This is a genomic window from Cupriavidus sp. CP313 (genome assembly GCF_054072015.1).
In genome coordinates this window covers 283,971-339,755 of the sequence record NZ_JBSVZB010000004.1, presented here as the reverse complement: position 1 = coordinate 339,755, position 55,785 = coordinate 283,971, and the positions used below count along the sequence as shown (strand labels likewise).

General features: G+C 67.8%; 54 protein-coding genes (2 of these 54 running past the window's edge). 29 read left to right on the top strand and 25 right to left on the bottom strand.

All coding sequences use genetic code 11. The features are described from left to right. Together ACW4E8_RS08100 and ACW4E8_RS08095 are read right to left on the bottom strand one after the other, a co-directional pair. Positions 1-358 carry the 5' portion of a GNAT family N-acetyltransferase gene (locus ACW4E8_RS08100; RefSeq protein ID WP_456804024.1) on the bottom strand. The gene continues 236 nt to the left of window position 1, outside the view, so 358 of the gene's 594 nt are visible here — the first part of the coding sequence; its start codon is at positions 356-358; the stop codon falls past the left edge of the window. A gap of 13 nt (positions 359-371) precedes the next feature. Further along, positions 372-1,262, bottom strand: a complete 891-nt coding sequence (locus tag ACW4E8_RS08095) for an AAA family ATPase (RefSeq protein ID WP_456804023.1) — start codon at positions 1,260-1,262, stop codon at positions 372-374. A 539-nt stretch (positions 1,263-1,801) separates the two neighbouring features. On the opposite strand from ACW4E8_RS08095, the gene ACW4E8_RS08090 reads away from it, so the two are divergent. Together ACW4E8_RS08090 and ACW4E8_RS08085 are read left to right on the top strand one after the other, a co-directional pair. Continuing rightward, complete coding sequence (locus ACW4E8_RS08090) at positions 1,802-2,149, top strand: c-type cytochrome (RefSeq protein ID WP_010809064.1); 348 nt, start codon at positions 1,802-1,804, stop codon at positions 2,147-2,149. Positions 2,150-2,159: 10 nt separating this feature from the next. After that, entirely contained in the window at positions 2,160-2,558 is a 399-nt protein-coding gene (locus ACW4E8_RS08085; protein WP_456804022.1) for a c-type cytochrome, read from the top strand. Between the two features lie 98 nt (positions 2,559-2,656). Here the strand turns inward: ACW4E8_RS08085 and aroG are convergent, their stop codons facing one another. Continuing rightward, positions 2,657-3,736 carry a 3-deoxy-7-phosphoheptulonate synthase AroG gene (gene aroG / locus ACW4E8_RS08080; RefSeq protein WP_456804021.1) on the bottom strand — a complete coding sequence of 360 codons (1,080 nt, stop codon included), beginning with the start codon at positions 3,734-3,736 and terminating at the stop codon, positions 2,657-2,659. A 512-nt stretch (positions 3,737-4,248) separates the two neighbouring features. Between aroG and ACW4E8_RS08075 the strand changes: the two genes are divergently transcribed. Continuing rightward, complete coding sequence (locus ACW4E8_RS08075) at positions 4,249-5,304, top strand: class I SAM-dependent methyltransferase (RefSeq protein WP_456804020.1); 1,056 nt, start codon at positions 4,249-4,251, stop codon at positions 5,302-5,304. Positions 5,305-5,368: 64 nt separating this feature from the next. Here ACW4E8_RS08075 and tldD read toward each other — a convergent pair whose 3' ends face one another. The 3 genes from tldD to ACW4E8_RS08060 form a co-directional block, all read right to left on the bottom strand. Continuing rightward, positions 5,369-6,829 (bottom strand): metalloprotease TldD, encoded by a 1,461-nt coding sequence (gene tldD, locus ACW4E8_RS08070; RefSeq protein ID WP_456804019.1) that lies wholly within the window; start codon positions 6,827-6,829, stop codon positions 5,369-5,371. A 99-nt stretch (positions 6,830-6,928) separates the two neighbouring features. Then, the gene (locus tag ACW4E8_RS08065; RefSeq protein WP_456804018.1) at positions 6,929-7,759 is read right to left on the bottom strand and encodes a carbon-nitrogen hydrolase family protein; all 831 of its coding nucleotides are present in this window, start codon (positions 7,757-7,759) and stop codon (positions 6,929-6,931) included. 23 nt (positions 7,760-7,782) lie between these two features. Next, the gene (locus ACW4E8_RS08060) at positions 7,783-12,063 is read right to left on the bottom strand and encodes a YhdP family protein (RefSeq protein WP_456804017.1); all 4,281 of its coding nucleotides are present in this window, start codon (positions 12,061-12,063) and stop codon (positions 7,783-7,785) included. 317 nt (positions 12,064-12,380) lie between these two features. Here ACW4E8_RS08060 and glnE point away from each other — a divergent pair, with 317 nt between their 5' ends. Both glnE and rrtA read left to right on the top strand, forming a co-directional pair. Then, positions 12,381-15,254, top strand: coding sequence for a bifunctional [glutamate--ammonia ligase]-adenylyl-L-tyrosine phosphorylase/[glutamate--ammonia-ligase] adenylyltransferase (gene glnE / locus ACW4E8_RS08055; protein WP_456804111.1), 2,874 nt, complete (start codon positions 12,381-12,383; stop codon positions 15,252-15,254). Next, complete coding sequence (rrtA, locus tag ACW4E8_RS08050) at positions 15,244-15,882, top strand: rhombosortase (RefSeq protein ID WP_456804016.1); 639 nt, start codon at positions 15,244-15,246, stop codon at positions 15,880-15,882. Before glnE ends, rrtA begins: the two co-directional genes overlap by 11 nt. A gap of 19 nt (positions 15,883-15,901) precedes the next feature. Here the strand turns inward: rrtA and mprA are convergent, their stop codons facing one another. From mprA to ACW4E8_RS08030, 4 genes are all read right to left on the bottom strand, one after another. Then, positions 15,902-17,536: an MprA protease, GlyGly-CTERM protein-sorting domain-containing form gene (mprA, locus tag ACW4E8_RS08045; RefSeq protein ID WP_456804015.1), complete on the bottom strand. Its 1,635-nt coding sequence runs from the start codon at positions 17,534-17,536 to the stop codon at positions 15,902-15,904. 108 nt (positions 17,537-17,644) lie between these two features. Continuing rightward, positions 17,645-18,094: a hypothetical protein gene (locus ACW4E8_RS08040; protein WP_456804014.1), complete on the bottom strand. Its 450-nt coding sequence runs from the start codon at positions 18,092-18,094 to the stop codon at positions 17,645-17,647. 54 nt (positions 18,095-18,148) lie between these two features. Next, positions 18,149-19,903, bottom strand: a complete 1,755-nt coding sequence (recN, locus tag ACW4E8_RS08035) for a DNA repair protein RecN (RefSeq protein ID WP_456804013.1) — start codon at positions 19,901-19,903, stop codon at positions 18,149-18,151. Between the two features lie 66 nt (positions 19,904-19,969). Continuing rightward, entirely contained in the window at positions 19,970-20,887 is a 918-nt protein-coding gene (locus ACW4E8_RS08030; RefSeq protein WP_456804012.1) for an NAD kinase, read from the bottom strand. A 102-nt stretch (positions 20,888-20,989) separates the two neighbouring features. On the opposite strand from ACW4E8_RS08030, the gene hrcA reads away from it, so the two are divergent. The 3 genes from hrcA (at position 20,990) to ACW4E8_RS08015 (ending at position 23,638) form a co-directional block, all read left to right on the top strand. Beyond that, positions 20,990-22,024, top strand: coding sequence for a heat-inducible transcriptional repressor HrcA (gene hrcA, locus ACW4E8_RS08025; protein ID WP_013956091.1), 1,035 nt, complete (start codon positions 20,990-20,992; stop codon positions 22,022-22,024). A gap of 106 nt (positions 22,025-22,130) precedes the next feature. Beyond that, on the top strand, positions 22,131-23,246 hold the full coding sequence (gene hemH, locus ACW4E8_RS08020; protein WP_456804011.1) for a ferrochelatase: 1,116 nt from the start codon (positions 22,131-22,133) through the stop codon (positions 23,244-23,246). Beyond that, on the top strand, positions 23,243-23,638 hold the full coding sequence (locus ACW4E8_RS08015) for an RNA-binding S4 domain-containing protein (protein WP_456804010.1): 396 nt from the start codon (positions 23,243-23,245) through the stop codon (positions 23,636-23,638). The genes hemH and ACW4E8_RS08015 overlap by 4 nt, the downstream gene beginning before the upstream one ends. 63 nt (positions 23,639-23,701) lie before the next feature. On the opposite strand, the gene ACW4E8_RS08010 is transcribed toward ACW4E8_RS08015, so the two are convergent. Continuing rightward, a complete protein-coding gene (locus ACW4E8_RS08010) occupies positions 23,702-23,998 on the bottom strand; it encodes a hypothetical protein (protein WP_456804117.1) in 297 nt (98 codons plus the stop codon). A 152-nt stretch (positions 23,999-24,150) separates the two neighbouring features. On the opposite strand from ACW4E8_RS08010, the gene grpE reads away from it, so the two are divergent. Continuing rightward, positions 24,151-24,711 (top strand): nucleotide exchange factor GrpE, encoded by a 561-nt coding sequence (gene grpE, locus ACW4E8_RS08005; RefSeq protein ID WP_456804009.1) that lies wholly within the window; start codon positions 24,151-24,153, stop codon positions 24,709-24,711. Positions 24,712-24,799: 88 nt separating this feature from the next. Continuing rightward, positions 24,800-25,231 (top strand): thioredoxin family protein, encoded by a 432-nt coding sequence (locus ACW4E8_RS08000; RefSeq protein ID WP_456804008.1) that lies wholly within the window; start codon positions 24,800-24,802, stop codon positions 25,229-25,231. A 23-nt stretch (positions 25,232-25,254) separates the two neighbouring features. Here the strand turns inward: ACW4E8_RS08000 and ACW4E8_RS07995 are convergent, their stop codons facing one another. Both ACW4E8_RS07995 and ACW4E8_RS07990 read right to left on the bottom strand, forming a co-directional pair. Continuing rightward, complete coding sequence (locus ACW4E8_RS07995; protein ID WP_456804007.1) at positions 25,255-26,547, bottom strand: phospholipase A; 1,293 nt, start codon at positions 26,545-26,547, stop codon at positions 25,255-25,257. Positions 26,548-26,680: 133 nt separating this feature from the next. After that, complete coding sequence (locus tag ACW4E8_RS07990) at positions 26,681-27,112, bottom strand: DUF1841 family protein (RefSeq protein WP_010809044.1); 432 nt, start codon at positions 27,110-27,112, stop codon at positions 26,681-26,683. A 102-nt stretch (positions 27,113-27,214) separates the two neighbouring features. Between ACW4E8_RS07990 and ACW4E8_RS07985 the strand changes: the two genes are divergently transcribed. Then, positions 27,215-28,153: a DMT family transporter gene (locus tag ACW4E8_RS07985; RefSeq protein ID WP_456804006.1), complete on the top strand. Its 939-nt coding sequence runs from the start codon at positions 27,215-27,217 to the stop codon at positions 28,151-28,153. 88 nt (positions 28,154-28,241) lie between these two features. After that, complete coding sequence (locus ACW4E8_RS07980; RefSeq protein WP_456804005.1) at positions 28,242-28,829, top strand: malonic semialdehyde reductase; 588 nt, start codon at positions 28,242-28,244, stop codon at positions 28,827-28,829. 79 nt (positions 28,830-28,908) lie between these two features. Here the strand turns inward: ACW4E8_RS07980 and ACW4E8_RS07975 are convergent, their stop codons facing one another. Genes ACW4E8_RS07975 through ACW4E8_RS07965 form a run of 3 tightly spaced genes read right to left on the bottom strand, consistent with a single transcriptional unit; the run spans position 28,909 to position 32,197 of the window. After that, positions 28,909-29,634, bottom strand: a complete 726-nt coding sequence (locus ACW4E8_RS07975; RefSeq protein WP_456804004.1) for a Coq4 family protein — start codon at positions 29,632-29,634, stop codon at positions 28,909-28,911. A 17-nt stretch (positions 29,635-29,651) separates the two neighbouring features. Beyond that, positions 29,652-30,635, bottom strand: a complete 984-nt coding sequence (locus ACW4E8_RS07970) for an alpha/beta fold hydrolase (RefSeq protein WP_456804003.1) — start codon at positions 30,633-30,635, stop codon at positions 29,652-29,654. After that, on the bottom strand, positions 30,632-32,197 hold the full coding sequence (locus ACW4E8_RS07965; RefSeq protein WP_456804002.1) for a flavin-containing monooxygenase: 1,566 nt from the start codon (positions 32,195-32,197) through the stop codon (positions 30,632-30,634). The genes ACW4E8_RS07970 and ACW4E8_RS07965 overlap by 4 nt, the downstream gene beginning before the upstream one ends. 84 nt (positions 32,198-32,281) lie before the next feature. Here ACW4E8_RS07965 and ACW4E8_RS07960 point away from each other — a divergent pair, with 84 nt between their 5' ends. Continuing rightward, positions 32,282-32,908 (top strand): TetR/AcrR family transcriptional regulator, encoded by a 627-nt coding sequence (locus ACW4E8_RS07960; protein ID WP_456804001.1) that lies wholly within the window; start codon positions 32,282-32,284, stop codon positions 32,906-32,908. Positions 32,909-32,918: 10 nt separating this feature from the next. Here the strand turns inward: ACW4E8_RS07960 and nth are convergent, their stop codons facing one another. Together nth and rsxB are read right to left on the bottom strand one after the other, a co-directional pair. Next, a complete protein-coding gene (gene nth / locus ACW4E8_RS07955) occupies positions 32,919-33,563 on the bottom strand; it encodes an endonuclease III (protein WP_456804000.1) in 645 nt (214 codons plus the stop codon). Next, positions 33,560-34,369, bottom strand: a complete 810-nt coding sequence (rsxB, locus tag ACW4E8_RS07950; protein WP_456804110.1) for an electron transport complex subunit RsxB — start codon at positions 34,367-34,369, stop codon at positions 33,560-33,562. The genes nth and rsxB overlap by 4 nt, the downstream gene beginning before the upstream one ends. Positions 34,370-34,664: 295 nt before the next feature. On the opposite strand from rsxB, the gene ACW4E8_RS07945 reads away from it, so the two are divergent. Continuing rightward, positions 34,665-35,300, top strand: a complete 636-nt coding sequence (locus tag ACW4E8_RS07945; RefSeq protein WP_456803999.1) for a TetR/AcrR family transcriptional regulator — start codon at positions 34,665-34,667, stop codon at positions 35,298-35,300. Positions 35,301-35,351: 51 nt separating this feature from the next. Here the strand turns inward: ACW4E8_RS07945 and ACW4E8_RS07940 are convergent, their stop codons facing one another. Then, complete coding sequence (locus ACW4E8_RS07940) at positions 35,352-36,611, bottom strand: polyhydroxyalkanoate depolymerase (protein ID WP_456803998.1); 1,260 nt, start codon at positions 36,609-36,611, stop codon at positions 35,352-35,354. Positions 36,612-36,923: 312 nt separating this feature from the next. Beyond that, complete coding sequence (locus ACW4E8_RS07935; protein WP_456803997.1) at positions 36,924-38,120, bottom strand: amino acid aminotransferase; 1,197 nt, start codon at positions 38,118-38,120, stop codon at positions 36,924-36,926. 240 nt (positions 38,121-38,360) lie between these two features. Here ACW4E8_RS07935 and uvrB point away from each other — a divergent pair, with 240 nt between their 5' ends. The 15 genes from uvrB (at position 38,361) to iscX (ending at position 50,264) form a co-directional block, all read left to right on the top strand. Further along, positions 38,361-40,445 (top strand): excinuclease ABC subunit UvrB, encoded by a 2,085-nt coding sequence (gene uvrB / locus ACW4E8_RS07930; RefSeq protein ID WP_456803996.1) that lies wholly within the window; start codon positions 38,361-38,363, stop codon positions 40,443-40,445. A gap of 66 nt (positions 40,446-40,511) precedes the next feature. After that, positions 40,512-40,811: a putative quinol monooxygenase gene (locus ACW4E8_RS07925; RefSeq protein WP_013956111.1), complete on the top strand. Its 300-nt coding sequence runs from the start codon at positions 40,512-40,514 to the stop codon at positions 40,809-40,811. Positions 40,812-40,833: 22 nt separating this feature from the next. After that, entirely contained in the window at positions 40,834-41,055 is a 222-nt protein-coding gene (locus ACW4E8_RS07920) for a hypothetical protein (protein WP_010809031.1), read from the top strand. 34 nt (positions 41,056-41,089) lie between these two features. Then, positions 41,090-41,332, top strand: coding sequence for a hypothetical protein (locus ACW4E8_RS07915; RefSeq protein WP_456803995.1), 243 nt, complete (start codon positions 41,090-41,092; stop codon positions 41,330-41,332). Positions 41,333-41,422: 90 nt separating this feature from the next. After that, positions 41,423-41,911: a low molecular weight protein-tyrosine-phosphatase gene (locus ACW4E8_RS07910; protein ID WP_456803994.1), complete on the top strand. Its 489-nt coding sequence runs from the start codon at positions 41,423-41,425 to the stop codon at positions 41,909-41,911. An 87-nt stretch (positions 41,912-41,998) separates the two neighbouring features. Beyond that, on the top strand, positions 41,999-44,095 hold the full coding sequence (locus ACW4E8_RS07905; protein WP_456803993.1) for a site-specific recombinase: 2,097 nt from the start codon (positions 41,999-42,001) through the stop codon (positions 44,093-44,095). A gap of 107 nt (positions 44,096-44,202) precedes the next feature. Continuing rightward, complete coding sequence (iscR, locus tag ACW4E8_RS07900; protein WP_011614910.1) at positions 44,203-44,757, top strand: Fe-S cluster assembly transcriptional regulator IscR; 555 nt, start codon at positions 44,203-44,205, stop codon at positions 44,755-44,757. A 55-nt stretch (positions 44,758-44,812) separates the two neighbouring features. Further along, positions 44,813-46,036, top strand: a complete 1,224-nt coding sequence (locus ACW4E8_RS07895) for an IscS subfamily cysteine desulfurase (RefSeq protein WP_456804109.1) — start codon at positions 44,813-44,815, stop codon at positions 46,034-46,036. Positions 46,037-46,103: 67 nt separating this feature from the next. Then, complete coding sequence (gene iscU, locus ACW4E8_RS07890; protein WP_010809025.1) at positions 46,104-46,502, top strand: Fe-S cluster assembly scaffold IscU; 399 nt, start codon at positions 46,104-46,106, stop codon at positions 46,500-46,502. A 43-nt stretch (positions 46,503-46,545) separates the two neighbouring features. Next, a complete protein-coding gene (iscA, locus tag ACW4E8_RS07885; RefSeq protein ID WP_010809024.1) occupies positions 46,546-46,866 on the top strand; it encodes an iron-sulfur cluster assembly protein IscA in 321 nt (106 codons plus the stop codon). Positions 46,867-46,891: 25 nt separating this feature from the next. Continuing rightward, positions 46,892-47,113, top strand: a complete 222-nt coding sequence (locus ACW4E8_RS07880; RefSeq protein ID WP_456803992.1) for a DUF3565 domain-containing protein — start codon at positions 46,892-46,894, stop codon at positions 47,111-47,113. Positions 47,114-47,176: 63 nt separating this feature from the next. Next, positions 47,177-47,695: a Fe-S protein assembly co-chaperone HscB gene (gene hscB, locus ACW4E8_RS07875; protein WP_456803991.1), complete on the top strand. Its 519-nt coding sequence runs from the start codon at positions 47,177-47,179 to the stop codon at positions 47,693-47,695. A 96-nt stretch (positions 47,696-47,791) separates the two neighbouring features. Further along, the gene (gene hscA, locus ACW4E8_RS07870) at positions 47,792-49,657 is read left to right on the top strand and encodes a Fe-S protein assembly chaperone HscA (protein ID WP_456803990.1); all 1,866 of its coding nucleotides are present in this window, start codon (positions 47,792-47,794) and stop codon (positions 49,655-49,657) included. Between the two features lie 40 nt (positions 49,658-49,697). Then, positions 49,698-50,036 carry an ISC system 2Fe-2S type ferredoxin gene (gene fdx / locus ACW4E8_RS07865; protein ID WP_013956120.1) on the top strand — a complete coding sequence of 113 codons (339 nt, stop codon included), beginning with the start codon at positions 49,698-49,700 and terminating at the stop codon, positions 50,034-50,036. A gap of 33 nt (positions 50,037-50,069) precedes the next feature. Beyond that, on the top strand, positions 50,070-50,264 hold the full coding sequence (gene iscX / locus ACW4E8_RS07860) for a Fe-S cluster assembly protein IscX (protein WP_013956121.1): 195 nt from the start codon (positions 50,070-50,072) through the stop codon (positions 50,262-50,264). Between the two features lie 43 nt (positions 50,265-50,307). Here iscX and ACW4E8_RS07855 read toward each other — a convergent pair whose 3' ends face one another. The 5 genes from ACW4E8_RS07855 to prfB all read right to left on the bottom strand — a co-directional run. Beyond that, positions 50,308-51,327, bottom strand: a complete 1,020-nt coding sequence (locus ACW4E8_RS07855) for a hypothetical protein (protein ID WP_456803989.1) — start codon at positions 51,325-51,327, stop codon at positions 50,308-50,310. Between the two features lie 116 nt (positions 51,328-51,443). Further along, complete coding sequence (locus tag ACW4E8_RS07850; RefSeq protein ID WP_456803988.1) at positions 51,444-52,190, bottom strand: glycine zipper 2TM domain-containing protein; 747 nt, start codon at positions 52,188-52,190, stop codon at positions 51,444-51,446. Between the two features lie 253 nt (positions 52,191-52,443). Continuing rightward, entirely contained in the window at positions 52,444-53,988 is a 1,545-nt protein-coding gene (gene lysS, locus ACW4E8_RS07845; RefSeq protein WP_456803987.1) for a lysine--tRNA ligase, read from the bottom strand. A 63-nt stretch (positions 53,989-54,051) separates the two neighbouring features. After that, positions 54,052-54,810 (bottom strand): SDR family oxidoreductase, encoded by a 759-nt coding sequence (locus tag ACW4E8_RS07840; protein ID WP_456803986.1) that lies wholly within the window; start codon positions 54,808-54,810, stop codon positions 54,052-54,054. 123 nt (positions 54,811-54,933) lie between these two features. Further along, positions 54,934-55,785 (bottom strand): peptide chain release factor 2 gene (gene prfB / locus ACW4E8_RS07835; RefSeq protein ID WP_456803985.1) (it continues 253 nt past the right edge of the window). Within the gene, positions 54,934-55,785 belong to an annotated coding region that runs on past the window's edge; the region does not span the whole gene.

The window sequence follows — 55,785 nt, the reverse complement described above, 5'->3', positions numbered from 1 at the left end:
GCAGCATCAGCTTGCATTCGGTGTTCAGCGGCGTGCGCTGGACCCGACGGGCATACCAGGTCGAACCGATCTCGACGCGCCGGTTGGCGGCGTCGACATTCATGAAGGTGGTCATGCCCGCCAGCTCGCCCGCGGCATCGCGCACCGCGAACGGCAGCATCGAGCCTTGCTCCTGCAGGCCCAGGCGCCGAGCGATCTCGGCTTCCATGCGCTCGGGCGCGGGCACGCTGGTGTACCAGAGCTTCCACAACTCGCCGTCGGCGCAGGCGGCGCGCAGGCCTTCGGCGTGATCGGGGCGCAGCGGCTCCAGCGTGGCGTGGCGGCCGACCAGCGTGACGGGTTTGGCGAACGCGGTCATGACGGGAATCGCCTCAGCGGTTGGCGCGGTTCATGAACACCAGGCGCTCGAACAAGTGCACGTCCTGCTCGTTCTTCAGCAGCGCGCCATGCAGCGGCGGGATCGCGGCCTTCTTGTCCGGGCTCTTCAGTGCCTCGGGCGGGATGTCCTCGGCCATCAGCAGCTTGAGCCAGTCGATCAGTTCGGAGGTCGACGGCTTCTTCTTCAGGCCCGGCAGGTTGCGCATCTCGTAGAACGATTCCAGCGCGGCGGCCACCAGCTCGCGTTTGATGCCGGGGTAGTGCACGTCGACGATCTGCTGCATCGTCTCGGCATCGGGGAACTTGATGTAGTGGAAGAAGCAGCGACGCAGGAAGGCGTCGGGCAGCTCCTTCTCGTTGTTCGAGGTGATGATCACCAGCGGCCGGTGCCTGGCCTTGACCAGCTCGCGCGTCTCGTAGACGTAGAACTCCATGCGGTCGAGTTCGCGCAGCAGGTCGTTGGGAAATTCGATGTCGGCCTTGTCGATCTCGTCGATCAGTAGCACGACCTGCTCGTCGGCGTCAAAGGCCTGCCACAGCACGCCCTTGACGATGTAGTTGCGGATGTCGTGGACGCGGTCATCGCCCAGCTGCGAGTCGCGCAGGCGCGACACCGCGTCGTACTCGTACAGGCCCTGCTGCGCCTTGGTGGTCGACTTGATATGCCACTGCTGCAGCGGCATGCCCAGCGCGGCGGCGACTTCCTCGGCCAGCATGGTCTTGCCGGTACCGGGCTCGCCCTTGATCAGCAGCGGGCGCTGCAGCGTGCGCGCGGCATTGACGGCCAGCTTGAGGTCGTCGGTGGCGACGTACTGGTCAGTGCCCTCGAAACGGGCCTGCTGGGCGGTGGAAGCTTGGGCGGAAGCGTTGGCGGTGTTTGACATGAGGCAACCTGAGGTGACGGCCTCGGATCGAGGGCCGGGTTGGCGTGCTTGGCGCGGTCTCTTCGCGCTGTCATGCGCGCTTTCATTATGGAAACAGGGTCCGGTGCAGGGCGCCCGCGCGCTGCTGGCGGCAGCATTCGCGAACGGTCGTGCAGATTCCCGGGATCAGCCAGTATAAAAGACCTTTGCGGTTCGTGTTGGGGCGCGCTGACAGGCCGCTGGCGGCCGGGGCCGGTTGCTGGACTGGCAGGTGCCGGCTGCGGTACAATGCGGCGGTTTGACGCGCCCCCACGTCCAGTTCTCCAGCATCCGGCAGTCCGCGTTCAGAAGTCCCAGCGGCCCTTCCGGGTCGCGGCGATTGCGAGAGGTGGTTCCAGAATGGTGTTCCACATCCCGGCAACAGACCGGATGCGACATGTCTGGCGGGTTGCACCTCGGCAATCCATCCGGCTGCCCTGGTTTTCCCCGCAGAAGCATTCTGAAACCGTCTCCGCCCGGCAGGGCAGGTCACACGGTTTAACTTCCAATCCGCAAAGACAATGAAAAAGCTCCTCACGATGGTGGTGCTGGGCGCGGCTGCAACGGCTGCGCAGGCACAGGAAGTCAAGGGCAATGGAGACGCTGCCAAGGACAAGGTTGCAATGTGCATCGGATGCCACGGCATTCCGGGCTACCGTGCGTCATTCCCCGAAATCTATGAAGTGCCGCTGCTGGGCGGCCAGAGCGCCAAGTACATCGAGAACGCGCTCAAAGCCTACCAGAAGGGCGAGCGCAAGCACCCGACCATGCGCGGCATCGCCGCGACGCTGACCGAGCAGGACATCGCCAACGTGGCGGCCTACTACTCGCAGCAGAAGGCCGGTACGCAGAACAATTCCCTCAAGTAAGAGACCCCTCATGAAGACGCTCAAGACGCTTTCGTTCGCGCTCGGCGCACTCGTGCTGGGTGCAGCCGCGATGCCGGCCTCGGCCGCCGACCTTGCCGCCGGCAAGGCGCTGGTGGAAAAGGGTGCCTGCGTCGCCTGCCATGGCGCGGGCATGAACGCCCCGATCTCGCCGGATTACCCCAAGCTGGCCGGCCAGCACGCCGACTACCTGTACCATGCGATGGCGTCATACCAGGTGTCGGGCAACGCCCTGGTGGGCCGTTCCAACGCCATCATGGCCGGCCAGGTCAACGCCAATCCGGCCGTGACCGACAAGGACGGCAAGCCGCGCCCGTTCACCCGCAAGGAGCTGAAGGACATGGCCGCCTACATCGAGTCGCTGCCTGGCGACCTGGTGCTGAAGAAGTAAGAACGCGCGGCGGCTGCCGCGCCGATGCAAAAAGCCGCTTCCCTGGAAGCGGCTTTTTGTTGTGTGCAGGAGGGCGGGGCCCGGGCCCCGCCGCGGCATCAGTTGCCGCTGCCCGAGGCCAGCCGGCGCTGGCGCACCGACTCGGCCAGGCCCTCGAGCACCTTGATCGAGTCGTCCCAGCCGATGCAGGCATCGGTCACGGACTGGCCGTAGGTCAGTTCCTCGACCGGCTGGCCCTGCACGTGGTCCTGGCGGCCCGCCACCAGGTGCGATTCCACCATCACGCCGATGATGCGCTGGTCGCCGCCGGCGATCTGCCGGCCGATGTCCTCGCATACCGGGATCTGGTTCTCATGCCGCTTGCTGCTGTTGGCGTGCGAGGCATCGACCATCAGGCGCGAGGCCAGGCCGGCCTTGGCGATGGCGTCGCACGCTTCCTGCACGCTGGCCGCGTCGTAGTTGGGCGCCTTGCCGCCGCGCAGGATCACGTGGCAGTCCTCGTTGCCCGAGGTCGACACGATCGCCGAGTGGCCGCCCTTGGTCACCGACAGGAAATGGTGCGGCTGCGACGCGGCCTTGATCGCATCGACCGCGATCTTGACGTTGCCGTCGGTGCCGTTCTTGAAGCCCACCGGGCACGACAGCCCCGAGGCCAGCTCGCGGTGCACCTGCGACTCGGTGGTGCGGGCGCCGATCGCGCCCCAGCTGACCAGGTCGGCGATGTATTGGGGGCTGATCATGTCGAGGTACTCGGTGCCGGTGGGCACGCCCATCTCGCTGATGTTCAGCAGCAGCTCGCGCGCGGTGCGCAGGCCATCGTTGATCTTGAAGCTGCCATCCATGTGCGGATCGTTGATCAGCCCCTTCCAGCCCACCGTGGTGCGCGGCTTCTCGAAGTACACGCGCATCACCACCTCCAGCTCGCCGGCGAAGCGGTCGCGCTGGACCTTGAGCAGCTTGGCGTAGTCCAGCGCGGCGCGGGTATCGTGGATCGAGCACGGGCCGATGATGACGATCAGGCGGTCATCCATGCCGTGCAGGATGCGGTGCATGGCCTGGCGCGCGCCGTAGATCACGTCCGAAGCCTGTTCGGAGCAGCCGAACTCGCGGATCAGGTGCGCGGGCGGCAGCAGTTCCTTGAGTTCGCGAATGCGCAGGTCGTCGGTGTTCTTCAGCATGATGGCTCCAGGATTCTTGTGAGGTCGTGAGTGTGTGGGGTAACAAACGGGTATAAAAAAACCGCCAGGGTTGCTGGCGGTTTTTTTTGTATTCGGGGCGCTGCTTACAGCCGTCCCTCCCTATCCGCCAGCGGTGTGAGATCGCTAAAAAAGTAAAAGTAAAACTTAGCGGACATGGCGGAAAAAGGCGTTGGCTTGGGTCAGCTTGAATCGATTATCGTCGTGGGCGCCGAATTTATGCTGCACTGCGTAGCAGGAAGGCAGGAAATTGCGCGCCGGTCGGTCAATTTTCGGCGTGCGTCCGTTGCTTGTCGCGCGGCGAAGCATCTTTATAGCGCCTTTTGCCAGGGTTGGCAAGTGTCGACTAGGCCATGCGGTGCGCTTGCGCACCGACCTCCGGCGGCTTGCAGCCTTGCCGCGCAAGCCTTGTCCCGCCGCTGCTTTTCGGCTTTCCCCAACATAACCGGGGGCTATATTGGAACCGGGGAGCGGTGAGCACGGGGAGGTGCGTCATGAGCGTCGATGAAGCGAGGCTGAATGCCTTCATGGAAAAATTCGTCAACGATATCGGCGCGGTGATGCATGCCGCGACCGTGGTCGTGGGCGATGAACTCGGCCTGTACAAGGCCATGGCGGAAAAAGCAATGACCGCCGAAGTGCTGGCGGCAAAGACTCATACGGACGTGCGCTACCTGCGCGAATGGCTGTCGGCCCAGGCGGCCAGCGGCTACGTCGACTATGACCCGGCAACCGGGCAGTTCAGCCTGAACGAAGAGCAGGCCTATGCGCTGGCGCAGGAGGGCAGCCCCGCATTCATCCCGGGCGCGTTCCAGATCGCGGTGGCGCAGTTCCGCGCCATCCCGAAGGTCATCGATATCTTCCGCAACGGCCGCGGGCTGGGCTGGCACGAGCACGATCCCGCGCTGTTCCACGGCACCGAGCGCTTCTTCCGGCCCGGCTACGCGGCGCACTTGGTTTCGGAGTGGATTCCCGCGCTGGACGGCATGGAGGCGCGGCTCAAGGCGGGCGCGTCGGTGGCGGACGTGGGCTGCGGCCACGGCGCGTCGACCATCATCATGGCGCAGGCGTACCCGGCCTCGCGCTTTGTCGGTTTCGACTACCACGAGCCTTCGGTGCGCCATGCCGCCGAAGCCGCGCGCCGCGCCGGCGTGGCCGAGCGCGTGCGCTTCGAAGTGGCCACCGCCAAGGGCTACGGCGGCAAGGACTATGACCTGGTGGCGGTGTTCGACTGCCTGCACGGCATGGGCGATCCGGTCGGCGCGGCGCGCCACGTGCGCGAAACCCTGCGCGCCGATGGCGCCTGGATGATCGTGGAGCCGTTTGCCAACGACACGCTGGAGCAGAACCTGAACCCGGTGGGCCGGGTGTTCTATTCCGCGTCCACCTTCATCTGCACGCCGGCGTCGCGCGCGCAGGAAGTCGGCCTGTGCCTGGGCGCGCAGGCGGGCGAGGCGCGCATGCGCGGGGTGGCGGAGCAGGCCGGCTTCCGCAGTTTCCGCCGCGCGGCGCAGACGCCGTTCAACCTGGTGTATGAAGTGCGGCCGTAAAGCCGGCGCGATCCAATGAAAAACGGGACCCCGCGGGGTCCCGTCTGCGTTATCGCCGGACCGGTCAGGCGGTGCCGCCCACCGTCATGTTCTCGATGCGCAGCGTCGGCTGGCCCACGCCCACTGGCACGCTCTGGCCTTCCTTGCCGCAGACGCCGACGCCCGAGTCCAGGCGCATGTCGTTGCCGATCATGGTGACATCCTTCAGCGATTCCGGGCCGTTGCCGACCAGCGTCGCGCCCTTGACCGGGTAGGTGATCTTGCCATCCTCGATCATGTAGGCCTCGCTGGCCGAGAACACGAACTTGCCGTTGGTGATGTCCACCTGGCCGCCGCCGAAGTTGACCGCATACAGGCCGCGCTTGACGCTGGCGATGATCTCCTGCGGATCCCTGTCGCCGTTGAGCATGTAGGTGTTGGTCATGCGCGGCATCGGCAGCGCGGCATAGCTTTCGCGGCGCGCGTTGCCGGTGACCGGCAACTTCATCAGGCGCGCGTTGAGCGTGTCCTGCATATAGCCGCGCAGGATGCCGTCCTCGATCAGCGTGGTGCACTGGGTCGGGTTGCCTTCGTCGTCCAGGTTGAGCGAGCCGCGGCGGTTGGGCAGCGTGCCGTCGTCGACCACGGTCACGCCCTTGGCCGCGACGCGTTCGCCCATGCGGCCGGCAAAGGCCGACGAGCCCTTGCGGTTGAAGTCGCCCTCCAGGCCGTGGCCGACGGCTTCATGCAGCAGCACGCCGGGCCAGCCCGAACCCAGCACCACGGTCATCGCGCCGGCCGGGGCCGGGCGCGCGTCCAGGTTGACCAGGGCCGACGAGACGGCCTCGTCCACATACTTCTGCAGCAGCTCGTCGGTGAAGTAGCCATAGGCATAGCGGCCGCCGCCGCCGGAAGAGCCGACCTCGCGGCGCCCGCCGTGTTCGGCGATCACCGTGACCGAGACCCGCACCAGCGGACGCACGTCGGCGGCGATCACGCCGTCGCTGCGCGCCACCAGCACCACGTCGTATTCGCCGGCCAGGCCTGCCATCACCTGCACCACGCGCGGATCCTTGGCGCGCGCCATGCGCTCGACGCGCTCCAGCAGCGCCACCTTCTCGGCCGCGCTCATGGAGTCGAGCGGGTCGTTGGGCGTGTACAGGTTGCGCCCGGCGTGCGTGGCCAGCTCGCCGGCCACCTTGACGCGGCCGTTGCCGGCACGGCCGATGGTGCGCGTGGCCGCCGCGGCCTGCGACAGCGCCGCCAGGCTGATGTCGTCCGAATAGGCGAAGGCGGTGCGGTCGCCCGAGACCGCGCGCACGCCCACGCCCTGGTCGATGCTGAAGCTGCCCGACTTGACGATGCCTTCTTCCAGGCTCCAGGCCTCGTTGCGGGTGTACTGGAAGTACAGGTCGGCATAGTCGACCTTGTGCGTGAAGATATCGGCCAGCACGCGCTGCAGCTTGGCCTCGTCCAGGCCATACGGTGCCAGCAGCAGTTGGTGCGCGGTGGCCAGGTTGCGGATTCCGAGATCGCCGACGTTCATAAGATGTCCTTTCTTCCTGGGGACGCGCCGGCTTGCGGCCGGCGCGGCAAAAAATTCTGTAGGCGGGCGCCGGTAGCGGCCCCCGCGGTTGCGTACATGCTACAGCACCCGGTGTCGCAGTGCCGGCAGGTTCTGCCGGACCTCGGCCAGGCGCGCGGGGTCGATCACGCCGCCGACCACGCCTTCGCCTTCGGGCAGCGTTGCCAGAACCTCGCCCCACGGATCGACCAGCATCGAATGGCCCCAGGTGCGGCGGCCGTTCTCATGCTTTCCGCCCTGTGCCGCGGCCAGCACATAGCATTGGTTTTCAATGGCGCGGGCGCGCAGCAGGATCTCCCAGTGCGCCTGCCCCGTGGTGTAGGTGAAGGCGGCCGGCATCAGAATCAAGCTGGTGCCGTCGCCGGCGGCCAGTCCGCGGTAAAGCTCAGGGAAGCGCAGGTCGTAGCACACCGACATCGCCACCCGGCCGCAGGGCGCGTCGAAGCTGACCGGCGTGCGCCCGGCCAGGATGGTGCGCGACTCATCGTAGCTTTCAGTGCCGCGGGTGAAGCCGAACAGGTGGATCTTGTCGTAGCGCGCCACGCGCTCGCCGCGCGGGTTGAAGGCGAGCGAGGTGTTGTACACGCGCGCCGGGTCGTCGCACCACATCGGCAGCGTGCCGCCGACCAGCCAGATGCCGTGGCGGCGTGCCGCATCGGCCAGGAACTGCTGCACCGGGCCGTCGCCGTCATGCTCGCGCACGGCCACCTTGTCCGATTCGGAGCGGCCCATCATGCAGAAGTATTCGGGCAGCAGCACCAGCGCGGCGCCGCCGGCGGCGGCCTCGGCGATCAGCGCGTCGGCGCGCGCCAGGTTGGCATCGAGCGAGGTGCCGGTCACGGTCTGGATGGCGGCAACGCGGAACGGGGCGGGGGCGGCGGGTGCAGTCATAGGCGGGGCGCGCGTTGTTTTCCTCAGCGCGGGAGGGCGGGGTCCGCGCGGTTCTGGAAGGTCGGGGCTTGCGCCTTATTGTCCTCCAGTTTGCCGACCTGCGGGTTGGCCCAGCTGCCGGTGATGCGGTAGTGCTGGGTGAACACCTTGGAGAACTCGTCGGCAAACAGCAGTTGCGCGGCCAGCGTGCCGATGCCCAGCACCGGGTTGATAAAGGCGGCCGCGATCGAGGTGGAGGTGGCGTTGATGCGCGGCACCACATCCACGCGCAGGTCCTGGGTCTCGCGCAGCAGGTTGGCGGTGCCGCTCATGCTGGCGATGATCTGCGGGCTCCTGAGCTCGAAGTCCTGGATCGTGCCCACGCCGTTCTCGATCGTGCCGGTGCCGGCAATGCGGTCGAACACCAGCCCGCGGCCCGACAGGGTGCGGAAGTCCAGCGAGGCAAAGCGCAGCAGGCCCTGCAGGCTGAGCACGCCCAGCAGCCGCGCCGCGCCGGGCTCCACGCTCAGGATCTGGCCATTCTCCAGGTCCAGCGACAGCTTGCCCGACAGCGTCGGGTAGTCGATCGACAGCGGCGAGCCGCGCCAGGCCACGCGGCCTTCGAGCTTGCCCTTGCCGTCGCTCAGCGTGTGCGCCAGCCCCAGGCGGTCCAGCGTGGCGCCGGCATCGCGCACGTCGATGGTGAAGGACAACAGGGTACGGCGCTCGGCATTGGCGTCGGCGCGCAGCCGGCGCGGCACGCGCCAGCTGCCGCTGCCGGTCAGGGTGGCGCCGGGCTGCTCGATCTGCAGCTTGTCCAGGGTCCAGACCGGGTCGGCAGCGCTGGTGCCGGTATGGGCCTTGACTTCAAGCTTGCCGAAGTCATGCCCGCGCAGCATGAACTGGTCGGCCACCAGGTCGATCGCGGGCAGCTCGTCGATGCTGCTGGCGAGCGCGTCCACCACGTTGTGCTCGTCGCTGGCATCGGGCACGTTCAGGCGCGCCAGGCGCAGTTGCAGCGACCCCGTGGCCGAGGGCCCGGCCGGGCGCCACTGCACCGCGCCGGCCACCTGGCGCGAGTCGATCTTCGCATTCCAGCCGCCGGCCTCGCGGTTGGCGTCGAGCACCACCTCATCCAGCGTGCGGCCCATGGCGTGCAGCGAGCGCGCGCGCAGCGCAATGCGGCCAGGCAGGAAGGGGGAGGGCGACTCCGCGGGGCCCGCGGTGCCGGCACTGCCGCCGAAGGCCGCCCGCCACGCATCGATATCGAGCTGGTCGAAGGTGGCCGCGGCGCTGACGCCGGCCGCGGGCGGCGGCGCCGCCTGCTGCACGCCGATGCCGCCGGCGAGCACGTCGATGCCGCCGCCCTGGTCGCGGCGCAGCAGGTAGCGCGCGTTCAGCGCATGGCCCAGCTGCACCACCAGCTCGTTGGTGCCGGCGCGGCCCGGGGCGCTGGCCGGGCGCAGGTCCACGCGCAGCGCCAGGTCGTGCGCCGCGGCCTTGGCCAGGGGCGCGGGCAGGCCGATCGCCATGCCATTCAGTTCGGAGCTCAGCTGCACCTGCAGCTGGCGCTCGCGCGTGGCGATCACCGCGCTGTAGCTGGTGCTGCCTTCGAGCCGCGCGGCCACCGGCGCCAGCGCCGAGCCCGCGGCGGCCTCACGCAGCCCGGCGGCCGAGACGCTGCCGCTGGCGGTGACGTGCGTGGCGCCGTCCGGCTGGGTGCCGCCTCCGAGCCGGATCTCGCCACCGAGGAAGCGGGCCCGCATGTTCTCCAGCCCGAAACCGTGTTCATTGAACGTGATGGTGCCGTTGGCATGGCCCAGTTGCGGCAGCTGCGGGCTGAGCACGACATCGTTGCCGGGGAAGCGGAAGCGGCCGTCCACCTTGGCGGCATTGGCGTGTTCCAGCGGCATGTCGAGCTTGAGCCGGAGCTCGCCGTTGCCGTGGGCCTGCGCCGCATCGGCCACGTGCCCGGTCCATTCGCGCACCGGCGAAGCGTTGATGTAGCGCAGGAAGCCCTGCACCGGTCCGCTGGCGCCGCCGTCGATCACCAGCTTGCCGTGCGGGCCAAGGTCGTCGATGCGGCCCTTGACGTCCTGCAGCGTGACGCCGGGGATATCGTGGACCGTGGCCCGGCTCGCCAGGAACGTCATGCCACCGCGGTCGAACACGACCCGCCCGGCAATGTCGGTGAACGTGGGCCACGCCTGCACGCCGGTGGTGGTGCCGCTTGCGGTCTCGTGCGGGGCGATCTGGTAGCTGACGTGTTCGATCGGCACCTCGACACGGAACTCGCCGGCCTTCTCGTGCGGGGCATGGAACGGGAAATGCGCCAGGTCGCCGCGCAGCACGAAGCTCACGCCGGCCGCTTCGCCGCCCGCCAGCGCACCGGCCAGGTAGTGCCGGGTGCCGGCCGGAATGCTCAGCGGCAGGTAACGCGGCACGCGCGCCACCTGGGCGCGGGTCATTTCGCCGGCCAGGTCGGCGATGCCGGATACACCGTCGCCGCCTGCGCGCCAGGTGCCGCGCACCGAGCCGGCCGCATCGGCATTGGCAAAGCGCACGCCGTCCAGCGTGACCGCGAGCTTGCCGCCGGTGTGGGTCCAGCGCACCTCGCCGCCGATCTGGTCGAACGGCAGCCGCGGCTCCTCGAACAGGCCAGGCAGCACCAGTGCCGCGCCGTTGCCTTCGAAGCGGGCATTGCCCTGCTGGTCATCGAAGGAGAACGTGCCGGACAGGTGCGAGAAGCCGGGCGTGCCCAGCCGCGGGTGACCGCTGGCGTCCAACGCAGGCACGGCCGGCTGGCCGTTGACCGAGACGTCGCGCAGTGTGCCCTGCACGCTGTAGAGCGGCTTGCCGCCGCCGCGCTCGAGCATGCCGGCGCGCTCGCGGCTCCAGGTCACGTTGAGGTTGTCGATGTGGCCCGCCGGCTGCAGCGCGCGCAGCCGGCGCAGCACCGCGGTGTCCAGCGGCATCGAGCTGGCCGCCGCGCGCACCGTGTTCAGGTCCAGCGTGGGCGCCTTCAGCGAGAACTTGCGCAGGGTGCCGTCATTGCCGGTGGCCCAGCCGAGGGTGACCTTGCGCATGCCTTCGCGCCAGGTGCTGTCGGCGGGGGTGCCCTCGTCGTCCCTGGCAGGCTGGGGTTGCCAGAGCAGGGTGTCGACGGTCAGCAGGTTGCTGCCGTCACGCTCGGTCCGGTGCAGCAGGAAGGCCTGCGCATTGGCCAGGCGCAGCGGGGCGGAGGCGCCGGCCAGCAGCAGGTCGACGCCGCTGGCGCGCAGCCGCGTCTGGCTGCGCACGATGCGGCCCTGGCGGAATTCAATGCTGCCGTCGGTGCTGAAGGTGCCGCTGGCGACGCGCTCGAACATCGCCAGGTAGCGCTGCAGCACCGGCAGCTGCAGCTGGCCGAGGTCCCAGCTGGCCTGCCCGGTCCAGTAGCGCCAGTTGCCGGCGCTGTGCAGGTAGTCGTTGCGGAAGGTGGACTGCACCACCAGCGGGCTCGGGCCCAGCGCCGGCGAGCGCGCTTCCAGCGTCACCGTATGGCGCGCGCCGTCGCGGCGGGTATCGAGGCGGATCTCGCCGATGTCGAGCTGCGGCAGGCCTGCCTTTTCGTCCAGCCAGCGCAGCTTGCCGTCGGACAGCGCCACGCGCCCCTGCGACGTCAGCCAGCCCAGGAAGCGGTCGTCGTCCTGCTGGCCGCCGGTCGCGTCCACCAGCATGCCGCCCACCAGCAGCCGGCCCTCGGGCGTGCGCCGCACCAGGATGTCGGTGCCGGTCGCGCCCAGGCTGACGAACTGCAGGTTCATGCTGAACAGCGAGCGCCACGCCAGCTTGCCGTCGAGCGTGGCGGCGGCAAGCAGCACGCGCTGTTCGGGGTCCACGGCGCGCAGGCCGCGGGCGCGGAAGGCCGGGTGCCAGCCGTCCCAGTAGGTATCGAGCGCGCCGATGCTGACCTTGGCCGACAGCGCCACCGAGCCGCGCTCTTCCAGCCACTGGCGCGCGGTGGATGCCTGTGGCCACAGCACGAAGCGGATCAGCAGGCCCGCCACCAGCGCCAGCGCGGCCAGCACCAGCGCCAGGCGCACCAGCGCGCGGCCCAGCCCGCGCCAGAACGGGTGGCGCACCGCTGCCGCCACGCCGCGCGTGCAGGCGCGCAGGAACGCGCCGGCGCGCGCGCGCGCGGAATCCTTGCGCCGGGCGCTGGTGGCATCGTTGGCCGGGGGGTTCACGGGGTGTGGCGGGGCCAGGGTGGAGGCGGCCTCCTGCCCGCCCGCGCCGCCATTGGGGGGAGAACCATCAGCGGGTTGTGGGGCGCGGCTGGACATGCACAGATTATCCGACAATACTAGCCGCTCTCCAATCTGGTGCCCGGCCGGCTGAAACAAGAACGCGCAAGCTGCGCGCACCCAAAGCGACAATAGCGACGATGGCACGCCCGCTGCGCGGACAACAAGACGCGAGCATCGGGTGAACCGCGGGGCGAACCACGGGCCGCACCTTTTCTCGCATTTCAAATACTGGAATGACTGCCTCTGAACCGACGAGTTCCGCCACTGGCGACGCTGCTGACCAACATGGCGCACGCGCCACACCGGATCCGGCCAATCCGGCGGATCCGCAGCCGGGGCAGGGCCCCGGCACCATGGCTGCCGGCGCCTTTGCCATCATCGCGGCGCAGGGGCTGCAGCCGGCTGACGGGGTTGGCCACGCAGGCGGCCACGTATTGTACTCGGCTGCGTATTCGCACTACGCGCGCCGCGTGCTGCAGGCCCGGCCGGATTTGCCGGCCATCCTGGCCGCCGCGGCCGCCCAGCCGCTGACGCGCGCCTGGATGCAGGCGCGGCTGCAGGCGCTGCACGAGCCCTCGGCCGATGCCGAGGAATCCGCCAAGCGCACCCTGCGCCGTCTGCGCGCCGAAGTGATGTGCGCGGTGATCGAGCGCGATTTGCGCGGCCTGGCCACGCTGGGCGAGGTCACCGGCGCCATGACCGACCTGGCCGAGCTGGCGATCCAGCATGGCCTGGCGATGCTGGGCGACGACCTGGCCACCACCTTCGGCCGGCCGGTCGGCGCCCACAGCGGCGAGGTGCAGGAGCTGGTGGTGGTGGGCATGGGCAAGCTGGGCGGGCGCGAGCTCAATGTCTCGTCCGACATCGACCTGATCTTTCTCTATGACGAGGACGGCGAGACCCAGGGCGGCTCGCGCAGCCTGTCCAACCACGAGTACTTCATCAGGCTGGGACGTCGGCTAATCAAACTGCTGGCCGACGTGACCGCCGATGGCTATGTGTTCCGTGTCGACATGCGGCTGCGCCCCAACGGCGACGCCGGCCCGCTCGCGTGCAGCCTGGGCATGCTGGAGGAATACCTGGTGGTGCAGGGGCGCGAGTGGGAGCGCTATGCCTGGATCAAGGGCCGCGTGGTGTCGGCGCTCGACACGCCGCACGCGCAGCGCACTGCCAGCCTGCTGTCGCGGCTGACCACGCCCTTCGTGTTCCGCCGCTACCTGGACTACGGCGTGATCGCCGCCATCCGCTCGCTGCACGCGCAGATCCGCAGCGAGGCCGCCAAGCGCAGCGGCGGGCTGGCGGGGCACGGCGTCAACCAGCGCTCGTTCAATATCAAGCTGGGCCGCGGCGGCATCCGCGAGATCGAATTCATGGCACAGGTGTTCCAGCTGATCCGTGGCGGCCAGGATCCGGTGCTGCGCGTGCGGCCGACGCTGGAAGTGCTGGCGGTGGCGGTCGAGCGCGGGCTGTTGCCCGCCGGCCAGGCCGAGCAGCTCGGCGATGCCTACCGCTTCCTGCGCCAGCTCGAACACCGGCTGCAGTACCGCGACGACGCCCAGACCCACCACCTTCCGACTTCGCCCGACGAACAGCTGGCGGTGGCGCAGATGATGGGCTGCGCCGACTGGCCCGAACTGCTGGCGCGGCTGGCCGCCCTGCAGGACCCGGTTGCGCAGCAGTTCGAGGCCACCTTCTCGGATCCCGATGCCGCCCCGTGCGAAGCGCTGTGGCCGGGCATCGTGTTCGACGATAACGCCGCGCAAGCGCAGGACAACCCGGAACAGAAGCAGGACGACGCGGCCTGCGACGATGACGCCGCGCCCTGCCAGCGCCTGCAGGCCGCCGGCTTCACCGATTGCACCGGGCTGCTGGACCGGCTGCGCGCGATCGCCTCGTCGCTGCGCTACCGCGCGCTGTCCGAGTCCAGCCGCGCGCGCTTCGACCAGCTGGTGAACCGCGCGCTTGACCTGGCCGCGCGCCAGGACGATGCCGACAGCACCATCGCGCGCTTTATCGACTTCCTCGAGGCGATCAGCCGCCGCGCCTCCTACCTGTCGTTGCTGTCCGAATACCCGCAGGCGATGGACCGCGTCGCGCAGACGCTGCATGCCTCGCGCTGGGCCGCGGCCTACCTGACGCGGCACCCGCAGCTGCTGGACGAACTGCTCGACAGCGATGCGCTGGCGGGCGCGCCGGACTGGGCCGCCTTCCGCAAGCGCCTGCATGAGCGGCTGCTGGCCGCCGAAGGCCAGATCGAGCAGCAGATGGACATCCTGCGGCGCGAGCATCATGTCGAGACTTTCCGCGTGCTGCTGCAGGACCTGCAGGGCATGCTGACGGTGGAGCAGGTGGCCGACCGCCTGTCCGACCTGGCCGATGCCATGCTCGAGGCCACGCTGGAAACGGTCTGGCGCCAGCTGGCCACGCGCCACCGCGACACGCCGCGCTTTGCGGTGATCGCCTACGGCCGGCTGGGCGGCAAGGAACTGGGCTATGCCTCGGACCTGGACATCATCTTCCTGTACGACGATGACCATGAGCGCGCGCCCGACGTCTACGCCGCCTATGCGCGCCGGCTGATCACCTGGCTGACCAGCCATACCGCCGCCGGTGCGCTGTTCGATGTCGACACGCGGCTGCGCCCCAACGGCGCGGCCGGCTTGCTGGTGACCAGCTTCGAGGCATTCCGCCGCTACCAGCTGCGCGAAGGCGACAACACCGCCTGGGTGTGGGAGCACCAGGCGCTGACGCGCGCGCGCTTCTGCGCCGGCGACGCCGCCATCGGCGACCGCTTCGAGGCGCTGCGCGGCGAGGTGCTGTGCCAGGACCGCGATGCCGCCGTGCTGCGCGACGAGATCGTGCAGATGCGCCGCAAGGTCGCCGAAGGCCATCCCAACCCGACCGACCTGTTCGACCTGAAGCACGATCGCGGCGGCATGGTCGACATCGAATTCACGGTGCAGTACCTGGTGCTGCTGCACAGCCGGGCGCACCCGCAGCTGACGCGCAACGCGGGCAATATCGCGCTGCTGCGCGAAGCGGGCGAGCTGGGCCTGATCGACGCCACGCTGGCACTGGCGGTGGGCGATGCCTACCGGCTGTTCCGCGCGCGCCAGCACCAGCTGCGACTCGACGGGCAGGCGCATGCACGCGTCGCGCCCGCGTCGGTGGCGCAGCAGACCGGACAGGTGCGCGCGCTGTGGCAGGCCGTGTTCGGTGAAGCCTGACGCGGCAGTTCCGCCGGCACCCGCCGGGGCATCGTGGCCGGGGCTGCTGGCGGCGATCGCGCTGGTGTGGGCGCTGTCGGCCTGGTTCACCTTCATGCCGTGGTGGCATGCGCACGGCCTTTACCTGCGCGATGCGGTGCGGCTGGACGGCCAGTGGTGGCGCCTGGCCACCGCCATGTGGGTGCACCTGGACGGACACCACTGGCTGGCCGACGCGCTGGCCGCCACCGGCGTGCTGGCCATCGCCGCGCGCGTGGCGCGTGCGCGCACCCTGTTGCTGGTGCTGGTTGCCTGCGGCATCGCCGTGCAGGTGGTGCTGCTGCGGGTGCCGGCGATTGCGTGGTATGGCGGGCTCTCAGGCGCCTTGCACGGGCTGGCCTTGTGGGGCGCGCTCGGGCTGTTGCGGGCATCGGGCCTGGCGCGCGTCACCGGCGTGCTGCTGTGCCTGGGCGTGCTGGCCAAGGTCTGGGTGGAACAGTCGTGGCTGGCGCCGGTGGTGTTCGATCCGGCCTGGGGTTTTGGCGTGGTGCGCGTCGCGCACGCGGCCGGCGCCGTGGCCGGCCTGCTGTGCTGGGTATTGCAGGAGTGGTGGCTGGCGCGGCGCCCGGCCCGCGGCGACGACGCCTGAGCCGGACCGGGCGCCGGGGTTACATGCGACGCCGCAGCGCGAAGGCCAGCAGGCCGGACAGCGCCAGCAGCATCGCGGTCCAGGGCGGAACGGCGCCGCCGCCACCGCCACCACCGTTGCCCGAGGCCGGCGCAGCCTGCGCCGGTGGCGTGCCCGCCGCGGCCGCCAGTGCGCCGTCGGCATCGAGCAGGCCGGCGCCGCAGACGCCCGGATTGGTGGTGCAATAGGTGCCGGACGGATGCGGGCGTGCCGAAGCCTTCAGTGCTGCAGTGACCTGGGCCGGGGTCAGCGAACCATTGACCGCGAACATCATGGCCACCACGCCCGAGACCATCGGTGCGGCGAAGCTGGTGCCCGCGGATGACGTCACGACATAGGTGCCAACGCTAGTCTTGCCATCGTTGTTCAAGGTGCGAATGACCGAGGGCGTGGTCGTGCACTGCCCATTGACTACCTGCGAGTTGCCGCACCCGCCGCCCGGCGCGCTGATCGCGACCTGCGGGCCGACATTGGCATAGCTGGCATTCTCGCCGTCGTTGGCATGCGCCGTGACCGCGATCACGCCGCTGCAGTCGCCTGGCGCTTCCACCGCGCCGCGCTCGTTGCCGGCGGCGGCCACCACCACTACGCCACGGTCATTCAGGTCCTTGACGGCCTGTTGTTCAATGCTGCTGCAGGTGCCGCCGCCGAGGCTGATATTGACCACGCGCGCCGGCGTCGCATTGGCCGGCACGTTGGGTACCGACAAGCCGCCGGCCCAGCGCATGGCGTCGACGGTATCGGACAGCAGCGCGCCGCAGCGGCCCGATACGCGCACGGGCAGGATGCGCGCGTTCCAGTCGACGCCCGCGATGTCCTGCGCGTTGTTGGTCTGCGCCCCCAGCACGCTCGCCACGCGCGTGCCGTGCCAGCTGTTGTCGGTGGCCGTCTGCGTGGGCGTTGAACTGCCAGGGCAGGTAAAGCCGGCCGGGACACCGTCGCCGGCATCGGTGGCATCGGCGTCGCGGCCATCTGGGTCGTTGGAAATGGTGGTGCTGCTGATGAAGTCGTAGCCAGGCAACACGCGCGCCGCGAGGTCGGGGTGGGGCAGGATGCCGGTGTCCACCACCGCGATCACCACGCCGCTGCTGCCACGGGTGCGGTCCCACGCGCGCGGCAGGTTGACGCCGCCCACCGCCGTGCCGGTACCCATCAGGTAAGGCTGGCGCGAGATGAACTCGGAATCGTTGGGCAGGGTGTCGTGCAGCCGCAGCCAGCGGTCGGGCACGGCGTCGGCCACGCGCGGGTCCTGGCGCAGCCGGGACGCCGCGGCTTCCGGGTCGGCTGCCAGTGCGTCGGGCACCTGCAGCAGGTGCAGGTTGCCGCCCATGGCGCGGCGCGCCGTGACGGCAATGCCGGTGCGCTCGCTCAGCTGCTTGAGCGCATCCGCCGCGGCTGCAGGCGTCTTGCTGCTGCCATCGCTGGCTGTGCCATTGGCGCCATCGCGCCAGCGCACGATGATCTGGCCGGTGTAGGCGGGTGCGGCATGGGCGCCGGCAGCCAGTGCCGCGCTGGCCGGCATCGCGCCGCACACAGCGGCGGCGGCGAAGACTATGGCCCGCCAGCGGCGGGCCACGGGGCTGCTACGGAAGTCGGACTGCGCGGGTTGCGGCATGTATTCCTCCTGGGGCGTAGCGCGCGGGGGGCTTGTCATGTAGCGAATACGATCCAGCGTGGTTGTGCAAGGGCGACCGAAGGCTTAGAACCCGTCCTGCATTCGGGCTCAGCTCTGCGGCATGTCGCGGCTGGTGGGAGGGTTGCGGTTGGGCTTGAGCACGCGGTCCGGCTCGGCGGTCTCGATGCGGGGCGTGGTGCGCAGGGTCTCGACCGCCTGGTCGATGGTGGCGTCCGCCGATGGCGAGATCGCTGTGACCAGCCAGACGCCGCCGGACATCGGGCGCTTGACCACGTAGCGGATCGGACCCTTGATCTCGGCCAGCAGCTTGCCGGCGTCCTCCGACAGGTTCACCGCGGGCGGCTTGAAGCGCACCATGATGTCGCCAAGGGCGCGGTCATCGCTGATGCTGCCCGGCGGCGGGGCCGAGGACTTGGGCTGGGCCTGGCAGGCGGACAGCGCCAGCAGTGCGGCCGATGCGGCGGTGGCGAAGGCCAGCACGGCGCGCAGCGATGCGCGCGGGCGTTGCCGGGGGCCGGCTTGCGCTTGGCGGGTCATGGTGAAGCTCCTGTCAGTGTATGGATTGGCGCACGTGCTGGGCGGGCGGGGGCATCAGCCGGCGGCGCGGCGGCTGCGCCGGCCATCCTTGCCGCCCGCGCCGCGTGCGGGCTGGCTGCCCTGGCCGCCGGCCATGCCTTGCGCCAGCATTTCTTCGGCATGTTGCAGCGTGGTGGCGGTGACGGTGGCGCCGCCCAGCATGCGGGCGGTCTCGACCACGCGCCCGGCGGGGTCCAGCACCCGGATGCGCGAGCGCGTGACCGAACCATCGCCCGCATCGGTGGTTTCCTTGCTCACCAGCAGGTGGGTGCCGGCCTGCGCCGCCACTTGCGGCAGGTGCGTCACGCACAGCACCTGGCGCGCGCGGCCGAGCTCTTGCAGGCGCCGGCCGACCACTTCGGCCACCGCGCCGCCGATGCCGGTATCGACCTCGTCGAAGATCAGCGTGGGCGTGGGCGAGGCTTCGCTGGTGATCACCGAGATCGCCAGGCTGATGCGCGCCAGTTCGCCGCCCGACGCCACCCGGGCCAGCGGCCGCGGGCTCACGCCGGCATGGCCGGCGACCAGGAATTCGACCTGCTCCAGCCCATGGCTCTGGCCTTCGTCGAGCGCATTGAGTGCGGCGACAAAGCTGCCGCCGGCCATCGACAGGCCCTGCATGGCGTCGGTGACCGCGGCGGACAGCGCCTGCGCGGCCTGCTTTCGGGCGTGGCTGAGATGCTGCGCCAGGGTCAGGTAGGCAGCCTTGGCCGCGGCCTCGCGCGCCATCACCTTGTTCAGGTCCTGCGCGGCCTGCAGGTCGTCCAGCTGCTGGCGGCGTGCCACCAGCTCGTCGGGCAGCTGCCCGGGCGGCAGGCGGTACTTGCGCGCGGTGGCGTGCAGCGCCTGCATGCGTTCGTCCACCGCCTGCAGCCGCTCGGGGTCGAGTTCGAGCCGGTCGACATAGCGCGTGAGCGAGTGCGCGGCTTCCTCGGCCTGCATCTGCGCGGGCTCGAGCGCGGCCAGCACGTCGCGCAGCGCCGGATCGACATCGGCCAGCTGCTGCAGCTTGTGCACGATGGTATTCAGCGCCGACAGCACCGAGCCGTCGGCCTCGGACAGTGCGTCCAGCGCGGCGCGGCTGCCGTCGATCAGGCCGGCGGCATGCGACAGCCGGTTGTACTCGGACTGGATCTCTTCCCATTCGCCCGGCTGCGGGTTGAGCTTGTCCAGTTCGCCGACCTGCCATTCCAGCCGTTCGCGTTCGAGCTGCATCTCGCGCGACTGGTGTTCCACCGCCTCGCGCTGGCGCACGCAGGCACGCCAGGCGCGCCAGGCCTCGGCCACCGCGCCGGCCTGCTGCGTGAGGCCGGCGTGGGCGTCGAACAGCAGCCGCTGCGCATCGGGGCGCAGCAGCAGCTGGTGCGCGTGCTGGCCGTGGATGTCGACCAGCTGGTCGCCGACTTCGCGCAGTTGCGCCAGGGTGGCGGCGGCGCCGTTGATAAAGGCCTTGCTGCGGCCCCCGGCATCGACCGTGCGGCGCAGCAGCACGGTCGCCACGCCGTCTTCCGCTTCACTGTTGAGCTCGCGCTCGGCCAGCCAGGCATCCAGTGCCGGGTGGGTCGAGAAGGTGGCGCTGACGCTGGCGCGCGGGGCGCCTTCGCGCACCACGCCGGCATCGGCGCGTTCGCCCAGCACCAGCGCCAGGGCATCGATCAGGATGGATTTGCCGGCGCCGGTCTCGCCGGTGAAGACGGTGAAGCCAGTGGTGAAGTCCAGGTCGAGCGTATCGACGATGACGAAATCGCGGATGGACAGGCTGCGCAGCATCGTGGCGTTGGAGGTAGTCGGTCCGATGGGTTCGGGATCAGGCTCAAGGGGCGGCTTGATACTGGCTCAGAGGCGGTTGTCTTCGGACGGGTACTCGTGCCAGTGCAGCTTCTTGCGCAGCGTGGCGTAGTAGTTGTAGCCGACCGGGTGCAGCAGGTTGATGGTCTTTTCGGAGCGCCGCACCACGATGCGGTCGCCCGGCAGCAGCGAGGTCAGCGACTGCATGTCGAAGTTGACGCTGGCGTCGCGCGCGCTGGCCACCTCGATGGTGACCTCGGCGTCGTGCGGCAGCACGATCGGGCGGTTGGACAGCGCGTGCGGGGCAATCGGCACCAGCACCACGCCCGACAGCGTCGGGTGCAGGATCGGGCCGCCGGCGGACAGCGCGTAGGCGGTGGACCCGGTGGTGGTCGACACGATCAGGCCGTCCGACCGCTGGTTGTACATGAAGTGGCCGTCCACCGACACTGCCAGCTCGACCATGCCGGAGATGCCCGAGCGGTTCACCACCACGTCGTTCAGGGCCAGCGCGGAGAAGATGTCCATGTCGTCGCGCACCACGCGCGATTCCAGCAGCAGGCGGGTCTCGGCCTCGTAGCGGCCGTCGAGCATGTCGGGCAGCACGGTGTGCGCGTCTTCCAGCGCGATGTCGGTCATGAACCCCAGCCGCCCGTGGTTGACGCCGATCAATGGCACGTCATAGCCGGCGAGTTGGCGGGCGATGCCCAGCAGCGTGCCGTCGCCGCCCAGCACCACGGCCACGTCGGCCTGCCGGCCGATCTCCTCGGCGGACAGGGCAGGGTAGGAGGTCAGCCCGGTGGCCAGCGCGGTTTCGCGCTCGAACACCACGTCCTGCCCGTTGCGCAGGATATAAGAGGCGATCTCCTCCAGCGGCCCTTCGATGCCGGCAGTGGAGTACCGGCCCACCAGGGCGACGGTCTTGAACGAAGTGCGCACGGCGCTGGCTTTCGGGGGGGCGGACATGACGGGATTAGACCATACCGCCATGACGCTTGTCAGCAGGCGCCGGCGGCCGGCCCAGGCCGCCCGCCAGAAGGTCCAAAACTTGCGTAAAATCGGGGCATCATGGATGAACGCTCCAAAACGCTGCTCAAGACCCTGATCGAGCGCTATATTGCCGAAGGGCAGCCGGTCGGTTCCCGCACCCTGTCGAAATACTCGGGGCTGGACCTGTCGCCTGCGACCATTCGCAATGTGATGTCCGATCTGGAGGAAATGGGCTTTATTGCCAGCCCGCACACCTCGGCCGGCCGTATCCCGACCCCGCGCGGCTACCGGCTGTTCGTCGATTCGATGCTGACGGCCAAGCCGCTGGAGCGCAACGCCGACCTGGCCGAGCTGACCGGCCAGATCCAGGACCAGCTCGGCGGCCAGCAACTGGGGCCGCAGCGCATGATCACGGCGGCCGCGCGCACGCTGTCGAACCTGTCGCACTTTGCCGGCGTGGTGATGACGCCGCGCCGCGCGCAGGCGTTCCGGCAGATCGAATTCATGCGGCTGTCGGACAAGCGCATCCTGCTGATCATCGTCAGCCCCGAGGGCGACGTGCAGAACCGCATCATCCAGACCGAGCTGTCATACACGCCGGCCCAGCTGATCGAGGCGGCCAACTTCTTCAACTCGCACTATGCCGGCATGAGCTTCGACACGGTGCGCGGCCACCTGCGGGTGGAACTGCAGGACCTGCGCCGCGACATGTCGCAGCTGATGCAGGCCGCGGTCGAGGCCGGCAGCGTTGCCGAGGACGAGGACGACGACCACGTCTTTATCAGCGGCGAGCGCAAGCTGCTGGAAGTGGAAGACCTGGCCTCCAGCATGGACAAGCTGCGGCGCCTCTTCGACGTGTTCGAGCACAAGACCAGCCTGCTGCAGCTGCTGGACGTGTCCAGCCATGCGCAGGGCGTGCAGATCTTTATCGGCGGCGAAAGCCGGCTGGTGCCGATCGAAGACATGGCGGTCATCACCGCCCCGTATGAGGTCGACGGCCAGATCGTCGGCACGCTTGGCGTGATCGGCCCCACGCGCATGGCGTATGAGCGCGTGATCCCCATCGTCGACATCACCGCGCGCTTGCTGTCCAGCGCCCTGAGCCAGAACTAGTGCAAAGACTGGCTGGTCTGACAAGCGGCTCCATTCCTACCGAGCGCGGCAATCGCCGGTGCGCCGCACCGGCGCCATCCCGGCACCGTGCCAACCCGGAAGCGACATGACGTTTTCTCCCGAACCGGCCTACCAGCACGGCCAGGCGCCGCGCACGGCGATCCTGCTGGTCAACCTGGGCACCCCGGACGCTCCCACGCCCAAGGCGGTGGGGCGCTACCTGAAGGAATTCCTGTCCGACCCGCGCGTGGTCGAGATCCCGCGCGCGGCCTGGCTGCCGCTGCTGCATGGGGTGATCCTGCCGCTGCGTTCGCGCGCCTCGGCGCTGAAATACGAATCGATCTGGCTGCGCGAGGCCCATATGACGGGCTCGCCGCTGCTGGTCTACAGCGAGCGCCAGGCCCATGCGCTGCAGCGGCTGATGAACCAGCACGGCCATGAAGTGACGGTCGCGTGCGCAATGCGCTACGGCAACCCGTCGATCGCCTCGGTGCTGGAGGCGCTGCGCCGGCAGGGCTGCGAGCAGGTGCTGGTGCTGCCGATGTATCCGCAATACTCCGGCACCACCACGGCCACGGCCTTCGACGAGGTGTTCCGGGTGCTGGGCCAGTGGCGCAACCAGCCCGAACTGCGGCTGGTCAAGCATTTCCATGACCACCCGGCCTATATCTCGGCGCTGCACCAGCAGGTCGGCGCCTATTGGGCGCGGCACGGCATGCCGGACTTTGCCCGCGGCGACAAGCTGATCCTGTCGTTCCACGGCGTGCCGCGGCGCACGCTGGAGCTGGGTGACCCCTATCACTGTGAATGCCTGAAGACCGGCCGGCTGCTGGGCGACGCGCTGGGCCTGCAGCCGGGTCAGTATCAAGTGACGTTCCAGTCTCGTTTTGGCAAGGCGGAATGGCTGCAGCCGTACACCGCGCCGACGCTGGCCGAGCTGGGCAAGGTCGGCGCGGGCCGGGTCGACGTCTTCTGCCCGGGCTTTCCGGCCGACTGCATCGAGACCCTGGAGGAAATCGCCATGGAAGGGCAGACCGAGTTCAAGGTCGCGGGCGGCAAGGATTTCCACTTCATCCCGTGCCTGAATGATGCCGATCCGTGGGTCGCGGCCATGGCCGAGATCGCGCTGCAGCACCTGCAGGGCTGGCCGCTGGCCACGCCGCATCCGCACGAACTGGAAGCACGGCGCACGCGCGCCCAGACCCGGGGGGCGGCGGCATGAACGTCGACTTTGAGCCGGATGCGCGCCAGCGCATCGACAAATGGCTGTGGTGCGCGCGCTTCTTCAAGACGCGCTCGCTGGCCGCCGAAGCGGTGGAGCGCAGCAAGGTGACCGTCAACGGCCAGCCATGCAAGAACTCGCGCGAGGTGAAGCCCGGCGACAGGGTGGTGCTGGAAGCGCACCAGCAGCGCTGGGAACTTGTGGTGAAAGGCATTGCCCAGGCGCGCGGGCCGGCGCCGGTGGCGCAGACGCTGTACGAGGAAAGTGCCGAAAGCCAGTCGCGCCGGCTGGCCGATGCCGAGCGCCGGCGCCTGCAGCCGGAGCCGTCCGCGCAGATCCCGGGGCGCCCGACCAAGCGGGACCGGCGCCGCATCGACCACCTGAAGGGCTGAAATGGCAACGCGGCGGCACCGTTTCCGGTGCCGCCGCGCAATGGGATTGCGATCCGGCAGGGTTTATTCCTGCGAGACTTCCTGACTGACGATAGGGACGATGTAGTGCTTGAACACCGCCTTGCCGCTGCCATACTCCGTATCGCGCGGGGTGAATGCGCCGGAAAGGCAGATAAAGGCGGTCATGACCGCCAAAGCGGCCACAAGGCAGAGCGTCACGACTGGCAGCTTATGCATGGCCAACCTTTCGGAAGAGGCACAAAAATGAACCATCTCCAGAACCCCCGGCATTTTTGTCATTTTTCTTACTGAGAATCTTAGTGAGTGCGATGCAGCAAAGCAATAAGGCGTCGATTGCATATGCCTGGCCTTTGTAACCGTGTGTTTCCGCGTCACGCCAGCGCCACTCTTGAAAACCTGCGCCTTGCCACCACCTGCACGGAACACGCGCCGATTTACCACCCGCGGCCAGGCCCACGGCGGGCCGCGACAATGCATTGATACGGATCGACATGGAAGAACAGAAGCAGACGCCAACCACCCAGACGCCTACGCCCGCGGGCGATGAGGCGGCCAACGCCAGCCAGGAAACCGGTGCGCCGGAAACCGCTGCCGTGGACGACGTGGCGGCCCAGCTGGCCGCCCTGGAAGCCAAGGCGCGCGAGCATTACGACCTGTATATGCGCGCCATTGCCGAAGGCGAGAACATCCGCCGCCGGGCGCAGGAAGATGTCGCCAAGGCGCACAAGTTCGCCATCGAGAACTTCGCCGACAACCTGCTGCCGGTGATGGACAGCCTGCAGGCTGCGCTGGCCGATGGCTCGGGCGATATTGCCAAGCTGCGCGAAGGCGTTGAGCTGACCGCGCGCCAGCTGGCCGCCGCCTTTGAGCGCGGCAAGATCGTTGAACTCAACCCGGTGGGCGAGAAATTCGACCCGTACCGCCACCAGGCCATCTCGATGGTGCCGGCGGACCAGGAACCCAATACCGTGGTGGCCGTGCTCCAGCGCGGCTACACCATTGCCGAGCGCGTGCTGCGGCCGGCGCTGGTGACGGTGGCGGCACCGAAGTAAGGCGACCCGGGACGGCGGCATGCCGTCCCGGATTGCGACCTGACGCCCGGTGCCGGCTGGCCCGGGCGTTTGTCATTCTGGAGCGAGCATGACCACTGAACCAACCGCCGGCTCGCCGGAATCGTCCACGTCTCCCCACCTTGACCACCGCGCCTTCGAGGCATTCGGCATGCGCGAGGTCGATGACGGCAGCATCGACGCCGCCATCGCCGATGCGGGCGACACGCTGGTGTGCGTGTTCTTCTGGGGGGTGGACTGCTTCAACTGCGAGATGGCCAAGAAGTCGATGCTGGCCAACCCCGAACCGATCCGCGCGCTGGAACTGCACTGGCTGCATGCCAACGTCTACGCGCATCCCGGGCTGGGCCGGCGCTTTGGCCTGCATGGCATCCCGGTGTTCATGTTCTTCCAGAACGGCAAGAAGCTGGGCCGCGCCACCGGCTGGCATGGCCACGGCCAGTTTGCCGCCGCGGTGGCCAATGCGCGGCTCAAGGCCAGCGGCAAGCCGCTGGCCGGCTGAGCGGGTTCAGCCTTTCATCGGGATCAGCGGGACAGCGCGTAGCCGATTCGGAACTGCCAGGGCAGCTTGTGGTTGTAGTCCAGCAGGCTCTCGCCATAGCCGACGAAGTAGCCCGCCATCAGGTAGCCCGCGGTGCCGGGGATCAGCCGCGCCATCGGGTAGGTCAGCTGCGCGTCGACGCTGCCGTACCACTTGCGCGTGCCCTTGCGCAGCGTGGCGGAGAGTTCCCATGAGTCCGGGCGCCCGTAGGCAATGCCCAGGTCCATGAAGCCCCGATAGTGGGCGATGTCGGGGTTTTCGCCCTTTTCCACGTAGGCGTAGAGCTTGGGCGCGACACGCCAGTGCCAGTCGTTCTGGTCGCCGAAGTAGAAGGTCGGCTTGACGAAGACCGTATTGATGCTGCGCGATTCGTCGCCGTTGCGGCCATTGGATTCATGCTCCAGGCCGGCCGCCAGCGACAGCCGGCTGATGACGTTGTTGCGCACGCCGGTATCCGACAGGTAATAGAACAGGCTGGGCCGGTAGTTGGTGTCGCGGAACGGCTTGGACTGCTCGGACAGGTCCCATAGCGAGAACTGGGTGTAGGCCACGTAGAGGTTGTCGAACAGGCGCTTCGACGCCGGATCTTCGCCTTGGAACAGGCGGTACTTGAAGCTCAGCTGGAACTTGGCGTTGGCGCCGCCATGCGCGCCGACCATCAAATACATCGGGTCATGGAACGACAGCCGGGCGCTGTCGCGCAGGTCGGCCGGCGCGGGTGCAGCAGCGCCGGCCGTGGTGACCGGAGTCACCGGCACGGCGGCTTCGGTGGCCGGCTCCGTGCCGTTCGCTGCCGGCGCCTGGCTGGCAACCGGCGGCGTAGCGGTGGCGGGTTCACCGGGCCGCGGCAGGCGGTTCAGCGTCACCAGTACCGGTGCGGCGTCGATGCCGGTGGCATCCAGCCGCACCTGGCCGCGCAGGGCCGGCGGCAGCGCCACCGTGTAGCGGATCGCGCGGTGTTCACCGCGGCGCAGGTTGACCACGGCCGGGCCCGAGACTTCGCGCCACAGCACCAGCCGCACCGGCGCCTGCAGGTCGCCCGAGGCGGTGACTTCGAGCGTGTCGGGGATCCGGTAGCGGCGCGTGGCGTCGTCGGCGGTGACCACCAGGGTCAGCGTCAGCGGCTGGTTGCCGTCGATCACGCGCGGCGGCTGCAGCAGCGCCACCCCGGCGTGGCCGGCCAGCGGCCAGGCCAGCATCAGCGACAGGAAGATCGGGGCAACGGCGCGGCCGGCGGGCGCGAGCCGGCGCCGGCAGGCGAGGGAAATACGGGACATGGCTTGCGGGCACCGCGCCGCCATGTGACGGCAACGCGGCTGGGGAAAATGCGGACCCGCAAAGCCTACCACGCACCCATCGGAGGGTTGTGACGAATTGTACGCTGCACTTGATGCGTGACGCGTACCGGACTTAGCGGTTGGCGCGGCGCTTCACGCAATCGACGTAGTGGTCGCCGTCGGGCGGCTGGCCGGTGCGTTGTGCCTGCCACAGCATTTCGCCCAGGCATTCCATCACCTGGTGCTGCGCTTCATGCGGCGAATCCAGCCGGCGCGCCAGCGCCTCATAGGCCTGGCGGATGCCGCGGGGCTGGTCGACCGAGACCTGCTCGGAGATCGACAGGTGCATCGACAGGTGCAGGAAGGGGTTGGTCTGGCCTTGCTCGGGGGTGTAGTCCTGCGACAGCGCACCTTCGGTGTCGCGCAGCAGGCCGTGGTACTCGGGGTGCTCGCCGATCCAGTCGACGGCGATGGCTTCCAGCGGGGTCAGCACGCCGCCTGTGAGCTGCTTCTGCCAGGCATCGCAGAAGAACCGGCGGACTTCTTCTCGTGAGGGATTAAACATGGTGGCGACATTGTAAACGAGGGCCGCGGCCCGCGCTGGCGGCCCCGGTTGCTGCAAGCGGCGCCAAGTAGAATGCGGGATCGCCGACTTCCCGCCCGCCCGATGACCGCTTCCGCCCAAACCGCCCCGGACCACGCCCGCGACAAGCTGGCCGGCGTGCTGCTGATCGCGCTGTCGGCCAGCGCCTTTGGCGCCATGGCGATCTTCGCGCGCTTTGCCTATGCGGCCGGCGCGGATGTCTACGGGCTGCTGCTGGTGCGCTTCATGCTGGCGGCCGCGGCGCTGGCCTGGGTGATGCGCACGCGCGGCATCGGCCTGCCGCCGTGGCGCCGCGTGCTGGCGCTGGCGGCGATGGGCGGCATCGGCTATGTCGGCCAGTCGTTCTGCTTCTTCAGCGCGCTCAACCATGCGCAGGCCAGCCTGGTGGCGCTGTTGCTGTATCTCTATCCGCTGTTCGTGACAATCCTGGCGGCGGTCTTCCTGAAGGAGCGGCTGACCACCGCCGCGGTGGTCGCGCTGGTGCTGTGCTCGGTGGGCGCCGGCCTGACCGTCGGCGGCGGCGAGGGCTCGCCGCTGGGCATCGCGCTGGGGCTGGCGGCGGCGGTGATCTACTCGGTCTATATCATCGTCGGCGCGCGCGTGACCGCCGGCGTCAACCCGATTGCCACCACCACGGTGATCTGCACCGCGGCGGCGCTGGTCTACGGCGCCGTCGGCCTGCTGCGGATGGGGGCGGGCGCGCCGCCGCAGTTCCCGGCCACTGCCGGCGGCTGGCTGGCGCTGGCGGGCATCGCGCTGCTGTCGACGGTGCTGGCGATCCTGACCTTCTTCGCCGGCCTGCAGCGGCTGGGCGCGGCGCAGGCATCGATGCTGTCGACGCTGGAGCCGGTGGTCACGGTGCTGCTGGCGGCGCTGCTGCTGGGCGAGCATATCGGCACGGCACAGGCCGTTGGCGGCGGGCTGATCCTGGCCGGCGTACTGTGGCTGACCCGCCGGGGCAGTGCGCCGCCGCCGGCCCGCGCCGATATGCAAGGGAATTGAACGGGTTGCTCAAAGGCGCTGTCGTGGGGCGCACAAACCGTTGGGTACAATCGCGCCTTCTCTCAAATCTCGTACAGGAAAGAAGCGCATGTCCCAGATCGACAACGCCGCGCTGGCGCAGCTGTTCACCGAAGCCCGCACGCACAACGTGTGGCAGGACCGCCACGTGGACGACGCCGTGCTGCACCAGATCTATGAAGCGATGAAGTTCGGCCCGACCGCTGCCAACAGCAGCCCGGCGCGCATCGTGTTCGTCAAGAGCGCTGCCGAGAAGGCGCGCCTGGTGGACTGCGTGTCGGCCGGCAACGTCGACAAGACCCGTTCGGCGCCGGTGACGGCCATCATCGCCTTCGACACAGCCTTCCACGACCAGTTGCCCAAGCTGTTCCCGCACGCCGACGCCCGTTCCTGGTACGCCGGCAACGACGAGAAGATCGCCCGCGACGCGCTGGTGAACAGCTCGCTGCAAGGCGGCTACTTCATCCTGGCGGCGCGCGCGCTGGGCCTGGACTGCGGCCCGATGGGCGGCTTCGATGCCGACAAGGTCAATGCGGCCTTCTTCCCCGACGGCAAGTGGAAGGTCAACTTCCTGTGCAACCTGGGCTACGGTGAGGCCGACAAGCTGTTCCCGCGCGGCCCGCGCCTGTCGTTCGACGAAGCCTGCCGCATCGTCTGAGCGCGCTGCGCACCAACGGTGCCAGACAAAAAAAGCGACCCGCCGTGGTCGCTTTTTTGTCTGGTACGCGGCGGCGGGTTCAGGCCGTCCATTCCTGCATGGGATTGCAGGCCAGGTAGCGCTGGGGTTCGGCAATGCCAAGCCGCGCGCGGGCCGCGTCGATGGGTTCGTGCAGCAGCTTCTCGTAGTCCTCGCCCAACAGCCATTGGGCGCGGCGGCCCAGCCGGTAGCCCTCCAGCACGGCCCGCGCAAAGGCCAGGCTGCCGCTCACGCGCAGGCTCTTCAGCGACGCCGCGATGGCGATGAAGGCCCAGCCCTTGCCACCGGTCTGCGCATAGCTGAATGCCACCAGTGCGGCTTCGCCAAGGCTTTCATCGGCCCGGTAGCCGGTGAGCACATGCCAGATGTCGTGGATGTCGCGCGTACGCCGGCCGAACCACATATAGGCGTCCTCGACCACCGGTTCCTGGTCCAGGTTCGAGACCTTGGCCAGCCCGTCAGCGCTGTAGCCGGTCTGTTCCAGGAACGCGCGATAGGCCGCGCCCACCGTGTCCGGTGCGAACCTGGCCACGTAGGCGGGATCGGACAGACGCTCCGCCAGCTCGATGCGCTGGTAGACCATGCGCCGCCCGTCCGGCGTGCCCAGCAGGCGGTTGAAGTTGCGGGGCATGGACGGCCCGTTGAGCGCGCGCATGATGCGGAACACCTGCTCCGTGTCGTTGCCATTCGCCATCAGCTTGCGAATCGCCTGGAACGCGGCGAAGACATTGTGCTTGTAGGGGTTGGAACCGGTGGTGGTGGCCATGGGCGGGGCTCCGTGGATCAGGCGACCTGCGCCTGGGCCGGCGCGGGTACATGCAGCCGGGCGGCGGCGTCGCGGACGAAATCGACGCTGGTATCGATGGCGGTCACCGGCAGCATATGCCCGCCGCTGACCAATGTCAGCGTGGCGCCCGGAACCTTGGCGGCGAGCGCTTCGCCATGCTCGGCAAAATCCAGGATGCGGTCCTCGCGGCCGTAGAGGACACTGACCGGCACGCGCAGCGTGCCGTAGCGGGGCAGCAGCGCCGGCAGGCTATGCGCGGCACCGATCAGGTCTTCGGACGCGGCCAGGAAGTGGCAGGGCCGCAGCGCCAGCAGGCCGCCACCGCGCGTCGGGAAGTCGTCCGGCACCGGGTCCGGGCCGAATACGATGTCCATGACGGCTTCGCGGCGCCGTATCGACATCGGCACCACCAGCGTCCATGCCATCAGCCGGCGCAGCCACGCGCTGTGCACAGTCATGGCCTGGAATACCGGCGAGATCGCCTTGGGCGGGTGCGTGAGCGGCGCGATCAGTGCCAGCCCGCCCACGCGCTCGGGGTGGTGGATGGCCAGCGCCAGCGCAATGGCACCGCCCAGCGAATGGCCCACCACCAGCGGACGCTCCAGGCCAAGCTGGTCGCACAGCGCGGCGAGCGCTGCGGCCTGCGCCGGCAAGTCCGCGGCGCTGCCCGGCGTGCGTGTGGAGTGGCCTGCGCCGGGGCGGTCGACAGCAATCACGCGGAAGTTCCTGGCAAGCGGCTCGATCATGCCGTAACCAAAATTCTCAAGCTGGCCGGACAGGCCATGCACCAGCAGCACCGCCGGGCCCTGGCCGCGCTCCACCACATGCAGCCGCGCGCCGGGCACGTCGACAAAGCGGCCGGGCGGCGGCATGGCGGCTTCGATGCGCCGGGCGGTGCGCCACGTGTACAGATACAGCGACGCGCCCAGCACCAGGATCAGCCCGATCAGCACCGCGAAGACGGTCAGGAAGATGGTCATGATTGCACCTCGCTGGCGGCAACCGCCGGCGCCGTGTTGTTGTCCGTGGTGTCCTGGCTGTCGCGGTGCGCCCGGTGTGCCAGGGGAGAGTGAGGCGAGACATCGAACTGCAACACGCCGTCTGCGATGCGCCCGTGCCGGATCGTCAGCAGGTCTTTCAGGTAGTTCTGGTGCACGCGCCATGGCTTGCGATGACCTTGCCGGGGCAGCACGGTGGCGGCACGCTGCACGTAGCCGGAGGTGAAATCCAGGAACGGGGTCGGCTCTACGTCAGCGGGGGCGCGCGGCACGGCAATGCGGTGGGCGTGGCGATCCATGTGACGCAGCAGGCGGCAGACGTACTCGGCCGTGAGGTCGGCCTTGAGCGTCCACGAGGCATTGGTGTACCCGAAGGCCAGCACCAGGTTGGGCACATCGCTCAGCATCATCCCCTTGTAGGCCAGGCATTCGGCGGGGCGGCGTGGCTGGCCGTCCACGGTGAGCGCAATATCGCCCAGCATGTTCAGCTTGAGGCCGGTGGCCACCACCACGACATCCGCGGCCAGCGTCTTGCCGCTGGCCAGCACGATGCCGTCTTCGGTGAACCGGTCGATGGTGTCGGTCACCACCGATGCGCGCCCGTCGCGGATCGCGCGGAACAGGTCGCCGTCGGGCACCAGGCACAGGCGCTGGTCCCACGGCCTGTAGCGGGGCGTGAAGTGGGTGCCGACGTCATAGCCTGGCGCCAGTTGCGCTGCCGCCATGCCGATCAGGCGCTGGCTGACGCGATGCGGCCGGCGCCGCGCCAGCTGGAAGAACATCATGCCCAGCAGCACGTTTTTCCAGCGCGTGGCGGCGTAGGCCAGCCGCTCCGGCAGCACGCGGCGCAGCTTGTGGGCGATGGCGTCTTCGCCGGGGCGCGTCACGATATAGGTGGGAGAGCGCTGCAGCATCGTCACGTGCGCCGCGCTTTTCGCCATGGCCGGCACCAGCGTGACCGCCGTGGCGCCGCTGCCGATCACCACCACGCGCTTGCCGGTGTAGTCGAGCGATTCGTCCCAGAACTGCGGATGCACCATGCTGCCGCGGAATTGCTCTTCGCCGGCAAAGGTGGGCCGGTGGCCCTCGGCATAGCTGTAATAGCCTGCGCACACATAGAGCAAGCGTGTGCGCAGGCGCAGCCGGCTGTGGTCCGCCGTGCGTTCGGCTTCGACCGTCCAGCAGGCTGCGGCGCTGTCCCATGCCGCGCTGACGACCCGATGGCCGAAGCGGATATGTGACGTGATGCCGGCCTCTTCGGCGGTTTCGCGGATGTAGGCGCGAATCGACGGCCCGTCGGCGATGGCCTTGGCACCGCGCCAGGGCTTGAAGCGGTAGCCCAGCGTGTACATGTCCGAATCCGAGCGGATGCCGGGGTAGCGGAACAGGTCCCAGGTGCCGCCCATGGCCTCGCGGGCCTCCAGGATGGCGTAGCGCTTGCCGGGGCAGCGCATTTGCAGCTGGCGCGCGGCGCCGATGCCGGACAGGCCGGCGCCTACGATCAGGACATCAAGGACTGCGTCATCGGAACTTGGGGCGGTCATGGGGGATCCGGACGAGTGGCACTTCTGACAACATAGATTGTCAGAAGCGATCCGGCAAGTAATCTGACAATAGGGAATGTCATAATGGCGCGCATGACGACCGAGCTCACCCCCGCGCGCCGCTACCGCGGCGCGGAAGCCGAAGAACGACGTGCCCAACGCCGTGTGCAGCTGATTGCCGCGGCCGTGCAGGTCTACGGCGAGCGCGGCTATCAGAACGCCACCGTCAAGGCCGTGTGCGAGGCCGCGGGCCTGACCGAACGGTATTTCTATGAGTCGTTTGCCAACAGCGAGGCCTTGCTGCTGGCATCGTTTCAAACGGTGACCCACCGCTTGCTGCACACCCTCGCCCTGGCGGGCGAGGGGGCCGGAGGCGACGGCCAGCAACGCGCGCTGGCCATGCTGCGTGCCTATTTCGGGGCACTACAGCACGAGCCGCGTTCAGCGCGGGTGTTCCTGGTGGAAATCCGCGGCGTCAGCAAGCTCGTCGACGGGGCGCTGGCGGATTCGCTGGATGCATTCGGCGGGCTGCTGGCGCAAGCCCTGCTGCCGCCGGGACGCAAGCTGGATCCGTTGCTGACGGCGGGGGTGGCGGGCGGGGTGGTCCACATCGCCCTGCGCTGGATCACGCACGGCTACGCGCCCGATGTGGAGGTGGTCGCGCGCACGGCGCTACAGCTGGCCCTGGTGCTGGCGCACGAGCCGGACTAAGCCCGGCGGCTTACAGCTGCGGCGCCGGCGTCTTTTCCCTGAACTCGCATAGCGGCTCGATCACGCAGTGCCAGCACTCGGGCTTGCGCGCCTTGCACACGTAGCGGCCGTGCAGGATCAGCCAGTGGTGGGCGTCGTGCAGGAACTCATGCGGCACGCACTTGAGCAGTTTCTGCTCGACGACCTGCACGGTCTTGCCCGGCGCCAGCCCGGTGCGGTTCGATACCCGGAAGATATGCGTGTCCACCGCGATGGTGGGCTCGCCGAACGCGGTGTTGAGCACCACGTTGGCGGTCTTGCGGCCCACGCCCGGCAGGGCCTCCAGCGCTTCGCGCTCGGGCGGGACCTTGCCGCCGTGGCGCTCGACCAGGATGCGGCAGGTTTCGATCACGTGCTTCGCCTTGGTCTTGTACAGCCCGATGGTCTTGATGTACTCGCTGAGGCCGGCTTCGCCCAGGTCCAGCATCTGCCGCGGGGTATGCGCCACCGGGAACAGCCGCCGTGTGGCCTTGTTGACGCCGACGTCGGTGGCCTGCGCCGACAGCAGCACGGCGATCAGCAACTCGAACGGCGAGCTGTATTCCAGTTCGGTGGCCGGGGCAGGGTTGGTTTCGCGCAGCGTCTCAAAGATGGCACGGCACTTGGCGGCGTTCATTGTTTTTCTTCCGGGTCGGTGTTGGCGTTCTGGCCGGATGCCGGCTTGGCAAGCCCCGCACGCGCGCGCCGTGCTTCGGCGGCGTCGATCTGGGCCTGCACCGCAGCCGAGACGTTTTCCGTATTGCGCGGCTGCGCGGCCTGCTGCTTCTGCCGGGCGCGTTCGATCGCGGCCTGGATGATGGCGCGCTTGCGTTCCTGCGCGGCGCGCTCGGCATCGTTCTCCGGCGCTTCGGCCTGCACCGCGGCCAGCTTGGCGGCGGCCTTGGCGGCCAGGCGCGCGTCGTTTTCCTCGCGCTCGCGCACCAGCCGCGCATTGCGCGCCAGGTAGCGCGCGTGCGCGGCATCGGCCTGCGACTGCGACCACGCGGCCCAGCCGGTGCGCGCGCTGGTGACCGGGACCATGTCGATGCAGTCGACCGGGCAGGGCGCCACGCACAGGTCGCAGCCGGTGCACCAGTCAGGGATCACCGTATGCATCTGCTTGGCTGCGCCGGCAATCGCATCGACCGGGCAGGCCTGGATGCAAAGCGTGCAGCCGATGCAAAGGCTCTCGTCGATGCGGGCCACCGCGCGCGGCTGTTCGCTGCCGCGTTCCGCGTCCAGCGGCAGCGGTTCGGTGCCCAGCACCGCGGCCAGGCGCACGATCCCTTCCGCGCCGCCGGGCGGGCAGCGGTTGCAGGTGGCTTCGCCGCTGGCCATGGCTTCAGCGTAGGGGCGGCAGCCGTTGAAGCCGCATTTGGTGCACTGGGTCTGGGGCAGCAGCGCTTCGATGCGGTCGGCAAGGGACTTGACGGCGGGATTCACGACTACGGGCAGGAAATCAGGGGACAAGACAGGGACCAAGGCCGGATCAGAACGGTCAAGACACGATATTTGCGGGGCACTGTGAGGGTTTGGCGACATAACAGCCGAACCCTGCGGCGGACAATAGGCCAGCGACCCTGCGGCACCGGGACCTCTGTGGACCCCTGCGAACCATCGCACCGCAAGGATTATCCCCGATTTCGCCGGCGGACAGAAACGGCGATGATGCGCGCACCGCCGGATTGCCGCATTCCGGCCTATGCCATAATCCGCGCAACGATCGACCAGCCACCCCATGTCAACTGAGCCCAAGACCAAACGCGACCCGGAAGGAACGCGCCGACGCATCCTCGCTGCGGCCACCGAGGAATTCGCCAAGGGGGGTCTGGCCGGCGCCCGCGTCGACCAGATTGCCCGGCGCGCGGAAACCAACGAACGCATGCTGTATTACTACTACGGCAGCAAGGAAGGCCTCTTCCTGGCGGTGCTTGAGAAGCAATACGCCAATTTCCGCGCCGACGAGGAGCAACTGCACCTCGTCGACGAAGACCCGGTCCAGGGCGTGCGCACGCTGGCGCGTTTCGTCTGGGACTGGTATTACGAGCATCCGGAGTTCATCCGCCTGGTCAACAGCGAGAACCTGCACGAGGCCCGGCACCTGAAGAAGTCGGCGCAGCTGCATCAGCTGATCAACCCGGTGGTGGACGTGCTGGCCGACGTGATCCGGCGCGGGCAGGAACAAGGCGTGTTCCGCGACAATATCGACGTGCCGCAGTTCTACCTGACGATTTCCGCGCTGGGCTACTACGTGCTGTCCAACCGCTACACCATCAGCGCCGTGATCGGCCGCGACGTGGCCTCGCAGCAGGAGCATGAGCGCTTTGCCGAGCTGCACTCGGAAATGCTGCTCAGCTACCTGAAGAAGCACTGAAAATCCCGGCCCGACCCCGCAAAAAAAACGCCCGCATTCGCGGGCGTTTTTTTACTTGGTGGCCGAGGCCTGGTGGTACTTGCGGATAAAGTCGCGCAGCTGCGGGTAGATCTCCTCGCGCCAGCGCCGGCCCGAGAAGATGCCGTAGTGACCGCAGCGTTCCGCATTCAGGTGCTGCTTGCGGGTTGTCGGGATGCCGGCGCACAGGTCGTGCGCCGCGGCGGTCTGGCCCGCGCCGGAGATGTCGTCCAGCTCGCCCTCGATGGTCATCAGCGCGGTGCTCTTGATGTCCTGCGGCCGCACCGGATTGCCGTCGATGGCCCAGGTGCCGTTGGCCAGGCGGAATTCCTGGAACACCTCGCGGATGGTGTCGAGGTAGTACTCGGCGGCCATGTCGAGCACCGCGTTGTATTCGTCGTAGAAGCGCACATGGGCTTCGGCGTCGTCCGCATCGCCCTCAACCAGGCTCAGGTAGAAGTCATAGTGCGAGGAAAGGTGCCGGTCCGGGTTCATCGCCACGAAACCGGCATGCTGCAAAAAGCCCGGGTAGACGCGGCGGCCGTGGCCGGGGTAGTTGGCCGGCACGGTGTAGATGACGTTGTTCTCGAACCACTCGAACGACTTGTTGGTCGCCAGCGAGTTGACCGCGGTGGGGCTCTTGCGGGCGTCGATCGGGCCGCCCATCATGGTCATGGTGCGCGGCGTCTGCTCGCCGGCCGAGGCCATCAGCGAGATCGCGGCCAGCACCGGCACCGTGGGCTGGCACACCGAGATCACATGCAGGTTCTCGGCGCCGATATGGCGGATGAATTCCTGGATGTAGTAGATGTAGTCGGACAGGTGGAACGCGCCATTCTCCGCCGGCACCATGCGTGCGTCGATCCAGTCGGTCACGTAGACCTTGTGGTCCTGCAGCAGCGTGCGCACCGTGTCGCGCAGCAGCGTGGCATGGTGACCCGACAGCGGCGCGGCCACCAGCACCACCGGCTCATCCTTGAGCAGCTTGATGGTTTCCGGGTCGTCGGCATAGCGCTTGAAGCGCACCAGCTTGCAGAAGGGCTTCTCAAACACGGTCTGCTCGACGATGGGGATGTCGCGCCCGTTGGAGCGCACCGACTTGATGTCGAACTGCGGTTTTTCGTATTCCTTGCCGAGCCGATACAGCAGTTCGTAGCCGGCTGCCAGGCGGGGGGCGCCAGGAACCAGCGACATCGGGCTGAGGGGGTTGGTGAAGGTCTTGGCCGTCGCCTGGGCCCACGCGGTCAGCGGGTGCAGGATCGAGCGCTGGAACTCATGCAATTGGTAGAGCATGCCTTTTCTGCCTGGGGTCTAGCTATGAGGTACGTACTACCAGGTACTAATGTACTGACAATACACCGTGGATCGTGGCGCCGATTATGCCTTTAATCGAACGACCGTGCTAACGATCTTGCTCTGCAGCATATACCTTAAAGTACATCCATTGCTGCGGAAAACAATAAGGTAAAAGGCTGATTTCTTGATGACATTGGTCGATAAATCGCAAACAAATGCAAAAAGCGGCCGAAGCCGCTTTTTGTGCATTGCTTTGTGACGCTTGCGCCAGTCGCCATCCTGTTGCGGAGTGGCGATTTCAAAGGGCTTTTACATCACAGCTGCGATCGCATCGACGACGGCATCGATGTTGCGGCTGTTCAGCGCGGCCACGCAGATGCGGCCGGTGCCGACGGCGTAGATGCCGTGCTCATTGCGCAGGCGGTCCACCTGGGCCGAGGTCAGGCCCGAGTACGAGAACATGCCGCGCTGTGCCTTGACGAAGGAGAAGTCGCCCGGCACGCCCTTGGCGGCCAGCTTGTCCACCAGCGCATGGCGCATCAGCTTGATGCGGTCGCGCATCTCGGCCAGTTCTTCTTCCCACATGGCGCGCAGTTCCGGGCTGTTCAGCACGGTCGCGACCACGGTGCCGCCGTGCGTCGGCGGGTTGGAGTAGTTGGTGCGGATCACGCGCTTGACCTGCGACATCACGCGCAGCGCTTCTTCCTTGCTGGTGGTGACGATCGACAGCGCGCCCACGCGCTCGCCATACAGCGAGAAGCTCTTCGAGAACGAGCTCGACACGAAGAAGGGCAGGCCGGAGTCCGCGAACAGGCGCACGGCGGCGCCGTCCGGTTCGATGCCGTCGGCAAAGCCCTGGTAGGCCATGTCCAGGAACGGGATCAGGTTGCCTTCCTTGACCAGTTCCACCACCTGCTTCCACTGCTCGGGCGACAGGTCCACGCCGGTCGGGTTGTGGCAGCAGGCGTGCAGCACGACGATGGTGTTGGCCGGGAAGGACTTCAGCGATTCCACCATGCCGGCAAAGTTCAGGCCGTGGCTGGGGGCGTCGTAATAGGCGTAATTGACTACCGCGAAGCCGGCGGATTCGAACAGCGCGCGGTGGTTTTCCCAGCTCGGGTCGCTGATGGCGACCTTGGCGTCCGGGTACAGGCGCTTCAGGAAGTCGGCGCCGATCTTCAGCGCGCCGGTGCCGCCAAGTGCCTGGGCCGTCACCACGCGGCCTTCCGTGATCAGCGGCGATTCCTTGCCGAACAGCAGCGTCTGCACGGCCTGGTCATAGGCGGCGATGCCTTCGATCGGCAGGTAGCCACGCGGGGTGGCCGTGGTCAGGCGCGCCTTTTCTGCCTCCTGGACGGCGCGCAGCAGGGGGATTTTCCCTTCGTCGGTGAAGTACACGCCAACGCCCAGGTTGACCTTGGTCGGGCGGGTGTCGGCATTGAAGGCTTCGTTGAGGCCCAGGATCGGGTCGCGCGGGGCCATCTCGACGGCAGAAAACAAACTCATTTGGAATCTCGTGGTCGGCAATGAATGAAAACGGGAAGGCGTAGAATGCTCCGGACTGCGCTGGCGGCTGGCAGGCCCCGTTCCCTTCCGGCGGGAAGCGGCTTGAAGCGGGGGCTGTCAACCCCAAGATTCTAGCGTATCCGCCCGTTTTCCTGAGGTTTTTCCCTAATCTCGCCGCGCCTTCTTTCGTTATTTCATTCCTTACTCGTACCGCTACCTCTCCCAGCCACCACGCCCCTTATGTCGAACCTTGCCGAAGCCGCGCCGGCCCTGGACGAAGACAAATTCGTCACATTTCCCGGCTCCCCGTTCCAGCTGTACCAGCCGTTCCCGCCCGCCGGCGACCAGCCGGAGGCTATCCGGCAGCTGGTGGAGGGCGTGGACGACGGCCTGTCGTTCCAGACGCTGCTGGGCGTCACGGGCTCGGGCAAGACCTTCACCATGGCCAACGTGATTGCCCGCATGGGGCGGCCGGCCATCGTGTTTGCCCCGAACAAGACGCTGGCGGCGCAGCTGTACGCGGAATTCCGTGAGTTCTTCCCGCGCAATGCCGTCGAGTACTTCGTCAGCTACTACGACTACTACCAGCCCGAGGCCTACGTCCCGCAGCGCGACCTGTTTATCGAGAAGGACTCGTCGATCAACGAGCATATCGAGCAGATGCGGCTGTCGGCGACCAAGAGCCTGCTGGAGCGCCGCGACACCATCATCGTGGCAACCGTCTCTGCGATCTATGGTATCGGCAACCCGACCGAATACCACCAGATGATTCTCACATTGCGCGCCGGCGACAAGATCAGCCAGCGCGATGTGATCGCGCGGCTGATCGCGATGCAGTACACCCGCAACGAGACCGACTTCCAGCGCGGCACCTTCCGCGTGCGCGGCGACACCATCGACATCTTCCCGGCGGAGCATGCCGAAATGGCGGTGCGCCTGGAGATGTTCGACGACGAAGTCGAATCGCTGAATTTCTTCGACCCGCTGACGGGCCGCGTGCGCCAGAAGATCCCGCGCTTCACGGTCTACCCGTCGAGCCACTATGTGACCCCGCGCGAGACCGTGCTGCGCGCGATCGAGGCGATCAAGTCGGAGCTGCGCGAGCGGCTGGAGTTCTTCCACAAGGAAAACCGGCTGGTGGAGGCGCAGCGGCTGGAGCAGCGCACCCGCTTCGACCTGGAGATGCTGTCCGAGCTGGGCTTCTGCAAAGGCATCGAGAACTACTCGCGGCACCTGTCCGGTGCACGCCCCGGCGATCCGCCGCCGACGCTGGTCGACTACCTGCCGCCCGACGCGCTGATGTTCCTGGACGAGTCGCACGTGCTGATCGGCCAGCTCAACGGCATGTACAACGGCGACCGCGCGCGCAAGACCACGCTGGTGGAGTACGGTTTCCGGCTGCCCTCGGCGCTGGACAACCGGCCGCTGAAGTTCGACGAATTCGAGCGCAAGATGCGCCAGGTGATGTTCGTCTCGGCCACGCCCGCGCAGTTCGAGAAGGAGAATGCCGGGCAGGTGGTGGAGCAGGTGGTGCGTCCGACCGGGCTGGTCGATCCCATCATCCTGGTGCGCCCGGCGACCACGCAGGTGGACGACCTCCTGTCCGAGATTCACGCCCGCGTCGAGGCCGGCGAGCGCGTGCTGGTGACCACGCTGACCAAGCGCATGGCAGAGCAGCTGACCGAGTTCATGTCCGAGAACGGCGTCAAGGTGCGCTACCTGCACTCGGATATCGATACCGTCGAGCGCGTGGAGATCATCCGCGACCTGCGCCTGGGCACCTTCGACGTGCTGGTGGGCATCAACCTGCTGCGCGAAGGCCTGGATATTCCCGAGGTGTCGCTGGTGGCGATCCTCGATGCGGACAAGGAAGGCTTCCTGCGCGCCGAGCGCTCGCTGATCCAGACCATCGGGCGCGCCGCGCGCAACGTCAACGGTACCGCCATCCTGTACGCGGACCGCATGACCGAGTCGATGAAGAAGGCCATCGGCGAGACCGAGCGCCGCCGCGCCAAGCAGATCGCCTTCAACGAGGCCAACGGCATCACGCCGCGCGGCGTGGTCAAGCGCATCAAGGACATCATCGACGGCGTCTATAGCGTCAGCGATGCCAGGGCCGAGCTGCTGGCGGCGCAGGAGCAGGCCCGCTACGAGGACATGAGCGAAAAGCAGGTCTCCAAGGAAATCAAGCGGTTGGAAAAGCTCATGCTCGACCATGCCCGCAACCTGGAGTTCGAGCAGGCGGCGCAGGTGCGCGACCAGTTGGCCAAGCTCAAGGCGCAGGTGTTCGGCGCCAGCGGAGAGAGCGCGCTGCCGCCCGCCTGATACGCGTGGCGCCGTCTCCGGCTGGCCTATAGTGAAATGCGTCACACCTGATCCGGGAGGCGCATCATGGTAAAGCTTGGACTATGGGTACCGCTGGAGGCCAGGCCGGGCAAGGAGCAGGAGGTTGAGCAGTTCCTGCGCGACGGGCTCGCGCTGGTGGAGCAGGAGGCCGGCACCACGGCCTGGTTCGCGCTGCGGCTGGGCCCGTCGATGTTCGGCATCTTTGATGCTTTCCCCGATGAGTCAGCGCGCGAGGCGCACCTGGGCGGCAAGGTTGCGGCGGCGCTGATGGCCAGGGCGCCGGAGCTGTTCATGGGGACGCCGCCGATCCAGAAGCTGGAGGTGGTGGCGGCCAAGCTGCCTTGATGGCGAACGACAAGGAGCTACGATGGAACGCCAGTTTGAATACGGCGGCTACGCGGTCGTGGTCAGCGCGGTCCCGAACGCCGCCGGCGGGTTTGCGGCGCAGATGCGCATCGCCGATGCCTTCGGCGAGCCTTCCGGCCCCAGCTACGAGGCGATTGCGGGCGACGCGCCCACGCCCGAAGGGGCCATCGCCCTGGCGGAGGCCGGCGCCATGCGGGCGATCGACGCCGGCGAGGTCAACTAGCCAGGCATCCCCCCATTTTCCGTGGAGAACCACAATGACCGAAATCGGCGAATGGAAGAAGAAGGTCTATGAAACCCACGAGGTGCAGGTCCAGGTCAGGCAGCGCTCACAGAGCGAATGGTCCTATACCGTGCGCGTCTGCCGCCCCGGCACCAATATCCGCGCCGCCGGCACGCTGACCGAGACCTCGCGCATCACCGAGCACTACAAATCGCGCGAGGCCGCGGAAGTGGCCGGGTTTGTGCATGGCGAGCGGCTGGCCAAGCAGCTGGCCTGAAGGGCTGCGGGTAGAATTGCGCCTGGCCGGCCGGCGACCTTGCCGTGCGCCGGTGCGCCTGCCGTTCCACTCCCGCCAAGCCGTGATCCGATGAAGACATACGCCATCCTGATGTGTTGCATGGGAAACATCTGCCGTTCCCCGACGGCGGAGGGCGTGCTGCGCGCCAAGCTGGCTGCGGCCGGGCTGGAGGCGCTGGTGGAACTGGATTCGGCGGGAACGCATGAATACCACCTCGGCCGCGCTCCCGATCCCCGCACCCAGCGCCACGCGCTGCAGCGCGGCTATGACCTGTCCGCGCTGCGCGCGCGCAAGGTCGGCGTGCCTGACTTCGATCGCTTCGACCTGATCCTGGCGATGGACCGCGAGAACCTGGCCGGCCTGGTGCGGCTGCGCCCCGATGCCGGCGCCAAGCTGCGCCTGCTGATGAGCTTCGCCACCCGCCACGACGCCGACGAGGTGCCGGACCCGTACTACGGCGAAGGCGATGGCTTCGAGCGCGTGCTCGACTACATCGAAGATGCCTGCGACGGCCTGGTGGCCGAGCTGCGCCAGCGCCTGCAAGGCAACGCCGGCTGATCCGGGCGCACGCCCCGTCGTCTTTTCTGCGGCCCGCGCCGCGCCGCCACGAGCGCCGCGGCCGGCGGCCCGATCCCACGAGAATCCATGCTTCGCAACCTGTTCCGCAAATGGCGCGAATCGCGCAATGCCAGCCTGCAGCTCGACGCCATCCTGGCCGCGGCCGATCCTGAGGCGCCGCTGGCCGAGCGCAACGGCTGGCTGATCGAGCTGGGCTTCTGGATCCGCCGCGATGGCGGGCTGGGCGCCGATGCTGACAGCCAGGAACCTGGCACGGACCGCCGCCACCCCGAGCATGTGCGGCTGCGCTACCTGCTGCAGGTGCTGGAACGGCATCCCGACTGGGCCGAGTGTTTTGCCCTGACGGTGCGCAGCCTGGTGCGCGAGAACGACCCGACCGGCCTGTTCTGCGATACCGGCGTGGCCCTGCACCCGGGCTTCGTCAGCGAGATGGTGAGCCGGCTGCAGAACCGCTTCCTGCCGCCGCCGCCCAACCGCAGCGACATGGCGGGGCTGTTTGCGCTGGTGTTCGTCGGTGATGAAGACGCGGAGTGGGTCGAGGCCATCGACGATGAACTGCTGGCGCGGCTGGCGCGCGTGCTGCAGGCCGGCAGCGCCGCCGGCGAAGCGGCGGGCATGGCGCACTATCGCGATGCGCTGGGCCAGACGCTGGCCACCAGCATCGCGGTGCTGGTCAGCCAGGTGCGCGCCACCGGCCTGAGCCAGGCAATCCGTTCGCGCCTGGCCGGGCGCGTGGAGGACACCCCGTTCTTCCGCCTGGACGAGGCCATCCAGGCCTTGCGTGAAGAGGGCCTGCGCCATGACGACAACAGCTTCGGCCACCGCCTGAACTACTTCCGTGCGCTGCTGGACGGCTGCCATACCGCGGTCCGCCATGTGTATGAGGACCTGGAGGAAAACGGCGTATCGGTCGAGGTGGTGTTCCAGATCGAGCGCATGAAGGTGCAGCTCAGCCGCATCGAGCTGCTGCTGGCGGCCTGGGTCGAGCCCCACCGGCCCGGCATGCATGCGCACCTGGTGGCGGAACTGATCCGTTCGACCCAGGCCCGGCGCAGCATCTCGCACCTGGCCGGCACCTCGTTCGCGCAGCTGGCGCGCAAGGTGGTGGAGCGCTCGGCCGAGACCGGCGAGCACTACATCACGCGCGACCGCAAGGAATACGCCGAACTGGTGCGCGCCGCGGCCGGCGGCGGCCTGGTTTCGGTCGCCACGGTGTACCTGAAGTTCCTGATCTACGGCCTGCACCTGGACAAGTTCAGTGAGGGGCTGCTGGCCTCGCTCAACTACGCCGGCAGCTTCCTGGCCATCCACTTTGCGCACTTCACGCTGGCGACCAAGCAGCCGGCCATGACCGGGCCGGCGCTGGCGCACCGGCTGGACGGGACAGGGCGGCCGGAAGGGCGCGAGGCATTCGTCGATGACACTATCGCCATGATCCGCTCCAACGCGGCGGCGATTGTCGGCAACCTGGCGGTGGTGTTCCCGGTGGCGCTGGGCATCCAGTGGCTGGCGCACAAGCTGCTGGGCGCCAACCTGATCACGCCCGCCAAGGCGATTGCCACCATCGAATCGTTCTCGATCCTGGGCCCGACGCCGATCTACGCCGCCTTCACCGGGGTGCTGTTGTGGCTGTCCAGCCTGATTGCCGGCTGGGCCGACAACTGGTTCGCGCTACACCGCGTGCATGACGTGATGGCCTACAACCGGCGCCTGCGCTACGTGCTGGGTGCGCGCGGCGCCACCCGGCTGGCGGATTTCTGGAAGCGCAACCTGTCGGGCATTGTCGCCAATGTGTCGCTGGGCTTGCTGCTGGGGCTGGGGCCGGAAATCCTGAGCTTCTTCGGGCCGCATATGGAAGTGCGCCATGTGACGCTGTCGACGGGCTCGGTCGGCGCGGCCATCGGCGTGCTGGGGCTGGATGCGCTGCGCATGCCGTCGCTGTGGCTGGCGGTGGCGGGCATTGCGCTGATGGGGATGCTGAACGTGGCGGTGAGCTTTGCGCTGGCGTTCAATATGGCGCTGCGGTCACGCAATCTGCGGCGCGTGGACCGCGCCGAACTGAGCGCGGCCGTGCGGCGGCGCATCCTGAAGCACCCGTTGTCGCTGGTGATGCCGCCGCGCATGGCAGGCCCGGAGACGGCCGCGGGCGGGCGCGAAGCGTGATGGGGACGTGCTGCGCTGCGGCAGGGGTAGTTGACTGAATTAGTCGGGTACCTTTATACTTGACGGAAACGATCAAGTATTAGCTTCACCCCCCAGAGCCCTGCACCATGAGACTGACCACCAAAGGCCGCTTCGCGGTCACTGCGATGATCGACCTGGCCATGCGCCAGGACCAGGGACCGGTCACGCTCGCCGGCATCAGCCAGCGGCAGAAGATCTCGCTGTCCTACCTGGAGCAGCTGTTTGGCAAGCTGCGCCGGCACGAGATCGTTGAAAGCGTGCGCGGCCCGGGCGGCGGCTACAGTCTGGCACGCAAGGCCGAAGACGTCACCGTGGCGGACATCATCATCGCCGTGGACGAGCCCCTGGATGCCACCCAATGCGGCGGCAAGGGCAATTGTAACGGAGATGACGGCTCCGGGCGCTGCATGACCCACGAACTGTGGGCCACGCTGAACCAGAAGATGGTCGAGTACCTCGACTCCGTTTCCCTCAAGAACCTGGTGGACCAGCAGCGCGAGCGCCAGCCTGCCGTGCTGCACGACATGCGCGAAGACGCCGCGCAGCCGGTCGCGGCCGCTGCGCGCGGCAAGGCCGACAAGCAGGAAAAGCCGGTCCGGGCCAGAATGGTGAATTCAGTTTTCAGCCTGGCGCAGTCGTGAGCGCGCCCAGGCAACGACAGCAAAACAGCGATCAGCGGTCCCTAACAAGGCAGTCATAACGATGAGCACCCCACATTTCCCCATCTACATGGATTACTCGGCCACCACGCCGGTGGACCCGCGCGTGGCGGACAAGATGATTCCGTACCTGCGCGAGCAGTTCGGCAACCCCGCCTCGCGCAGCCATGCGTACGGCTGGGAAGCGGAGCGCGCGGTGGAAGAAGCGCGTGAGCAGGTGGCCGCACTGGTCGGCGCCGACCCGCGCGAGATCGTGTGGACCTCGGGTGCGACCGAATCGAACAACCTGGCGATCAAGGGTGCCGCGAACTTCTATTCGGGCAAGGGCAAGCACCTCATCACCCTGAAGACCGAGCACAAGGCCGTGCTGGACACCACGCGTGAGCTGGAGCGCCAGGGCTTTGAAGTGACCTACCTGGACGTGAAGGAAAACGGCCTGCTCGACATGGACGTGTTCAAGCAGGCGCTGCGCCCGGACACCATCCTGGTTTCGGTGATGCTGGTCAACAACGAGATCGGCGTGATCCAGGACGTCGAGCAGATCGGCGAGATCTGCCGCGAGAAGGGGATCATCTTCCACTGCGACGCCGCCCAGGCGACCGGCAAGGTGACGATCGACCTGAACAAGCTGAAGTGCGACCTGATGTCGTTCTCGGCCCACAAGACCTACGGCCCCAAGGGAATCGGCGCGCTGTACGTGCGCCGCAAGCCGCGCGTGCGCATCGAAGCGCAGATGCACGGCGGCGGCCATGAGCGCGGCATGCGCTCGGGCACGCTGGCTCCGCACCAGATCGTCGGCATGGGTGAAGCCTTCCGCATCGCCCGCGAAGAGATGGCGACCGAGAACGAACGCATCCGCATGCTGCGCGACCGCCTGTGGAATGGCCTGTCGGACATGGAAGAGGTCTACCTGAACGGCGACCTGGAACACCGCGTGCCGCACAACCTGAATGTCAGCTTCAACTTCGTCGAAGGCGAGTCGCTGATCATGGCGATCAAGGACGTGGCGGTGTCGTCGGGTTCGGCCTGCACCTCGGCCTCGCTGGAGCCGTCGTATGTGCTGCGCGCCCTGGGCCGCAACGACGAACTGGCCCACAGCTCGATCCGCTTCACGGTCGGCCGCTTCACCACCGAGCAGGAAATCGACTACACCATCGAACTGCTCAAGAGCAAGATCGGCAAGCTGCGCGAACTGTCTCCGCTGTGGGAGATGTTCAAGGACGGCGTCGATTTGAATTCGATCCAGTGGGCCGCGCACTGACGCGCCCGCCGCAGATCATCAGAACAGAAAGCAATACCCCCGCAAAGATACGCAAGAGGTAAGCAAAATGTCATACAGCACCAAGGTTCTCGACCACTATGAAAACCCCCGCAACGTCGGTTCGTTCGACAAGAACGACGATGCGGTCGGCACCGGCATGGTCGGTGCGCCGGCCTGCGGCGACGTGATGAAGCTGCAGATCAAGGTCAACGAGGCGGGCGTGATCGAAGACGCCAAGTTCAAGACCTACGGCTGCGGCTCGGCCATTGCCTCGTCCTCGCTCGTGACCGAGTGGGTCAAGGGCAAGACCGTGGACCAGGCGCTGGAGATCAAGAACACCCAGATTGCGGAAGAACTGGCGCTGCCGCCGGTGAAGATCCACTGCTCGATCCTGGCCGAAGACGCGATCAAGGCCGCCGTCGAAGACTACAAGAAGAAGCACGGCGCCGAGCAGAAGGCTGCCTGATTCTGTCGCACTGACCACGGCATCGACGAAGGAAGACGCAACGATGATCACCATGACCGAGAAGGCGGCCAAGCATGTGGCCCGCTATCTGGAACGCCGCGGCAAGGGCGTGGGCCTGCGCCTGGGCGTGAAGACCACCGGCTGCTCGGGCCTGGCCTACAAGCTGGAATACGTGGACGAGCTGCTGCCGGAAGATGCGGTGTTCGAATCGCACGGCATCAAGGTCATCGTCGACGCCAAGAGCCTGCCGTATATCGACGGCACCGAACTCGACTATGCGCGTGAAGGGTTGAACGAAGGTTTCCGCTTCAACAACCCCAACGTCAAGGACGAGTGCGGCTGCGGCGAGTCCTTCACGGTCTGAGGCGCGCCAGCGCAAGCAAGCCCCGGTGGAGCGCAGCATCGTCGGGTTCCGCCGGGACGAGGAAGGCCACTGGGTGGCCGAACTCGAATGCGGGCACGGCCAGCATATGCGGCACGACCCGCCGTGGCAGTCGCGGCCATGGACGCAAAGCGAGCAGGGCCGCGCCGGCATGATCGGCATGCGGGTGAACTGCCTGAAGTGCGACCGCAACGAACCGCCGGCCGAGTGGGCAAGCAAGCCCGCCTGAGCGGCACCGTGGCGGCAATGGACAAAGGGGCGGCGCGGCCGCTCCTTTTTCTTGGGGAAGCAGTTGAAAGACGATTTTTTTGCGCTGTTCGGCCTGCCCGCGCAGTACGGCGTCGACGAGGCCGCGCTGGATGCGGCGTACCGCACCGTGCAGTCGCAGGCGCATCCGGATCGCTTCGCCAAGGCGGGCGATGCCGAGCGTCGCGTGGCCATGCAATGGGCCGCGCATGCCAATGAAGCGTACCGTACGCTGCGCCAGCCACTGCGGCGCGCGACCTATTTGCTGAAGCTGCGCGGCGTCGATGTGCAGGCCGAGAACAACACGGCCATGACGCCCGCCTTCCTGATGCAGCAGATGGAATGGCGCGAAGCGCTGCAGGAAGCGGTGGAAGAACGCGCAGTGGACCGACTGGATGCCCTGCTGCGCAGCCTGCGCCAGGAAAAGCGCGAGCGCCATGACGCGCTCGGCGCGCTGCTGGATGCCGGCGACAACGAAGCGGCCGGCGGCGCGGTGCGGCAACTGATGTTTATCGAGAAGATCGAGCACGATACCAGCGAGGCCATCGACCGGCTGGAAGACTGACCGGCACGTTTGCCGGGCCCGTGACACAATGGCGCCCGGCGCGAAACCCGCCCGCATGGCGGGTTCCCCTGCCGTACAAGACAGCGAAGAATTACCATGGCACTGCTCCAGATTTCCGAACCCGGCATGTCGCCGGCGCCCCACCAACGCCGCCTGGCCGTCGGCATCGACCTCGGCACCACCAACTCGCTGGTGGCCGCGGTGCGCAGCAGCATTCCTGAAGTGCTGGGCGACGAGCGCGGCCGCGCGCTGCTGCCCTCGGTCGTGCGCTACCTGCCGGACCGCACCGCCCATATCGGCTACCGGGCCCAGGAAGAAGCGGTGCGCGACCCCAAGAACACCATTGTCTCGGTCAAGCGCTTCATGGGCCGCGGCCTGCGCGACGTGGCCAATATCGAGCACAGCCCGTATGACTTTGTCGATGCGCCGGGCATGCTGCAGATCAAGACCGCCGCCGGCGTGAAGAGCCCGGTGGAGATCTCGGCCGAGATCCTTGCCACGCTGCGCCAGCGCGCAGAAGACACCCTTGGCGACGATCTGGTCGGCGCGGTCATCACCGTGCCGGCGTACTTCGACGAGGCCCAGCGCCAGGCGACCAAGGACGCCGCGCGCCTGGCCGGCCTGGAAGTGCTGCGCCTGCTCAACGAGCCGACCGCGGCTGCCATTGCCTACGGGCTGGACAATGCCTCGGAAGGCATTTACGCGGTCTACGACCTGGGCGGCGGTACCTTCGATATTTCGGTGCTGAAGCTCACCCGCGGCGTGTTCGAAGTGATGGCCACGGGCGGCGACTCGGCACTCGGCGGCGACGATTTCGACCAGCGCGTGCTGTGCTGGATCGTCGAGCAGGCCGGCCTGCAGCCGCTGTCGGCGCAGGACATGCGCCTGCTGATGGTGCGTGCGCGCGCCGCCAAGGAAGCGTTGTCGGAAGCGGACAGTACCGTGATCGATGCCGTGCTCGATTCCGGCGAGATCGTCCACCTGGCGCTGACCGACGAGACCTTCGAGCAGATCACCGCGCATCTGGTGCAGAAAACGGTGGCGCCGGTGCGCAAGGCGCTGCGCGACGCCGGTGTGACCCCCGACGAGGTCAAGGGTGTGGTGCTGGTCGGTGGCGCAACACGCATGCCGTCGATCCGCAAGGCGGTGGGCGACTATTTCAACCAGACCCCGCTGACCAACCTCGATCCGGACCGCGTGGTGGCGCTGGGCGCCGCGATGCAGGCCAACCTGCTGGCCGGCAACCATGCCCCGGGCGAAGACTGGCTGCTGCTCGACGTGATCCCGCTGTCGCTGGGCGTGGAGACCATGGGCGGCCTGGTCGAGAAGATCATCCCGCGCAACAGCACCATCCCGGTGGCGCGCGCGCAGGAATTCACCACCTTCAAGGACGGCCAGACCGCGATGGCGATCCACGTGCTGCAGGGCGAGCGCGAGCTGGCCAGCGACTGCCGCTCGCTGGCGCGCTTCGAGCTGCGCGGCATCCCGCCGATGGTGGCGGGCGCGGCGCGCATCCGCGTGACCTACCAGGTCGACGCCGACGGCTTGCTGTCGGTGACCGCGCGCGAGACCCATTCGGGCGTGGAGGCCTCGGTCACGGTCAAGCCGTCGTACGGCCTGGCCGACGACGATATCGCGCGCATGCTGCAGGACAGCTTCCGCGAAGCCGAGCACGACATGAAGAGCCGCGCGCTGGCCGAAGAGCGCGTGGAAGCCGACCGGCTGGTCGAAGCCACGCAGCGCGCGCTGGAAACCGACGGCGACCTGTTGTCGGCCGAGGAGCGCACTGCGGTTGAGGCGCTGATGGCTTCGGTGCGCGAGATTGCCACAGGCGAAGACCACCACGCCATCCACGCCGCGGTGGAAAAGCTGTCGCACGGCACCGACGAATTCGCTGCCCGCCGCATGGACCGCTCGATCAAGAGCGCGCTGGCGGGGCGCAAGGTGCAGGAGCTGGGCTGATCACCACGCCTGCACCGCATTACAGATACCAGGACACGAGATGCCACAGATCATAGTTTTGCCCCACGTCGAATACTGCCCGGATGGGACGGTGATCGAAGCCGAGACGGGTGTCAGCGTCTGCGATGCGCTGCTCTCGCACGGCATCGCGATCGAGCATGCGTGCGAGAAATCGTGCGCCTGCACCACCTGCCACGTGATCGTGCGCGAGGGTTTCAACTCGCTCAACGAGGCCGAAGAGAAGGAAGAAGACCTGCTCGACAAGGCCTGGGGGCTGGAGCCGAATTCGCGGCTCTCGTGCCAGGCCATCGTCGATGAGGAAGACCTGACCATCGAGATCCCGAAGTACACCATCAACCACGCCAAGGAAGGCCACTGAGCGGCCCGGCAGACCTCAGCGGAGAACAACCCCATGAAGTGGACCGATACCTACGACATCGCCGCAGCCCTGTACGACAAGTATCCCGATGTGGATCCCATGTCGGTGCGATTCACCGACCTGCGCCGCTGGGTGCTGGAACTGGACGGCTTTGCCGATGTGCCGGAGCGTTCCGGCGAGAAGATCCTGGAAGCGATCCAGGCTGCCTGGATCGAAGAATCCCAATAAGCAAGAACACCCTGAAACAGGCCGGCTCCGCCGGCCTGTTTGCTTAGAAGCGGTAGCCGACGCCCGCCAGGATCACGTCGGTATCGCGGTCGTAGCCGGTCACGGTGCGGTTCCATGTCAGCCGCGTCAGCCAGTGGTCGCCAAGCCGGTAGCTGGCCGAGACCGACATCAGGCCGGACCAGCGCGACGGCGGGCTGGCCGCGCCCAACCCTTTCTGGCTCAGGTCGATGGCGTAGTACGGACCCACGCCGACCCCGAGTGTCAGTTTGTCGTGGAAGAACGCGCGCGTGAGCCACGCCTGCGCGGCCACGCCGTTGCGGCGCAGCGCCGCGCTTTCTCCTTCGTTGATGTAGCTGATCGTGCCGTCCACGTATTGCCACAGCCCGCGCCGGTATTCCACCGCTTTGGCGAAGGAAGTCTGTGAATCGAAGCTGTTGACGATGGTTTCGCCAAGGAACACCGTCAGCTCATTTTGCGTGACATTGTCGGTCCGGCCCGGCGGCGGCACCACAGGCCCGCCGCGGTCACCGCGATCGAGCTGGTAGCCGACGCCCACCAGCAGCGTGTTGGTCTTGATGCTCGACGGCGTCTGCGCCCGGTTGTAGCGCGCCTGCAGCATCCAGGGGCCGCCGTTCACGTACCAGGTTGCCGCGGCGCTCAGCAGCGCGCCCCAGCCGTGGTGGTTGTCGTAGGTGCCGTCCGACCGCTGGTCGGTGGTATCGAAATAGCGGTAAGGGCCGGCGCCGAGGGCCAGCGTCAGTCTGCGGTCCAGGGCCAGGTAGCGCCACCACAGCTGGACGCTGTGGCCGTCGCGGTGATGGTTGGTGACATGGCCTTCATTCAGGTAGGTGAAGGTCGCGTACCAGTTCTCGCCGAGGTTGTGCTGGTAGGAGTAGGCGTAGCCGTAGCTGCGCTCGCCGGGGGATTCCGTCGACTGGAGGCCGCCGAGCAGAAGCAATTCCTGCCCGTACGCTGTGTGGTGCGACAGCGCCAGCAGCAGCGCGCCGGCCAGTGGGAGAAGCCGTTGCCAGGTCCTGCCAGAACTGTGGGGAGCGGGCTGCATGGTAGGGACTCCGGGCTACGGGGCGCACAAGGATCATAGCAAAGCAGCCATAAAAAAGACCGGCGACAAGCCGGCCTTGTTGTAACGGCACATTAGACGCGCCGGTGTGTGGCCGGTCACCCCGTGACCAGCGCACCGTTCTCCAGGTGCACGCGCTGGCCCACCTGCACGCCAGGGTTCTGCTCGTAAGTGAAGCTGCGATGGCTGCCATCGTCCATGCGTACGCGGACTTCGTAATGCGTGTCCTTGCTGACCGCCTTCTCGATCTGGTTGCCGGCTACGCCGCCGCCCACGGCACCCACCACGGTGCCGACGATGCGGCCGTTGCCCTTGCCGACCTGGTTGCCCAGCAGGCCGCCCACCACGGCGCCGCCGAGCGCGCCCAGGCCGCTGGTGTTGGGCTTCTGGGTCTGTGTCGGCGTCACGGAGACGATACGGCCGGCGTAGGGGCTGCCCTTGGCAGCCTGGCGCTCGGTGTCGGCACCCTGGTTGGCGCGCGGCTCGCTGTCGCGCTGCGCGGCCTGGCGTGCCGGGGCGGTGCGTGGTGCGGCTTGCGACGAACCGGCGGCGTCCTGGTTGGCCGGGCGCTGCTGGCCGTCGTTGTAGACCGGCGGCCGGGTGGTGCTGCCCGGGGCAGGTGCTGCCGTGACCGGCAGTGGCCCTTGCGGGTCTGCCTGCGCACCGGCCTGCGCCGGGAGGTCAGGGCTGGCCTTGCCGATCGGCAGCACGCCAGTGACGGCGGCGACCGCGGTCAGGCTGGCGACCACCACGGCGACGGCTGCCGCACCGACAAGCGGATGCAGCCGGCGTTGCGGCGGCAGCGGGGCAGGGGTGTTGTCGTTCGGGGTGGCTTGGCTTTGCATTGTTATGGCTCCGGTGCGGCGAAGGCCGCGATGGGATGGAACCAGTGTGGCCGAAGCGAGCGGCGTTTTCCGTTTGTTTTTGTAAATATATGTAGACGGAAAAGGGCTTTTGTATCAATGACTTATGGTTAGCCAGGGCGCGTATCCCGGGGCCGGGCTGTAACATTCGGCGGCTTGGCATGACGTTGGCGGCGCCCCAAAGAAAACGCCCCACCGGGGATTCGGTGGGGCTTCATCTTGCCAAAGCGCTTGCTCAATCTTCCCGGCGCAGGTGCGGGAACAGGATGACGTCGCGGATATTCGGGCTGTCCGTCAGCAGCATCACCAGGCGGTCGATGCCGATGCCGCAGCCGCCCGTCGGGGGCATGCCGTACTCCAGCGCGCGGATGTAGTCGGCGTCGAAGTACATGGCTTCCTCATCGCCGGCGTCCTTCTGCTCGACCTGCTTGCGGAAGCGGTCGGCCTGGTCTTCGGCATCGTTCAGCTCCGAGAAGCCGTTGGCGATCTCGCGGCCGGTGATGAACAGCTCGAAGCGCTCGGTGATGCCCGGCACCGTGTCCGAGGCGCGTGCCAGCGGCGAGACCTCGACCGGGTAGTCGACGATAAAGGTCGGCTCCCACAGCTGGCTTTCAGCAGTTTCCTCGAACAGCACCAGTTGCAGCGTGCCCAGTCCGGCGTTGAGGAACTGCGGCGCGTTGGTGTTGACGCCGAACTTCTTCAGCTCGGTGCGCAGGAAGCCGGCATCGGCCAGTTGCGCGTCGGTGTACTGCGGCGCGAACTTCTGGATCGCCTGGCAGATCGTCAGCCGATGGAACGGCTTCGACAGGTCCAGTTCGCGGTCCTGGTACGTCAGCACCGCGCTGCCGCGCGCATCGATCGCGGCCTTGCGGATCAGGTCTTCGGTGAAGTCCATCAGCCAGCGGTAGTCCGTGTAGGCCGCGTAGAACTCCATCATGGTGAACTCGGGGTTGTGGCGCGGGCTCACCCCTTCGTTGCGGAAGTTGCGGTTGATCTCGAACACGCGCTCGAAGCCGCCCACGACCAGGCGCTTCAGGTACAGCTCAGGCGCGATGCGCAGGAACATCTGCATGTCCAGCGCATTGTGGTGCGTGATGAAGGGCTTGGCCGCGGCGCCGCCCGGGATCGGGTGCAGCATCGGCGTTTCCACTTCCATGAAGCCGGCATCGGCCATATGGCGGCGTAGCGACGAGATCGCGTTGGTGCGGGCGCGGAAGGTGTTGCGCGTTTCCGGCGACACGATCAGGTCGACATAGCGCTGGCGATACTTCATTTCCTGGTCGGCCAGGCCGTGGAACTTGTCCGGCAGCGGGCGCAGCGACTTGGACAGCAGGCGCAGCTCGCGCACCTGCACCGACAGCTCGCCCTTGTTGGTGCGGAACAGCTCGCCGCGGGCGCTGATGATGTCGCCCAGGTCCCAGTGCTTGAAGGCCGCGTAGACCTCTTCGCCGACCTTGTCGCGCGTGATGTAGAACTGGATCTGGCCGCTGCCGTCCTGCACCGTGGCAAAGCTGGCCTTGCCCATCACGCGCTTGAGCATCATGCGCCCGGCGATGGCGACCTCGACCGGCGCGGCCTCGAGCGTGGCCTGCTCGGTCTCGGCGTACTGCGCCTGCAGCGCGGCGGCCTGGTGGGAGGGGCGGAAATCGTTGGGGAAGGGCACGCCTTGCTGGCGCAGCGCGGCCAGTTTCTCGCGCCGCTCCGCGATGATCTTGTTCTCGTCGACGGGGAGTGTGTCTGCGGCGGCTGGCTTGGCCTGGGCGCGGTTCGGTTCAGTCATGATGTCTTGTCGGATCGCGCGCGGCGTGCCGCGCGCGGATTCAGATGGCTTGATGGGTGCGGCTTAGTAGTTGCGGAGATCGTCCAGCTCGGTGCTGCCGAAATCCGGGCGGTGCAGGTAGGCGACGATGCGGCCGGCGGTTTCCTCGGCCGACGCCAGCTGTTCATTGGCTTTCAGCTCGCGGAAGCGCTGCACCTGGGCGAAGTCGGCATTGCGGATGGTGGCCTGCATGCCGGTGTCGATCACGCCCGGGGCCAGCGCCACTGCGCGCACGGTGCGCGGGGCTTCGGCCTGGGCGTACTCGGCGTTGACCGAGCGCATGAACATGTCCAGCCCGGCCTTGCCGGCGCAGTACGCGCTCCAGCCTTCGATCGGGCGGCGCGCCGCACCGGAGGAGATCGCCAGCACCTTGCGCGGGCAGTCGAACTTCTCGGTGCGCTCCAGGAACGCAGCGGTCATCGTCATCGGCGCCGCCAGGTTGGTCAGCAGGTGCGGCACCAGGGTCTTTTCCTGCAGGCGCGCGACCGGGCCGATCGGCTCGACCACGCCCGCGTTCAGGATCAGCGTGGCGCTGGTTGGCGGGATGTCGAGCGTATCGAGCACGCTGCCGAGCCAGCTGGCGGCGGGGCCGGCCTGCGACAGGTCCTGCAGGTGCCAGGCCACCGGCACGCCGCTCATGGTGGCAATGCGCTCCAGCTCGCTGTTGCGGCTGCGCGCCACGCAGATCAAGCGGTTGCCCGGCACGAGCAGCGCATTGGTCAGTGCCGCGCCCAGCCCGCGCGAGGCGCCGGTGATGATGTAGAGGTGATTGGCTTCGCTCATGGTGCCCCGGTCGGAGATGTCGCCCTGCCGCCGTGCCGGTGTGGCGCGGGCGGCGGTACAGCGGTGGATGGATTGCTGTGCCTGCCGCCGGCCGCGCCGGCAGGGCGGACGGCGGGTGCTGCCTTACAGTCCCTGCTTGAGGCTGGCCTCGATGAACGGGTCCAGGTCGCCGTCCAGCACCTTCTGGGTGTTGGACATTTCCACGTTGGTGCGCAGGTCCTTGATGCGGCTCTGGTCCAGCACGTAGGAGCGGATCTGGTGGCCCCAGCCCACGTCGGTCTTGCCGGCTTCGAGCTTGTCGGCTTCGGCCTGGCGCTTGCGCATCTCGTGCTCGTACAGGCGCGATTTCAGCATCGACATGGCTTCGGCACGGTTGCGGTGCTGCGAGCGGTCGTTCTGGCACTGCACCACGATACCGGTCGGGATGTGCGTGATCCGCACGGCCGAATCGGTCTTGTTGATGTGCTGGCCGCCGGCGCCCGAGGCGCGGTAGGTGTCCACGCGCAGGTCCGCCGGGTTGACCTCGACCTCGAACGATTCGTCCACCTCGGGGTAGACGAACACCGACGAGAACGAGGTATGGCGCCCGCCCGACGAATCGAACGGCGACTTGCGCACCAGGCGGTGCACGCCGGTTTCGGTACGCAGGTAGCCGAAGGCGTATTCGCCCTCGATCTTGATGGTCGCGCTCTTGATGCCGGCCACGTCGCCTTCGGACTCTTCCAGCACCTCGGCCTTGAAGCCCTTGCGCTCGCAGTACTTCAGGTACTGGCGCAGCAGCATCGAGGCCCAGTCGCACGCTTCGGTGCCGCCGGCGCCGGCCTGGATGTCGATAAAGGCGTTGGCCTGGTCCATCTCGCCCGAGAACATGCGGCGGAATTCCATGCCCGCGACGATCTCCTCGAAGCCCTTGACGTCGGCCTCGATCGCTTCGAGCGTGTCGTCGTCGCCTTCTTCCCTGGCGAGCTCAAACAG

Coding starts and splice junctions, on each gene's coding strand:
- ACW4E8_RS08095 (WP_456804023.1), bottom strand. CDS start 1,262: ATGTCAAACACCGCCAACGCTTCCGCCCAAGCTTCCACCGCCCAGCAG.
- ACW4E8_RS08090 (WP_010809064.1), top strand. CDS start 1,802: ATGAAAAAGCTCCTCACGATGGTGGTGCTGGGCGCGGCTGCAACGGCT.
- ACW4E8_RS08085 (WP_456804022.1), top strand. CDS start 2,160: ATGAAGACGCTCAAGACGCTTTCGTTCGCGCTCGGCGCACTCGTGCTG.
- aroG (WP_456804021.1), bottom strand. CDS start 3,736: ATGCTGAAGAACACCGACGACCTGCGCATTCGCGAACTCAAGGAACTG.
- ACW4E8_RS08075 (WP_456804020.1), top strand. CDS start 4,249: ATGAGCGTCGATGAAGCGAGGCTGAATGCCTTCATGGAAAAATTCGTC.
- tldD (WP_456804019.1), bottom strand. CDS start 6,829: ATGAACGTCGGCGATCTCGGAATCCGCAACCTGGCCACCGCGCACCAA.
- ACW4E8_RS08065 (WP_456804018.1), bottom strand. CDS start 7,759: ATGACTGCACCCGCCGCCCCCGCCCCGTTCCGCGTTGCCGCCATCCAG.
- ACW4E8_RS08060 (WP_456804017.1), bottom strand. CDS start 12,063: ATGTCCAGCCGCGCCCCACAACCCGCTGATGGTTCTCCCCCCAATGGC.
- glnE (WP_456804111.1), top strand. CDS start 12,381: ATGGCTGCCGGCGCCTTTGCCATCATCGCGGCGCAGGGGCTGCAGCCG.
- mprA (WP_456804015.1), bottom strand. CDS start 17,536: ATGCCGCAACCCGCGCAGTCCGACTTCCGTAGCAGCCCCGTGGCCCGC.
- ACW4E8_RS08040 (WP_456804014.1), bottom strand. CDS start 18,094: ATGACCCGCCAAGCGCAAGCCGGCCCCCGGCAACGCCCGCGCGCATCG.
- recN (WP_456804013.1), bottom strand. CDS start 19,903: ATGCTGCGCAGCCTGTCCATCCGCGATTTCGTCATCGTCGATACGCTC.
- ACW4E8_RS08030 (WP_456804012.1), bottom strand. CDS start 20,887: ATGTCCGCCCCCCCGAAAGCCAGCGCCGTGCGCACTTCGTTCAAGACC.
- hrcA (WP_013956091.1), top strand. CDS start 20,990: ATGGATGAACGCTCCAAAACGCTGCTCAAGACCCTGATCGAGCGCTAT.
- hemH (WP_456804011.1), top strand. CDS start 22,131: ATGACGTTTTCTCCCGAACCGGCCTACCAGCACGGCCAGGCGCCGCGC.
- ACW4E8_RS08015 (WP_456804010.1), top strand. CDS start 23,243: ATGAACGTCGACTTTGAGCCGGATGCGCGCCAGCGCATCGACAAATGG.
- ACW4E8_RS08010 (WP_456804117.1), bottom strand. CDS start 23,998: ATGCAATCGACGCCTTATTGCTTTGCTGCATCGCACTCACTAAGATTC.
- grpE (WP_456804009.1), top strand. CDS start 24,151: ATGGAAGAACAGAAGCAGACGCCAACCACCCAGACGCCTACGCCCGCG.
- ACW4E8_RS08000 (WP_456804008.1), top strand. CDS start 24,800: ATGACCACTGAACCAACCGCCGGCTCGCCGGAATCGTCCACGTCTCCC.
- ACW4E8_RS07995 (WP_456804007.1), bottom strand. CDS start 26,547: ATGTCCCGTATTTCCCTCGCCTGCCGGCGCCGGCTCGCGCCCGCCGGC.
- ACW4E8_RS07990 (WP_010809044.1), bottom strand. CDS start 27,112: ATGTTTAATCCCTCACGAGAAGAAGTCCGCCGGTTCTTCTGCGATGCC.
- ACW4E8_RS07985 (WP_456804006.1), top strand. CDS start 27,215: ATGACCGCTTCCGCCCAAACCGCCCCGGACCACGCCCGCGACAAGCTG.
- ACW4E8_RS07980 (WP_456804005.1), top strand. CDS start 28,242: ATGTCCCAGATCGACAACGCCGCGCTGGCGCAGCTGTTCACCGAAGCC.
- ACW4E8_RS07975 (WP_456804004.1), bottom strand. CDS start 29,634: ATGGCCACCACCACCGGTTCCAACCCCTACAAGCACAATGTCTTCGCC.
- ACW4E8_RS07970 (WP_456804003.1), bottom strand. CDS start 30,635: ATGACCATCTTCCTGACCGTCTTCGCGGTGCTGATCGGGCTGATCCTG.
- ACW4E8_RS07965 (WP_456804002.1), bottom strand. CDS start 32,197: ATGACCGCCCCAAGTTCCGATGACGCAGTCCTTGATGTCCTGATCGTA.
- ACW4E8_RS07960 (WP_456804001.1), top strand. CDS start 32,282: ATGGCGCGCATGACGACCGAGCTCACCCCCGCGCGCCGCTACCGCGGC.
- nth (WP_456804000.1), bottom strand. CDS start 33,563: ATGAACGCCGCCAAGTGCCGTGCCATCTTTGAGACGCTGCGCGAAACC.
- ACW4E8_RS07945 (WP_456803999.1), top strand. CDS start 34,665: ATGTCAACTGAGCCCAAGACCAAACGCGACCCGGAAGGAACGCGCCGA.
- ACW4E8_RS07940 (WP_456803998.1), bottom strand. CDS start 36,611: ATGCTCTACCAATTGCATGAGTTCCAGCGCTCGATCCTGCACCCGCTG.
- ACW4E8_RS07935 (WP_456803997.1), bottom strand. CDS start 38,120: ATGAGTTTGTTTTCTGCCGTCGAGATGGCCCCGCGCGACCCGATCCTG.
- uvrB (WP_456803996.1), top strand. CDS start 38,361: ATGTCGAACCTTGCCGAAGCCGCGCCGGCCCTGGACGAAGACAAATTC.
- ACW4E8_RS07925 (WP_013956111.1), top strand. CDS start 40,512: ATGGTAAAGCTTGGACTATGGGTACCGCTGGAGGCCAGGCCGGGCAAG.
- ACW4E8_RS07920 (WP_010809031.1), top strand. CDS start 40,834: ATGGAACGCCAGTTTGAATACGGCGGCTACGCGGTCGTGGTCAGCGCG.
- ACW4E8_RS07915 (WP_456803995.1), top strand. CDS start 41,090: ATGACCGAAATCGGCGAATGGAAGAAGAAGGTCTATGAAACCCACGAG.
- ACW4E8_RS07910 (WP_456803994.1), top strand. CDS start 41,423: ATGAAGACATACGCCATCCTGATGTGTTGCATGGGAAACATCTGCCGT.
- ACW4E8_RS07905 (WP_456803993.1), top strand. CDS start 41,999: ATGCTTCGCAACCTGTTCCGCAAATGGCGCGAATCGCGCAATGCCAGC.
- iscR (WP_011614910.1), top strand. CDS start 44,203: ATGAGACTGACCACCAAAGGCCGCTTCGCGGTCACTGCGATGATCGAC.
- iscU (WP_010809025.1), top strand. CDS start 46,104: ATGTCATACAGCACCAAGGTTCTCGACCACTATGAAAACCCCCGCAAC.
- iscA (WP_010809024.1), top strand. CDS start 46,546: ATGATCACCATGACCGAGAAGGCGGCCAAGCATGTGGCCCGCTATCTG.
- hscA (WP_456803990.1), top strand. CDS start 47,792: ATGGCACTGCTCCAGATTTCCGAACCCGGCATGTCGCCGGCGCCCCAC.
- fdx (WP_013956120.1), top strand. CDS start 49,698: ATGCCACAGATCATAGTTTTGCCCCACGTCGAATACTGCCCGGATGGG.
- iscX (WP_013956121.1), top strand. CDS start 50,070: ATGAAGTGGACCGATACCTACGACATCGCCGCAGCCCTGTACGACAAG.
- ACW4E8_RS07855 (WP_456803989.1), bottom strand. CDS start 51,327: ATGCAGCCCGCTCCCCACAGTTCTGGCAGGACCTGGCAACGGCTTCTC.
- ACW4E8_RS07850 (WP_456803988.1), bottom strand. CDS start 52,190: ATGCAAAGCCAAGCCACCCCGAACGACAACACCCCTGCCCCGCTGCCG.
- lysS (WP_456803987.1), bottom strand. CDS start 53,988: ATGACTGAACCGAACCGCGCCCAGGCCAAGCCAGCCGCCGCAGACACA.
- ACW4E8_RS07840 (WP_456803986.1), bottom strand. CDS start 54,810: ATGAGCGAAGCCAATCACCTCTACATCATCACCGGCGCCTCGCGCGGG.